Origin of the sequence: Siphonobacter sp. SORGH_AS_0500 (assembly GCF_031453245.1) — a bacterium.
In the GTDB taxonomy this organism is placed as follows: Bacteria; Bacteroidota; Bacteroidia; order Cytophagales; family Spirosomataceae; genus Siphonobacter.
Genome location: NZ_JAVIYT010000001.1, coordinates 3261761 through 3319431, shown reverse-complemented (window position 1 = coordinate 3319431; position 57671 = coordinate 3261761). Strand labels below are relative to the sequence as shown.

The following is a 57671-nucleotide window of genomic DNA, read 5'->3' as shown; positions in this document are numbered from 1 at the left end:
TAACCTAACTCCTAATTCTGATGTCCAATCAATTTATTTATCCACCGTCTCCCAAGGGTATTTCTCCAACCTTAACAGAACCTTCAAACGCTTACAAGAGGCAAGTAAAAACGGTAACTACTTCTATTATTACCTTCATTATAGTATATATAGTTTTGTTTCTGGCCTCTATTGCTCTGACAATAGCTTGTGGCTTTGTAGGGATATTACTTTTCTCGAAATTTTCTTATTCGGGAGTCTTTATTTTAGGTCTGGGATTAGTAGGGTTTGGTTTATTAACTATCTTCTTTCTAATCAAATTTATGTTTGCCATAAAAAAAGAAGATACATCTGAGCTTATTGAAATAAGCGAAGAAGACGAACCTGATCTATACAAATTTATTTATCAAATAGCCGAAGATACTAAAGCACCAAAGCCCAAAAAAATATTCCTATCGCATAATGTTAATGCTGCTGTTTTTTACGATTCCAGTTTCTGGAGTATGTTCTTTCCTATTCGTAAAAATTTACTCATCGGTGTAGGTTTGGTTAATGGATTGTCTTTAAGTGAGCTGAAGGCCGTACTAGCTCATGAATTTGGACATTTCTCTCAGCGTAGTATGAAACTGGGGAGTTACGTGTATCAGTCAAACAGGGTTATTTATAATATGCTTTATGAAAATGAATCCTGGAGTAAAACGGCAGAAGTTATTTCAGCCAGTCACTGGGCTGGCAGTATTGCAGCTTCTCTTTCGACGCTGCTTATCAGGCAGATTATGAGTGTTTTGCAGTTTTTTTACGTCTCTATTAATAAGAAACAATTAAGTCTATCGCGTGAAATGGAATTTCATGCCGATGCGGTTGCGGCAAGTGTAGCTGGCAGTGACATTACTATTCACGCCTTACGAAGAGCTGATTTTGCAGAAATTGCATTCAATTCAACGCTGAGTTGGTGTAGTCAGTTGGTGGATGATAATCAAAAAATTGATAATATATATGAGGGGCAGACAACAATTATTAAGTACATGGTTGCCAAACATAACCTTACGTTCAGTAACGATTTACCAGTAATAACAGATCAGTATTTAGCGTCACACCAAACCAGTAGAGTAGTTTACAAAAATCAATGGGCCTCTCACCCAAGTCAGGAAGAGCGTGAGGAGAATCTAAGAAGTATCAATGTCGATGCTGTTAATGTAGAAGATTCTGCCTGGAATGTGTTTACAAATTCTAAACATTGGCAGTTGTATTTTACTGAACAACTATATAATCAGGTTGAATTTAAATCGGAAGTACAAATCGTTAGTTCTCAAGCCTTATTAGATAAAATAGAGGAAAACGAGCAAGAATATGCTTTGCCAGCTATTTTCGAAGATTTCTACAGTCAACGGCTTATCGGAAATTTTGATTTAGAGACCGAACCCGAAAGTTTACGACCCTGGAATAGTCTAATGAACCAGGAAGCGATGCTTCTAAAAGATCGAATTTTGGCTAATGCTAAAGATATAGAGGTTTTGAAATCCATACAGTCGGGTGAAATCGATGTAATATCTTTTGATTTTGATGGAAAGAAATACAAAAAAGAAGGAGCAGAGAGCTGGATCCATCAACTCACTAAAGAGCAGGAGATAGACACGGCTCAATTAAATCAATTGGATGCCGAGATTTACTGGTATGTCTCTAAACACAATTCTGACGAATCTGAAAACTTTAAACAGCACTATCGTAACTTTTTTAAGGTGAAGAAAATCAAAGAAGATTTTCTGGCCGAGGCTACTAAAGATGCCGAATTTATTATGCCTTTTCTGATGAATAGTTTAGAAGATACGTCCATTAACTTTAACTATTATCACGAAGAATATAAAAAGGCAGAACCTGGATTAATGAGTCAATTTGAGGAGTTTAAAAAAAATGGAATTTTCGATGGAATTAGAACGGAGGAATTAAAACGTTCGATGAATAGCTTTATGGGTGGAGAATATCATCAACTGCCTCTTCGGGAAATGTTTTATAAGGTGTATCATCTTCTTGGGGATACTATCAACCATTTATCTTATCGGGAATTGCAAGCTCAGAAAGCTGCTTTAGAACTACAGGCTCAGTTATATCGAAAATCAGGACTTATGGTTCCGAAGAAGACTGAAATGGAGGGAATTATCCTATGAGAAAAGATAGGTCATGCAACGAAAAAATCCGAGTATGCATCTTTACTAAAAATAATTCATTCAACTTATGAAGAAAGCCTTATTATCTATTGCTCTGGTACTGGGAATAACGGGAGCTTTGCAAGCTCAAAACTGGCAGCAAGCTCGCTCGGTAGGCAATTTTACTGCCATTCAGGCTAATAGTGGCATTGACCTATACCTGACTCAGGGAAACAGTAACTCTTTGAAACTCGAAGTGAAAGGCTACGAAGAGAAGGAAGTCATTACAGAGATTAAGGACGGCACACTCATGCTGAAAATTGACCGCAATAGACCTTGGGGAAGCTGGGGTGGGTCTGGTCGTTCAGTGAAGGCTTATATTTCCTTTAAAACCCTGGAGAAACTTAGAGCTGGCGGAGGGTCAGATGTCTATTCTCAAAACCAGTGGAGCGTAAAAGACTTAACGATGGATTTAAGCGGCGGCTCTGATGCAAAAGTTGAGCTGAAAGCCGAACACCTGGTAATAACTGCCGGTGGAGGTTCGGACGCATATCTGAAAGGAAGTGCGGGAGTTTTTGAAGCCGTAGCCAGTGGCGGTTCGGATATTAAAGCCTCAGGGTTCAAAGCGGGTATTGTGCGGGTGAAAGCTTCTGGTGGTTCCGACGCTCACGTACATGCAGATGAGGAGATCACTGCGGAAGCCAGCGGAGGAAGCGATATCAACTATTCCGGGAATGCGAAAGAAGTTGGTATTCGGAAATCGGGCGGTAGTGATGTGAACCGACGGAATTAATTCAGGAATTCAAATGCATGCGAGCAATGCCATTCTTGTTGTTTTAATTTAATACGTGTTGCCAGCTTTTTATTGTTATTGAGGTGCAGGGTTGAGGATGCTGCTGCCAGCGGCATTTCTGTTGTTTTAATACGTGCTACCAGCAAAAAAGCTGGTAGCTTTTTATTGTTATTGAATTGCAGATTGAGAATACCGCTACCAGCTTTTTCGCTGCCAGCGGTATTCTTGGCTTAGCCCAACCAGCTTTTTTCCGCTGGTTTACGCTAGCTCTTGTGCTTGATAATCGCCGGAAAAGGATATGGCAATGGATGGGGAGAAACATCCGCAAACTGGCACCGTTGTTGAAGAGCAATGCGTAAGCGGAACATGTACTCTGCCCTTGGAATCTCGATGGCTCCGTATCGTTTCACGTTATCGTTAATAAACTGCGTATCGAGTAGGTAATATTGCCTTTCCCGCAGTCTTTCGATTAAGTAATGAAAAGCTACTTTAGACGCATTAGGGATCATTATAGAACATGGATTCCCCGTAGAAAGCCCCACCAATCGCTACGCCATATAAGCCACCGGCCAGCTCATCGTCTACATACGCTTCGACGGAGTGGGCATAACCCATCTCATATAATTCAGTGTAAGCCGTAATGATCTCTTCGGAAATCCAGGTACTGTCTTCGCCTACGCGAATGCGGGCACAACCCCGCATTACCCCTTCAAAGTCATGGTTGATACGAATTTCAAAGGTCTTTTTATTAAGAATGGGGCGTAAGGATTTGGCGGGTTTGTAGGTGTCAATAGGAATAATGGCTCGGGGTTCAGGCGAGTACCAGTAAAGTGTACCGTCTGAGTCCGCCATGGGAAAAATCCCACTCATATATCCATAAAGCAGATCATCCGCGGTAAGATTAGTCATAAGCTCGGAACAAAAATTTCATGGGCTCCGTTAAACATATAAAGGTCTTCATGATCTGACAAGTATAACTAATGTAAAGAAAAAAAATGTACAAAGTTTGCAAGAACGCTTTCGTTTTTCTAAACTTTGCGACGTTTTCAAAATTATCTCCAAAAGAAAATGAATTCACAGGCCATTATCGAGCCTTTCTTTAGTATCCTGCCACCGCGTCGGCCCTTCTTCAGGCCTGAACGACGGAGGCCGGTACGCCTGTGATTTCTGGCCATTCCGGCACACTATTTTCTTCCTTTTAGGGTTGTATGAGTCGTTAAGCAAGGCTACCTGACCATTAGCCAGTGTACTTTCATTCAACACAAGTTCCTGTTTTAAGTAATCAAATGAACGAATATAAAGTCCAGATTGCCTCGAAAGAGCATCTGTACCTTGCCGAAGAAATTTGCTGGCACATGGAAGAAAGTGCCAAGCAACGCGGCACAGGCATTGCCAAACGCTCGCCTGAGTACCTTCGTCGTAAAATGGAAGAAGGGAAAGCTATTGTCGCTATGTCGCGTCGCGGCGAGTGGGTAGGTTTCTGTTACATAGAAACCTGGGATCACGGTAAATTCGTGGCAAACTCAGGTTTGATCGTCCATCCTGATCACCGGAAAAGTGGTCTGGCAAAGATGATTAAGGAAAAGGCTTTTGAGCTATCCCGTCATAAATACCCCAACGCCAGAATTATTGGTATTACCACGAGCCTGGCCGTGATGAAAATTAACTCCGAACTGGGTTATAAGCCTACTACGTTCAGTGAGTTACCCGTAGATGATGCCTTCTGGAAAGGGTGTTCCTCCTGCGTAAACTTCGATGTGCTGAGCCGTACGGGTCGGAAGCATTGTCTTTGCACGGGGATGATGTTCGATCCTTCCTGGGAAAAAGAAAAAGAGAAAAAGCCGAAGTGGAATTTCCTGAAAAACGCTAAAATCTATGAGCGTTGGAATAAAATCAAACAACGGCTTTTGTTAAGGCACCACGAGAAAGAAGAAATCGAAGAACCCGTTCATTAGTTATTCACAAATCGTTAACTGTTGAATAGTTAATGGTTGTACGTTGTCGTATAATTTTGGCGGGTGGGAGAGATTCCTTCCCGCTTTTTTATAAGTATTTATTGATTGAACATAACCAGGACCGGAAATCATAGGCGTAACCTCCAGAAATCGCATTTTCGAATCCGCACTCAACCAAATTCCATGAGTAAACCCAAAGTTGTATTGGCGTACAGTGGTGGTCTTGACACCTCTTTTTGTGTGAAATACCTGTCGGACGATCAGGGCTATGAAGTTCATTCCGTATTAGTAGATACTGGCGGATTTACCCAGGCAGATTTACAGCAGGTAGAACGCAATGCCTATGAATTGGGGGTAGCCAGCCACGCCACGCTCGACGTCGTGAATGACTATTACGAAAACTGCCTGAAGTATCTCGTTTTTGGGAACGTACTGAAGAACAATACGTATCCGCTGTCGGTAAGTGCCGAGCGGGTATTCCAGGCTCTGGCAGTAGCTGAGTATGCCAAGCAAATTGGAGCAAAGGCCGTTGCTCACGGAAGTACGGGTGCGGGTAACGATCAGGTTCGCTTTGATATGGTGTTCCGCATCGTTGTTCCTGAAGTAGAGATCATTACGCCCATTCGCGACTTACGCTTAAGCCGTGAAGCGGAAATTGAATACCTGAAAGCTAAAGGAGTCGTACGCGACTGGACGAAGACGACCTATTCGATCAATAAAGGATTATGGGGAACGTCAGTAGGAGGTAAAGAAACATTAACCTCAGACGGATTTTTACCCGAAGAAGCCTGGCCTACGCAATTACAGCGTCAGGATACAGAAACGGTAACGCTTGATTTCGTAGCCGGTGAGCTGAAAGGGGTAAATGGCGAAAGCTTCGAAAACCCAGTAGATGCGATCCGTAAATTACAGGACGTAGCGGCTCCGTTTGCGGTAGGTCGTGACATTCACGTGGGCGACACCATCATTGGTATTAAAGGACGGGTGGGTTTTGAAGCCGCCGCTCCGCTGATTATTATTAAAGCACACCACTTACTTGAAAAGCACGTATTAACCGAGCAGCAGATTTTCTTCAAGGAACAACTGTCGGGTCAGTACGGTAGCCTGTTGCACAAAGGCCAGTTCCTGGAACCAGCCATGCGGGACGTGGAAACGTTCCTCGAAAGCACTCAGCAACACGTAACGGGTCAGGTACAGGTGCAGTTACAGCCTTACCGTTTCTTCGTAACGGGTATTACCTCACCGTTTGATCTGATGAGTAATGTCTTTGGTAGTTACGGTGAAATGAACAATGCCTGGTCGGGTGATGACGTTCGCGGCTTCTCGAAAATTGCTTCGAATCAGACCATGATTCACCGTAAAATCACTGAGTTGAACGACTAAAATGGAGTTGTGGGTTGTTAGTCATTAGTTGATAGAATTTGTTTTAACTACTAATAACTGACAACCTACAACCCACAACTATAAAATGAAAGTTGGTATCATTGGAGCGGCGGGCTACACGGGTGGTGAGTTGCTTCGTATTTTAATCCATCATCCTGAAGCAGAGATCGTGTATGCTCATTCGAAGAGTCAGGCAGGGAAACCCGTCGCTTCTACGCATACAGACTTATTCGGAGATACAGATCTTACCTTTTCAGAGGAATTTCATACCGATATAGATGTGGTTTTCCTGTGTTCTGGACACGGCGAATCGAAGAAATTTCTGGCGGCAAATCCCGCGTTTGAGAATCTGAAAGTCATTGACTTAAGTACGGATTTTCGAGATGAATCCAACGGATTTGTGTATGGGTTACCTGAATTACAAAGAGATACCATCCGTCAGGCTCAGAAAATTGCGAATCCCGGATGTTTTGCTACGAGCATTGAGCTGGCTTTGTTACCATTGGCTCAGTCGGGTTTATTGACGAATGATGTTCACATTTCGGCAGTAACGGGCAGCACTGGAGCGGGACAATCCCTGAGTGCCACGAGCCATTTTAGCTGGCGGAATAATAACATCAGTATTTATAAAGCCTTCACCCACCAGCACCTGACCGAAATCGGAATGGTATTGAGGAAAGGTCAGCCGGATTTCTCACAGGCCATTAACTTCATTCCCTACCGGGGTAACTTCACACGGGGCATCATGGCGAACGTTTATACGCCTTATGCCGGAACGCTGGAAGAGGCTAAGGAGCTTTATAAATCCTATTATGCCCCGCATCCCTTCACACACGTAAGTGATGCCAGCATTGATGTCAAGCAGGTGGTAAATACTAACAAAGGCATCGTTCATCTGGAAGTGGCAGAAGGTAACCTGCTTATTACCAGTATTATCGACAACCTGACCAAAGGAGCTTCCGGTCAGGCGGTTCAGAACATGAACTTATTATTTGGACTGGACGAGAAAACCGGTCTGAAATTAAAATCAGTTGGTTTTTAATGAAGCGTTTGATTGGGTTCAATAAAGTTTGATGACGTTTGACCGTTTGGTTGAGTTTAAGGAAGATACCAAGGAACTCAAACTTTTCAAACCTCTCAAACTAGATCAAACCTCAAACCGAATCAAACCCCAAACACAGCATTTCATGAATCCATTCAACGTCTATCCGCTCTATGATATTGAGCCTGTGAAAGCTCAGGGAAGCTACCTCTGGGATAAAAAAGGGGATCAATACCTGGACTTATACGGTGGTCACGCGGTTATTTCCGTAGGCCATTCACACCCTTACTACGTGGAGGCAATCAATCGTCAGCTTTCACAAATCGGGTTTTACTCTAACTCCGTTCAAATTCCCATTCAAAAAGAATTAGGACAGAAACTCGGTGAACTTTCAGGCTATCCAGATTACTCGCTTTTCCTGGTAAACTCGGGTGCGGAAGCCAACGAGAACGCCCTGAAGTTAGCTTCTTTTTATAATGGACGTAAAAAAGTAATCGCTTTTAAAGGAGCGTTTCACGGACGTACTTCAGGGGCCGTAGCGGTTACGGACAATCCTTCTATTGTTGCTCCCATTAACGATAATTCACACGTTACCTTCATTCCTTTCAACGACGTGGAAGCTTTAAAAGCGGCCATGAGCGAAGAAATCTGTGCGGTAATTGTGGAAGGAATTCAGGGCGTGGGCGGTATTAAAGTTACTTCGACTGAGTTTCTTCAGGCGGCTCGTCAACTTTGCGATCAGTTTGGCTCGGTATTAATTCTGGATTCGGTTCAGTGTGGCTACGGTCGTAGCGGTAAGTTTTTCTCGCATCAGTTCACAGGCGTTGACCCTGATCTGATTACGACGGCTAAAGGCATGGGTAATGGTTTCCCCATTGGTAGCGTTCTGATTTCCCCTAAGTTTCATGCGAAATTCGGCATGCTGGGAACGACGTTTGGTGGCAACCACCTGGCTTGTGCAGCAGCGGTAGCGGTTCTCGATATCATGAAAAATGAAAATCTGATTGAGAATGCAGCTAAGCAGGGCGATTACCTGTTTGAGCAACTCAAAGGAATCGGCGGTATTAAGGAACTTCGTGGCCGTGGACTCATGATTGGCATTGAGTTCGAACAACCCGTAGACAAGATTCGCGATACGCTTTTATTCGACCATAAAATTTTCTGCGGTTACGCAGGTAAACATACCTTACGCTTATTACCAAGTTTGGCCATCGGTCAAACCGAAAGCGATCGCTTCCTCGAAGCTCTCGAGCAAGTCATTGCGGTAACAGCCTAATAGTTTTCAGTTTATTGTTTTCTGTTTACAGTTGTTGGTTCAAACAATAACTGTAAACAGAATGCTCTCAGCTTTAGTCTTTTAAAGAACAGTTATTAGTAGGCGAAATTGAAAACCGCAAACTGAAAACTGTAAACTAATCCTATGAAACAATTTCTTTCCGTACATGATGTTCCTGACCTGCCGGGATTGGTGCAGGAAGCTCTTCGTCTGAAACAGAATCCCTTTGCGGATGAACAGTTAGGACACCACAAAACCATTGGATTACTGTTCTTTAATGCCAGTCTTCGTACCCGCCTCAGCACGCAGAAAGCGGCTGAAAACCTGGGGATGAAGGTGATGGTAATGAATGTGACGTCAGATTCCTGGGGTCTGGAGTTCGAGGATGGAGCCATCATGAACGGAAATAAAGCCGAACACATCAAAGAAGCAGCGGCGGTAGTGGCTCAGTATTGCGACATCATCGGGGTTCGGAGTTTTCCATCTTTAACGGATCGGGCGAAGGATTACGGTGAAGAGGTAATTAAGCAGTTTGTGAAATATGCAGGTGTGCCTATCTTGAGCCTGGAGTCGGCCACGCGTCACCCGTTGCAGTCACTGACCGATTTGATTACCATTGAAGAATACAAGAAAGTAGCTCGTCCCAAAGTGGTATTAACCTGGGCTCCGCACGTAAAAGCTTTGCCTCAGGCCGTTCCTAACTCCTTTGCGGAATGGATGAACGCAGCGGATGTGGATTTTGTGATTACCCATCCTGAAGGCTATGCTCTGGCTCCTGAATTCTCAGGTAATGCTTTGGTAACTCAGAATCAACGCGAGGCCTTTGAAGGGGCGGACTTCATCTACGCGAAAAACTGGTCTTCTTATGAAGATTACGGCAAAATCCTGAACAGTGATCCCGCCTGGAAGATTACACAGGAAAAAATGGCTCTGACCAATGATGCCAAGTTCATGCACTGTCTGCCCGTTCGCCGGAATATTGTAGTAGACGATGCCGTGCTGGATTCACCTGCGTCGATTGTAATTCACGAAGCGGGTAACCGGGTTTGGGCGGCTCAGGCGGTTATCAAGCAAATGTTATTGAATTTGTAAGTTTGGAATCTCTGGAGATTTCCAGATTAAAGAATTAATAACATGCTGACTGTCATTAAAATAGGCGGGAACGTAGTTGATAACCCAACGTTACGACAACAATTCCTCAAAGATTTCGCTGAATTATCCTTACCCAAGACTCTGGTTCACGGTGGGGGTAAAATTGCTACGCAGGTAGCCGTAAAGCTCGATGTAGAAACGGTCATGGTAGAAGGTCGGCGGGTAACGGATGCCGCCATGCTTGACGTAGTTACCATGGTGTACGGTGGACTGGTGAATAAACAGCTCGTCGCTCAGTTACAAGCACTGGATTGTAACGCTCTTGGCCTTACTGGGGCCGATGGAGGGATCATCCGTTCTAAAAAACGGACGGGCTGGAGCGTTGATTACGGTTTTGTTGGAGATATTGAATCCGTGAACGATGAGCAAATCAAGCGTTTTCTGGAAGTAGGACTAGTGCCCGTGTTTGCTCCCTTAACTTTCGATGCCTCGCTGGCTTCCATGCTGAATACCAACGCCGATACACAAGCTCAGGCCATCTCAGTAGCGTTAGCAAAGCATTTTGAAGTAAATTTGGTATATTGTTTCGAAAAAAAGGGCGTACTGACTAATCCTGAAGACGATTCCAGTGTCATTCCAGAATTATTGCCTGAAACCTATGCCGAGCATAAAGCCTCTGGTGCTATTTACGCCGGAATGGTTCCTAAGCTCGATAATGCCTTTAAGGCTCTGGCCGATGGCGTAAAGCAGGTAACCATTTGCCACGCGGCTGACTTGCGTCAGGCCGTGGCCGAAGGTACCGCCGGAACCCGGATCAGACTTCAATAACCAACGTTATCATTACAAGCAACACCGTATGAACGACCTCGACTCCCGAGTAAAGGGCTATCTTTTCGGCACTGCCATTGGAGATGCAATGGGCGTTCCGGTGGAATTCTCGAATCGTAAGTTTTTAAAGGAAAAACCAGTGGCTGGCCTAAGGGCGTTCGGAACGCATTATCAACCTGCCGGAACTTGGTCGGATGACAGTGCTCTGACTTATCAAACCATTGAAACTTTAATTAACGGTCTGAATTACCGGGATTTAGCGAACCGTTTTTTGAGCTGGTATCACCAGGGCGAATGGACAGCTAATGGAGTCGTTTTTGATATTGGTTTTGCCACCCGTAACTCCCTCGACCGTCTGGAAAATGGGGTAGAACCCACCGAGGCCGGTGAGATCAGCGAGCTTTGTAATGGGAATGGTTCGCTCATGCGAATTTCACCCTTAGCGTTTTACTTGCAGTATCGTAAACCCAGTCTTTCCATGACGGAGCGTTTCGAACTGGTTCGAAAAACGTCGGCTATTACGCATGGACATATCCGTTCGGCTCATGCCTGCTTTTTACTGGTGAGTTACATTCAGGAATTACTTTCCGGAAAAGATAAGATGGAGGCTTACTATAGCATTCAGCAAACCATGTACCCGTTTTTCGAAGAAACCGGCCCGGCGGATGAGTGCGAGTTATTTGCCCGAATCTTGAAAGAGGACCTTACCCAAATCCCCGAATCTGAAATTTACTCTTCCGGTTACGTAGTACACTCGCTGGAGGCGGCTTTGTGGTGCTTTCTCACCTCGAATTCATTTTCAGAATCCGTTTTAAAAGCGGTTAATCTGGGTGATAACACGGATACTACCGGTTCGGTAACGGGCGGTCTAGCGGGCGTTTATTATAGTCTTCAGGCGATACCAGCCGAATGGCTTCAGGACATTGCCCGAAGGGAAGACATTGAAAATTTGGCGGAGCGATTTACCCAATCGCTCTCCGTTTAACACCATAAAAATGGATCAGATCTTTGGGTTTGATCCATTTTAACTATGTATGTATGGCCATTGCAAACTTAATTGAAAGCCTAACCAGCGACTCTATTGAATTATTAAAGCGATTGATTGCTACGCCTTCATTTAGTAGGGAAGAAGACCAGACGGCGTATTTGATTGAAGAATTTTTTCGGGAAAGGAATATGCCTTTTTCCCGTCTGCATAATAACCTCTGGTCAAAGAACAAATACTACAACCCAGAGCTTCCGACGGTATTGCTCAATTCGCACCATGATACCGTTAAGCCCAATCCGAAGTGGACCTTGGATCCATTTAACCCCCTCGTTAATGAGGAAGGTAAACTCTTTGGGCTGGGTTCAAATGATGCAGGAGGTTGTCTGGTTTCGTTATTAGCGGCCTTCTGTTACTTCTACCACCGCACCGATCTTCAGTATAACGTCGTTTTTGCCGCCTCTTCAGAAGAAGAAGTGTCCGGTAAAAATGGGATGGAATTACTCTGGAATTCCGGCAAATTGGGTGAAGTAGAATTTGCCATCGTGGGTGAACCCACGCAAATGCACCTGGCGATTGCAGAAAAAGGGTTACTCGTACTGGATTGCATGGCTCAGGGTAAAGCTGGTCACGCTGCCCGGGAAGAAGGCGAAAACGCTCTCTATAAAGCTCTGGATGACATTGCCTGGGTTCGTTCGTTTCAGTTCCCTAAAGTGTCACCAACGCTGGGAAACATGAAAATGTCGGCAACGGTGATTCAAACGGAAAATAAGCAGCATAACGTCGTTCCGGCTAGTTGTCATTTTACACTGGATGTTCGGGTAACCGATCAATATACCCTGGAGGAAACGTGTGAGATTATTCAGTCACACCTAAAATCAGAAGTACAGGCCCGTTCGGTACGTTTGCATCCTTCCAGTATTCCTCTCGAACACCCGATTGTTCAGGCGGGTATTACTTTAGGACGTAATACCTACGGTTCACCTACCACTTCCGATCAGGCTGTCATTGGTTGTCATTCGCTGAAAATGGGACCGGGAGATTCCGCTCGATCGCACCAAGCCGATGAATTTATTTACCTCCATGAGATCGAAGAAGGAATTCAACTGTACATTGAGATGCTTAAGTACGTTGTTTTAGCTAGAGAGGTGGCCTGATAAATTTTCTGAATCGCTGGGAGAACCGAATCTTTTTTCCGAGTTTTGATTTCTATAGAATCATTCTAAACATTATGGAACAAAAAGCGACAACTCCCGGCTGGAAAGGCTGGATTAAACGGTTAGGTTGGGCTGGCTTTTTTTTCTTTCTGATTAAAGGCTTACTCTGGCTCGCCCTCGGTTATTTCGGACTAAAGATTTTTGAATAATAACTTCTGAAAAAAGGCTAACCCTCGCAGGTTAGCCTTTTCATTTATGGTTTGAATAAGTATTAAGTATGAATCTGTGTTGAGATCGTTTGATACAAGTTCTTTATCTGACCAGTGCTTCTCTTAAATCAGCTTCACGTGTAGTAACTCTTTCGTTTTTACCCAGATTAGTCCTACAATGACTATCGTCAAACTTCCGCCGATGAGAACGGAGGGAACTGTTCCGAATGCTTTCGCCAATAATCCCGATTCAAAAGCTCCGATTTCATTCGAGGTACTAACAAAAATGCTGTTAACCGAAAGGACCCTTCCACGAATTTCATCGGGCGGAACCAGTTGTAAAATAGCTTGCCGAATCACGACGCTGATGCTATCAAACGCTCCCGTAAGGAATAACATCAATACTGATAACCAGAAGTGAGTAGAGAGAGCGAAAATGATAGTGGTTAATCCAAAGCCCGCCACGGCAATGAGCATATTAAGCCATGCTTTCTTTACGGGAGAATAAACGGCTGTACCGATAATGGTAAGCACTGCTCCAACGGAAGGAGCTGCTCTCAAAATGCCCAGCCCTTCCGCTCCAACTTTCAGCACATCTTCGGCAAAGACGGGTAATATTGCCACCACGCCCCCAAAAAGCACCGCAACTAGATCCAGCGAAATGGAGTAAAGCAGAATTTTGCTTTTAAAGACAAAGCCAATTCCTTCCCTAATGCTCTGCCAGACACTTGTTTCTTCGTGGGTAGGTTCGGGAATGGGCTTCTTCTTAATGAAAGAAAAAAGTATAAAAACGACCCCGATACTGCCAATCACCAGCCACATAGTGCCCGACATCCCCATCCAGCTATACAGAAAACCGGCAATGCCTGGCCCAAGAATGGCTCCTGTTTGCCAGAATGAACTGTACCAGGAGGCCGCATTGGCGTAGACTTCGCGAGGGGTAAGGAACGCTTTTAGAGAAGCGGTAGCCGGACTATAAAAGCCACGGGCAAAACCAATCAAAGCCACAACCGAATAGATGATCATTAATAAAAAACGATCATCGTGAATGGCCCGGGTTTCAGGGAGGGTGGCCCAATGAAGAATGAAAGAACCAGCCAGAATCACAGACAAGCTTAATAAGATAATCGTTTTCTTATCATACTTATCGGCTAGGTGACCGCCTAACAAAGCCAGGGATATGTAAGGAATGGCCTCCGCTAACCCCACTAAACCCAAAGCCAGCGGATCATGCATAATGCGATAAATCTGGTAACCCAGCACTACTTCCTGAATCAGAATAGCAGTAGTAAAAAAGAAACTCCCGAGGCCATAAAAAGTAAACTCTTTATAGCGTAGGGCCGCGAACGGATCAGTGGGAGGCGTTTTCATAGGCAGGAATGACTCGTAACGAATATGGGTTATAAAAAAGGCCCTTAGGTTTAGATGAAAATAGGCTTAAAATAAAAATGAGGTCACTGGATAGCGACCTCATTTTTTATAATCAATCTCAGATTAAGACTGAGAAACTGAATTCATTACTTCCGTTTGTTTACGGATCGATGCTTCGTGAATCAGGCGGTATAAATCTTCTACGAGATCAGAGTAGAGACCTAGTTTTTTTGCCATTTCTGCACGTGAAGCGTGAACTTGTTTCCAGCGGTCAATCTGGAAGATCGTTACTCCATTATCACGTTTGTATTCACCCATTTTCTCAACAATGGCCATACGCGTCGCTAACACTTCCAGCAATTCGCGGTCGATGTTATCTACTTTCGCACGGAGTTCATCCATGTGGCTGTGGTATACGGAGTCAGAAGAATCAGACTCACGCACCTGCATGCTGCGAAGCAGTTCGCCCAAAGCCGCAGGAGTTAATTGTTGAGAGGCATCAGACCAGGCTTCGTCAGGATTACGGTGTGATTCAATAATCAGACCATCGTAATTCAGATCGAAGAAACGTTGGGTCAACTCACCCAGGTACTGACGTTTTCCTGCCATGTGGCTTGGATCGCCAATGATGGGAAGATTAGGCAACTGGCGTTTCAGTTCCAGAGCTACCTGCCACATGGGAGAGTTGCGGTATTTTGTTTCCTGCATGTTTGAGAAACCGCGGTGAATAGCCGCTAATTTCTTCAGGCCGGAATTTTGAAGACGTTCCAGAGCTCCAATCCAAAGAGCTAAATCAGGGTTAACGGGGTTTTTAACCAGTACTGGAATATCAACACCTTTCAAAGCGTCCGCAATATCCTGAACGTTAAAAGGGTTAACCGTTGTACGGGCTCCGATCCACAAGATATCAACGCCGTATTTGAGAGCCAGTTCAATATGATCAGGACTTGCTACTTCAATAGCAAGGGGAAGACCTGTTTCTTTTTTAGCAGCTGCTAACCAGGGTAAAGCTGCTTCGCCCATTCCTTCAAAACTTCCGGGACGGGTACGAGGTTTCCATACACCCGCACGAATCACGTGGGCATACCCCTCTTTTGCAATTTGGGTAACCGTATCCCAAACTTGTTCTTCAGTTTCTGCACTACAGGGTCCCGCAATCATCAAGGGCTTACCGTTGGTGTTGATCCAATCCTGTAAAGGCACAATATCCAGCGTCGCACTCATCTTGTAAATCGTTAATTAGTAAGCGTTTATTTGTTCAAAAAGCCAGGGGGCAGTTTATTATGATGAAGTGTAACGTTAAGGCCAAATCTTTTATGGTTTGACTAATCTTAATAAACTTAAAATCAGTTTGTTAACCTCTCAAAGATAACCTATTTTATTAAAAAAATCAGTACTGACATGTAAAAATGCGGTGTGTTTCCTCTTACCTTTGTAATCGCTTTTCGGAAAAACAAAAAGTACCGAATCGCCGATATATTTTAGATCGAGCACACCCAACCTGAACCTGACCGCTATATTCCACTTTCACACTAACACGGTTCACTTCCCATGCCCAAAATGGACATTTTGAAAGCTCCGAGTCATCAACAGCAAGAAAAAACTATTTCATTTGACGACACTTCGGTTGCTTTTGCTAATCAATCTAACTGGCAACTCAAGAAGACATTTTTCATCTTCGCTGCCATGAATCGAAATTGGCTTGTAAAGATAGGCACCTTTTTCATCAAATTGTTTTTAATGCTCAAATTTCCTATCAAGGGAGCCATTAAAAACACAATTTTTGAGCATTTCTGCGGTGGTGAAACCATCGAAGGTTGTAACGAGACTATCAAGCAACTGGATGCGGCTCACATCGGTACAATTCTGGATTATTCCGTAGAAGGAGAGGAGTCAGAAGAAAGCTTTGACCATACAGTAGAAGAAATTCTGCTGACTATTAAGAAAGCTGCTGAGTCACCCGCCGTGCCTTTTTCCGTATTTAAGGTAACTGGAATCGCGACGCTGGAACTACTGGAAAAAGTACAATCCGGGAGAGAATTAACCGCCGAAGATCAGGCGGCTTATGCCCGGGTAAAACAACGCATGAATACCTTGTGTAAGGCGGCTCATGACCTGCACGTACGGATTTTTGTGGATGCAGAGGAAACCTGGATTCAGGATACCATCGATACGTTGACCTATGAGATGATGGATTTATACAATCATCAGGAATGTATCGTTTGGAATACCTATCAGATGTACCGCACAGAAAGTTATTCAAATCTGGTAAAAGCAACGGAAACGGCTCGCAAAAAGGGATATGAGCTGGGAATCAAACTGGTTCGTGGAGCTTACATGGAAAGAGAACGCCAGCGGGCTCATGAAATGGAATATTCAGATCCTATTCATGCCACCAAAGAAGATACCGACCAGGCTTATAATAAAGCTCTTCAGTATTTCCTCGATAACCATGATATTCTTTCGATCTGTCTGGGTACCCATAACGAATACTCCTGTTTGTTAATGGTTCAGAAAATGAAAGAAATGGGCATTGCCGCTGATGATCAGCATTTCTGGTTTGCTCAGTTATTAGGCATGAGTGATAATATTAGCTTTAACCTTTCTCATGCAGGTTATAATGTAGCGAAATACGTTCCCTACGGCCCCATCGAGGCGGTGATGCCTTACCTTTTCCGTCGGGCTGCAGAAAATACTTCAGTAGCTGGCCAAGCCAGCAGAGAGTTTACCTTGCTTAAAAAAGAAGTTCGCCGACGTAAAAGAGCCGTTCGGCAAGATCTTTGTAAAAGTAAGAAAGCTGCTCAGAAAGCATAATCCGAAACCCCGTTCAACTGAATGGGGTTTTTTATTAGGATCATACCCTAGTTTTTTGAGTGGTTGTTACCGATTTTTGTACTTTATTGAATGAGTTACTCGATTAACCTATTTATTTGTAGGTTGATAATTATTGATTGAATGAAGAATCCTCTGAAGTTTTTTTTACTTACCCTTTTGGTTATTGTTGTCGATCAGGTAGTAAAGCTGCTGGTTTTCAAAAATATGTATTTGGGTGAAGATATCCCGGTGATCGGCGATTGGCTAAGCATTCATTATGTACTGAATCCGGGAATGGCTTTTGGCATGCAACTGGATCATCCTTATGGGAAGTTGGTGCTGACGTTATTCCGTCTGGTGGCCATGGGGGTAATCGCCTGGTATCTTACTCGTTTAGCCCGGAAAAACGCTCCTGATGGTTTATTGTGGTGCATTGCCGCCATCTTAGGAGGGGCCATTGGCAACGTAATTGATTCAACTTTCTATGGTGTATTTCTGGGAAACGCTCCCTACGATGCTCCAACGCCCTGGTTTCACGGGCAGGTAATTGATATGGTGTTGTTTAATCCCTGGGAAGGATTTATTCCTGAATGGGTTCCCGTCTGGGGCGGTTCTTATTATACCAGTCCTGTTTTCAACATTGCAGATTCAGCGATTTTTCTTGGGGTGGTTTTTATTCTGATTTTTCAATCATCGTTCTTTAAAGAAGAACCCTCAAAGCCATTCGAAGAGAAGCCATCAGAAGAAGATGCCAAGCCCATTAGCGATTCATCAGAACAATAAGAGTTTAATCGATTTATAGACGTAAAAAGACCAGCAGATCCTGCTGGTCTTTTTACGTCTATGACAGCTTGAGGTAGAACGGCAGGTGGAACCTGTCGTTAAGATAGGAACGAGAGGGAATCTCGCTCCAGTGGTCAGACCTGTCATCTCGAATGAAGAGAGAGCCCTTCTGTAGAGTGGGAGAGTGTAACAGTTAATCAAGTTTCTTCATAACCTAATGCGTTTAGCAAAGGTCTTCCCCCGCAGTCGCTCGGCTCTGCCGAGTGACTACTTAACGTAGGCCTCTGGCCGTCTGAGGTAAATAACTCTAGCCTGGAACGAAGGGCTTGCTTAACTGGAAATGCTTTAACTACCAGAGGCCTGAATGCCATTTCGTCACTCAGACAGAACTGAGCGACTATGGTAGAAAACTTATTTACAACAAAGAGAGGCGAAAACTAAGTAAGCTTCATCGCTTCGCTCGGAATGACAGGCATGTGGGAATATGCCGTTATTGCAGGAATGAGATAGAATCTTGCCTCAGGAAAACGAAAAAAGCCGGACTGTCGAGTCCGGCTTTTTCGCTTACTTGCCTAATCGCTTATTTGTTACCAGCTTTTTTCGTTGGCGTTGTTGCTGGTTTAGTACCAGCTGCTGGCGTAGTAGCAGGTTGTTGAGCAGCGGCAGCAGCTTTTTTCACTGCTTCTGGATCAACCCCCATTTTCTTAAAGATCAGATCCGTTACTTCCGTAGAAGGATCAGCGTAAAGCACGACAGGGTTTAATTGTGTGCTGATCGAGCTACTTAAAATGAACGTGTAGTTATTTTCTTTGGCTACAGCTTTAATCGCATTATCGATGTCCACTAACAGCGGTTGTAATAATTGCTGTTGTTTCTGCCCCAACTCAGTCTGAGCATTTTGTTGAAGCGTTTGTAGACGCTCCTGAATGCCTTGTAATTCTTTTTGCTTGTCAGCTTTGATTACATCAGACATCGTAGCTTCTGCTTTCTGATAAGCGGTGTATTTGTCCTGCAGATCTTTCTGAAGGCTCTGCATTTGGTTTTGATATTGCGTACTACGAGTTTGTAATTCAGCTTCTACTGCTTTCGATTTAGGGTGTCCAGCTAATAGTACATCGATATCAGTATAGCCAATTTTGGGAGCCGACTGGGCGTTTGCATTCAATCCTGCGAAGGCCAGGGCAACGGCGGTCAGAACGGCGAAAATTTGTTTTTTCATTTGATTTACTGCTTAGTCTTTGTGTTTTGCGTTGGTGTGTTTGTTTGATTGGGGTTCGCTTTAGGATCGATGCCTAGCTCTTCTAAAACATAATCAGAGTAATCGTCCCGGGGATCCGTATAAATCATGGCAATTCCTTCCGAGGATTTATCCAGAATCATACGAAGCTGTTTTTGGCGTGCTACTTTCTCAACGGCCCGATGTAATTCATCCATAACGGGTTTCAAGACATCTTTCCGTCGCTGGTGATACTGGCCGTTGTAGCCAAATATTTTGTTGTTTAACTCTTTAACTTCATTTTCCCGCTTCGTAATCTCCTGACGACGCTGTTGTTTCATGGGGTCAGTCAAAAGAGGCTCCTCTGCTTTGAAAGCCCGTTCAAGCTTTTCAATTTTCAGCATATTTATCAGAAATTTCCTTCGTCCGTGCTTGGGTCCAGCGATCCATCTCACCGTTCACTTTCTGGAATTCAGGCATCTTGCTGACAATATACTCGGAGTCAATGTATCCAAATCGCTGGGCCATTGCAGGACTTACCTGCCCTATGAACGCCAAAAATAGGAAAAATACGCTGTTTCTCACGAGTTAAAGGATCTTATACGATTTATAGTTCGGGTTGTAGCTATTAAAAAAACTTAATTAAACCTTATCGGATCTGCTGACCGATGGTAAAGTGGAACTGGCCTTTACCGGCTGGCTGTGTACCGTTCGGCCCTACGTTGCGGTCAAATCCGTATCCATAGTCAATACCGATCATACCAAAGGCAGGCATAAAGATACGAGCACCAATACCAGCCGAACGTTTCAGGTCAAAGGGATTGAAATATTTGTAACTATCCCAGTTATTACCCGCTTCCATAAATCCTAAAACGAAGACCGTTGCTGAAGGATTCAGAGAGATGGGATAACGAATCTCCATTACATATTTATTGTACACAACCCCACCATTTCCTTCGTAACGACGCGTAGGATCGGTACGTACGTTACGGTCATCATAACCACGTAAACCAATGATATCCTGAGCGATGGCAAACTGACCCTGGCCTGACAGACCCGAACCTCCTAATACGAAGCGTTCCATTGGAATGATGCCCAGGCGTTTGTTATAGTTACCCAGGAAACCCATGTGAGCTCGCGTGTGGAATACCAGTTTTCCAGTAATAGGCACGAACCATGACATGTCGAACATCCACTTGTGGTACTCCAAGAATTTATATTTATCCTGAGCCTCCGTTGGGTTCCAGTTATTAGGACGGAACAGTGAGTAGGGAGGAGTCAAAGTGGCCGAAATCGATAACGAAGATCCCTTTCTGGTATACTGGGGGTTATCCAGATCATAACGCGTCAGGGTCGTAATCAACGAAATGTTATTAGCGTTACCTGAGCTAAAGTCCCGAATCAGGATCGGATAATTTTTGAACTCATAACGCATGTACGAAAGTGCCATGTTCAAACCGAAACGGTTGTCAGGGCGGCGTAAACGCTTCCCTAAACTGATCGAAGCACCCGTAGTGTTGAAGTAACCTCTTTCGTTACCCAGCGAAGTGGGTACGCCACTCCCGTAACCGTAGCCATAACCGCTCCCGTAACCATAGCCGCTGTACATGCTACCGCTGTAATCGAAGATGCGGTAAATCTGACGGTTAATGTTGAAAGAGAAGGCATTTGGTTTCTTACCTCCCAGCCAGGGTTCCGTAAACGATAACGAGTAGTTCTGGAATTGACGACCATTGGCCTGGAAACGAACAGCCAGTTTCTGACCATCCCCAGCTGGAAGCGGACGCCAGGCTTTGAGGTTAGTAATGTTGCGAGCAGAGAAGTTGTTAAACACTACCCCAAGCGTACCTACAAAGCCGATGTAACCACCCCAACCACCAGAAAGCTCAATCTGATCCGAAGCTTTTTCTTCAACGGTGTACTCGATGTCCACGGTGTAATCATTACGGGGGATCGGGTTAATTCCGATTTTCTCCGCATCAAAGTAACCCAGACGACCTAATTCCTGCTGTGTACTTACAACCGCTGTTTTAGAGAATTTCTGACCGGGTAAGGTAAGAATTTCACGCAATACTACGTGGTCGGAAGTTTTGGTGTTACCATTCAGAATAATCTTGTTAATGGTAAACTGTTTTCCTTCGAAAATATTGAAGTTAATGTCAATAGAATCACCTTCGATGGCCGTCTCTTCGGGATTGGCACTGAAATACAGATAACCTGCATCCATATACAGCGAAGAAACGTCATAGCCAGGACTGCCCTGCAAGCGTTTTTGTAATTCTTCAGGGTTGTAAACGTCTCCCTTTTTAATACCTAATAATTCCGTCAGAACAGAATCAGAGTGAAGGTAATTACCCTGCCAGTTGATATTACGGAAGTAATATTTTTTACCTTCTTCCAGCCCCAGATATACGTCAACTGTTTTGCGGTCGTGTGAGTAAACAGAATCCGCTACGATGCGAGCATCGCGGAACCCTTTCTTGTTGTAAAACTCAATGAGCTTGCCTTTATCTTCTTCGAATTTTTTCGGAATGTATTTTGAAGGCGTGAAAACCCGACCAAAACGCATTTGTTTGGTCCCCTTCATTTTGTTCCGAACGGTTGCTTCCGGCAATTGTTCCCGGCCGTCAAAATCAATGGTATGAATTTTGATTTTAGGACCTTTATCGATGGAAACGGTCAGAGCCGCGTTATTACCACGAGTCGTATCTGAAACCTGACGAACTTTCACGTCTGCGTTGAGAAAACCTTTTTCAACGTAGTGTTTCTTGATGGTCGCCTGGGTGTTCTTGATGAGGGCTTCGTTAATAATCTTTCCCTTGATCAGTTTCACTTTATCGTTAAGAGCGTCTTTTTCGCCTTTACGAACGCCGGTGAAAGTAATCTTATAGAGACGAGAACGCTCCCGCATGAAAATATCCAGCCAGATATTTTCGCCTTCCACTTTGGTAGCGGTTACTTCTACGTCTTCCAGGATGCCCTGATCCATCAGTTTACGGATGGCTCCAGAAATGGCAATACCCGGAATCTGGATTTTGTCACCAACCCGAAGTCCGGATATGGAAATCAGAGAGGCGGCATCATAGAACTTGGTACCACTGGTTGTAATGCCTTTGATGGTATACTCTTTGGGGTGAGTATAGTCAATTTCATTCGAAGCCGCAGGAGTCTGGCTGGTAGATGGTTGCCCACCCAAACCGACACGGGCCTGGCTGAATGAAAGAAAAGGCAGGAAAATTAGAAGGAGAGGGAAAACCTTTCTCATGGGTTAAGAATGCATTTCTGAAGATCGAAAGCCTGAAAATTTAGTTCATTAATGAATTAATAATCAAATCATCAGAAATTTCAATAATGGTAGTTAGGCTTTTAATTGTTCGCTTGTTTTACCGAAACGACGTTCCCGATTCTGAAAATCGAGAATAGCTTCGTACAGGTGTTCACGACGGAAATCTGGCCAGTAAGTTTCTGTAAAATGAAGCTCAGCGTAAGCAAGTTGCCACAGTAAAAAATTACTAATGCGATGTTCTCCACCCGTTCGGATCATCAGATCTACATCAGGGATGTGGGAAGTAGGCAATGCATTTGACAAATCTTGCTCCGTTAATTCTCCAGATGCTAATTCTCCCGATTGGGTTGCACGTACGAGATTATTAATTCCCCGCATGATGTCCCATTTCCCACTATAACTGAGAGCTAACACGAGTGACAGACCCGTGTTATGTTCGGTACGCTGCATGGCCTGCCGAAGATCGGCCTGACAGCGGGGGGGCAGACTTTCCGTATCACCAATGGTTAACAGGCGGATATTGTTTTTCAATAATTTGGGGGTTTGGTCAGCAATGGCCTGAACCAACAATTCCATTAAAGCAGCAACTTCCTCTTTCGGGCGGTTCCAGTTTTCCGTAGAAAACGTATAGAGTGTAAGGTAATCAATGCCTAGTTCAGCACAACCCTCTACTACTTCTTCAACTGCTTTAATCGCATGCCGATGTCCGAATATCCGGCTCAGCATACCTTTTTGTTTGGCCCAGCGACCATTTCCGTCCATTATAACGGCAATATGACGGGGGAGATTGCCTTGAATAATAGTTTCCTTCATCCTCTAATACAAAAAACCGGTAGGTTCCAAACCTGCCGGTTCTGAACGATGCTGCAAAAGTAAGGTTTTTGTGGCAGTTTTCGTTGTAATTGGTTTTATTAAGGACAGAACACTCGAAGGATTGTATAACTTAATGAAATAGAACTGTAATAATACATGTCTTTTCGGGTGGGATCTGTCTGTAGTCGTCTTTCCACGGCTGGACCGGATTCATTATGACCATCGAGATAATCAGACCATGTTTTGCGGGTTCCAAACTCAAAACCCAGCGACCAGGGACCTTTGATCTGCCATTTAATACCTAAACCAAAGGGAATGGCCAGCCCTGATTTCCGATAGGACTCCGTAGGTTCCTGATCTGGTTTAAAGTTATAAAAGGCCAATCCGGCAAAAACATAAGGAGACCAGTTGCGGGGTTTTCGTTTTGTATAATCAAAATCCAGAAAATTATATTCTAAATCAGCACCCGCTTCCAGCATTCGCGTTCCAAAGATATACCCTCTTCCTAGCTGGAAGGGGTCCTTACTGCGGAAGTCACTACCATAAATTCGCCCAGCACCTGCAGAAAAGCGACCAGAAAGAGCTTTGGAGGCATTGTATCGAAAAAATAGATTACCAGCCGGACGGCCTGATTTCAGTTGAAGATTGGGGGTGATGTCCCCTTTGTAATGCATAAAGCCCAGGCCTCCGCCAAATTCAATCTTTTGAGCCTGACTGGTCAGGGCCGAACCAATAAAAAGGAAGCAAAGCAGTAAAAGCTGTTTCCGCATACGCTTAAATAAGTAAGGTTCGTGCAAGATACACGAACCTATTTCCTGAATGGATATCTGTCCTGACTAACTAACGTAAGGGAGGACATTTAATTTTAGGTGCAATGATGTAATTAATATGAATAGCGGTTAATAGATACATGTCGTTATTACCGCCCCCACGGGCATTGGTTGTGGGTAAATCACCTCCATTCTCTGCGGCGATTCTCTGTAAACCAGGTATACGATCTCCGCCTTTTCGGGCAGCCGTTGGCTCAAGGATACGGTTGCTAAGCAATATAGCCGTCGGATTCGCTAAATCATTTGGATTAGAAGGGTATAATCCACCCGCATCATCGAGATAATCTGTAGCTGTGAATCGCATTCCAGCTTCGGCAGAAATATCCCAATTGCGATTAAAGCGAAAGCGGAAGCCAATGCCAACGGGTATTGCTGCAGAAACTAGAGAATAAGGTTTTGCTCCACCTGAAAGGCCCTGACCCTCGGTGCCTAAGGGCTGTAACGCTACCCAGTTATTTCCCGCATCAACAGGAGTTTTGGCTTTAGGGTTATGAGCAAAGACAGCAATACCTGCAAAGAGATAAGGTACAAAAAAAGGCCTGTCAAAAGCATTTCGACCTTCTGGTAAGATATTAAAAATACCCGTGATAGCTAATTCCTTTACGTCATTTCTAAAATGCAAATTCCGTAAAAATTGGCCATCAAATTTAGGACGCCCCTTCGAAAAAGTATAGTCATCGCCTGATAAACGAGCTAAGGTCAGAGAAGCTCTGCCGCTGAACCTTGGCGTAAAATGGCGGACGTAATTAGCCGTTACATTCCAACGCATCATTTTGAAAGTAGCGTTGACAGGGTCTGCAATGGGAGAAAGCTCCCCGTAGTAGCTGGATGTCCCAAGTCCGAAGCCTACACTGGAATAGGGTTCAAATTTGGCCTTGTAAGGTTTATTATAATTTTTTTTGCTAGAAAATAGCTGGGCCTGGGAATAACCTATTCCAAGTAAATATAAAGTGCTGATCAGTAAAATTCTTTTTCGCATCTGAGCGTAAATTTCAGTTCTATTACACGGTAATTACCAAGGTACTGTTACTAACGATAGAGCTTTCAATATGGTATGGGAGGTAACTAGAATACTTTCGAAAAGCAAATCTAGTACTATATAACTAATAAAAAGCAGAAATGTTAATTTCTGATATCCAAACCCCAATTCAGCTTATGGCGTAAGGTTTCCAGGAAGGTATCCCCTTTAACTTTTACCAGGTGAGCACTGAATCGTTCCCGGCGAACACAGAAACGTACGGAATCTTCTACCACTTTCGATCTTGAATCCAGAGAAATTAGACAATTTTTACTTCGGCTTTCTACCGAAACTTCAATTCGACTGCTGTCATTCACCACAATAGGCCGTACGTTGAGGTTGTGTGGACTGATAGGGGCGATAATAAAATTGTTGGTTCGGGGTAATACCACTGGACCTCCCACGCTCAAACAGTAACCCGTAGAACCCGTTGGGGTTGAAATCACCAGACCATCGGCCCAATAAGAATTCAGGAATTCACCATCGAGCCAGGTATGTACGACGATCATGGAAGATCGATCGGTTTTAGTAACCACGAAATCGTTCAGACCAAAGTTGGTTCCTTCAAAAACATCCCGATCATTTTCAACGTGCAGTAATACGCGTTCGTCAATCGAGTATTTTCCGTTTTCAAGCCAGTCCAGCGTTTGGGTAATTTCGTCGGGGTTAATGGTAGCCAGAAACCCTAGCCGACCGGTATTAACGCCAACGATTGGTAACGTACGTTCGCCAACGTGAGTGACGGTTTCAAGCAAAGTTCCGTCACCGCCAATGCTAAATACAAAGTCAGCGTCGAATAAATCCTGACGAGAGGTGTACGTGGACGTGAAAGGATGATTAACGCCATTTTCCTGAATGTTCTGGCGGTATTGTTCGTGTATCTGAACCTCCGCACCCCGACGAGCCAGTTCTCCCAGAAGAGCCTGAATGGCAGGTTTCGTTTGTTCAGATAAGGGACGACCATTGAGAGCAATTTTCATGGAGTCATGCTTTGAGCAAAGAGCAGGGTTATTTTACCTTTCAGTAGTAACCCTATACAAGCACTAAAGTTTTGGCCGGTGGTATTGTTCGATCTCGCGGTAAGCATCGTCAAACTCGTAGCCATCACGTACTTGTTGAATGATTCGAAGTAAGCCATCCTGCCCGACAAGTCCTAACCAGCGGGAAACTTCTTTGCCAGAAGTAACGTACGACTGGGCCGTTCGGGTGGGATCGGCCTGGCCACGCTGCGTGCCAAAAAAGCCGTTTAATGTAACAATATCCTGAAGATGAGGGGCTGTTTTGCCGTGATTGGTAAGAATATCCCATTCCTGAACATAGCCAATGTATCGGCGGGAAGGATCTGGGTCCGAATACCGATAGTCAACCATGAGAGCCATGCCCTCGTCAAACCATTGAGGCAGGGAAGATTTAGCTTTCATCCAACCTAAACGGGCAAATAACTCATCGTGACACATTTCATGAGCGATGACATCTACATTTAATCCGTCTGGATTGAGTATAATCCAGGAGCCGGTAGGTGTGCCCAGGCTACAGCCAGCTCCTTCGTACAAAAGACAAAATTTCTGATATTCTTCGCGATTGGAGCAGAAAATAATGGTTGCTTCACCGCTTTGAGCCCCCCAGAAGGACCGTATTCTTTTATGAGCCTGATTGATAAACTGCAAAAGTGAATCCTGACGAGGTTTGCTGGTTTGATCGCTGACGTAGACCGAAGGAGCTATTTTGGAAAAGCCACGGAAACGCACCGTCTGGCAGGCCCAAATAGGTGGAAACCATAGATAATAAGCTGCTAGTAAAAATATACTAAACAATAAAATATTGATAATCAATTGCTTACCGCTCCAACGTATCATAATAAAACCTCGCCCTAAAGTAGCTAGCCAGGCTAGCGTTTTTCCCAAAATTATAACGATACCCCCGGATTACCATCATTTGTAGCAGTTTTTTACTAGTGCAAGGGTATAGTCCGGTTGTATAAATTTTAAAGATATAAACACAACTATCTACGTAAAATTTAACACTTAGGTAAAAGATGATCTGATTGGATGGCTGAAAATACTAGAATAAATTTTTCAGTAAATTCTGTAATTCAGCCTGAAGGGTAAGGGTTTTATCCTTGGCGTACCAGGTGTGAAGTTGCGTGCTGAGTTCCTCAAAAGGTGTTTTTGCTTCCTGCAAAGACTTGTATAATTGCTGAGCGGGTTGGGGGCGGGGACCCCATTCGGCTACTTCCGTTAACGTATTTTTTTCAACAATAACTAACTTGGGAATCGCCCGGCCACCATTGGTTAGGTAGGCATCCATAAAGTCCAGATTGGTGTCACGTAAAAAATAACGGGTCTGAATGGTTCCGTTCGAAGCTTCGGCTATTCGTTCCAGTACGGGCACAATTTGAGCCGCATCGCCACACCAGCCTTCGGTAAGGATTAGCCAGTAATAAGACGAAGGGTTATTCTGAACAGTCGCCAGCAACTCCGGCATCAGAACCGTAGTTTTGTCCAGACGCTGCATTCGTTGTACATTGAGCTGGGTATATTTCGTCAGTATGTCCGATTGTTTCGGGCCCGTCGTTTTCCCCGCTGCTAGCAGATCCGTAATCAGTTGACGATACGATTGATAGGAGTAGGCAGACTCGATGCGTGCGGAAGAAAGGGTAAATGGAGTTTCCATAAATGTTATAAAATTGATCGATAGTTACTAAACGGTGCTTTCATCTATCGACTACTATTCCTATGATTCAATATCAAACCGGGCGAAAGCTCTCCGTAGAAGAATTCATTGATGTTCTAAATCGTTCCACGTTGGGCGAGCGGCGGCCTGTCAACGACCGCGAACGTATGGAGCAGATGTTAACTGCTGCTCAGATTTTAGTTACCGCCTGGGAAGGAGAGGTACTCATTGGAGTTTCCAGAGCCTTAAGCGATTTCAGCTTCTGTACCTATCTCGCTGATCTGGCCGTAGACGAACGTTACCAGCATCAGGGAATTGGTCGAACGTTACTTGAACTCACTCATGAAGTAGCCGGTTTACAAACAAGTCTGATTCTGCTGGCGGCACCCAAAGCGGTAGATTATTATCCTAAAATTGGAATGAAACGCAGTGAGGTCTGTTTCCTAAAAGATCGAATCCATTAACGAAACGATAATACTTCATCAAAATAAATTTCTATATGCGAAGTCTCCTTATACTGGTGGCACTGATCAGTTTAGCTTTCACGGATAAACCAGCCTATCTTATTTACAATCAGCAGTTGAAGGCTTCGAGTTATGAGGAGTTACTGAGAAAAGCTTCCGAAGCGGACATCGTTTTGTTTGGCGAGTTACACAATAACTCGATTGATCACTGGTTACAATTGGAATTGACAAAGGATTTATACAAACAGAAAAAGGAGAAACTAATCCTAGGAGCAGAGATGTTTGAATCTGATAATCAGATTGTTCTGGATGAATATTTACAGAACAGAATTACCTCTCAGCAATTAACCGCCGAGGCTAAAGTCTGGAACAATTATCAAACGGATTATAAGCCGTTAGTTGATTTCGCTCAGGAAAAGAAGATTCCTTTTATCGCAACCAATATTCCCCGGCGTTATGCCAGCATCGTTGCCAAACGAGGTACGGATGAATTGAAACAGTTAAGTCCAGAAGCTCAGCAGCATATTGCCCCTCAACCTATCCCGTTTGACTTGACACTTCCCGGTTATGCCGAATTAATAAAAATGGGTGGGATACATGGCAGCGGTAGCTCCATTAGTGCTGAAAATATGGCCAAAGCTCAGGCCATTAAGGATGCCACGATGAGTCACTTTATTCTTAAACACTGGAAAAAAGGACAGACCTTTCTACACTTTAATGGCTCGTACCACAGCCAGAACTTTGAAGGAATTTACTGGTATCTCAAGAAAGCGAATCCCGCTTTAAAAATTGTAACCATTGCTACTACCGAAGAAGCAAATATTGAGGAACCTAAAGATGCCAAACCCGAACTGGCCAATTTTATTATCACGGTTCCTGAAACCATGACTAAGACGCATTGAGCTAATCGTAGGAAAAGAATTAGGCTTCCCAGATTATCCAGTTTTGTAAAGATGAGCTATACTCAGAAAGAACTTAGAAGTTTTAATATTCAACTAGAAATGGATTGAGTAACTAGTAATTTGGGCTGTAAAAAAAGGAAGTATTTTACTTCACTTTGTCGTCGATCGGTTTATAAATGCCTGGAATTGCATTTTATAAGAAGTTTGAAAAGTAGTTTAGTGAGTTAATTGTTTGATAATCAGTAGTCGTCGATCGCCCTATGTTTTCTTATGATTGGTGGTCGACGATTTTGGTAGCTTCTATGAAGTAACATAAATAGGGATTGGGCTATAGAATAAGGCTTTTTGATCCGTAAATTCACGGGGTATTAATCGTACCATTATGGAATTGAAATTTTCTGTACTGGCAAACCCGCAGGGTATTCCCTGAAGTATTAATCGTACCATTATGGAATTGAAATTTAGGTGTTGTATTAGGCGCAAAAGGGAAGTTCTTAGTATTAATCGTACCATTATGGAATTGAAATATAGTAGATAAAATAATAACTTGGCATTGGTCTGAATGTATTAATCGTACCATTATGGAATTGAAATTTATTATGGCCCAGGCCAACGACTGGAGCGAGCCTTTGTATTAATCGTACCATTATGGAATTGAAATAACTTCCCAAAGGTTCTTATAGCCATGCCTGCGAAGTATTAATCGTACCATTATGGAATTGAAATATGCAGCATCTACATTTTTTGCAATAGAATCTACTAGTATTAATCGTACCATTATGGAATTGAAATAGAATAAGTTTTTTCTTGTCTTGACGAAGCGTTATTGTATTAATCGTACCATTATGGAATTGAAATAATACTTGCAGATATTCGTGATCTCTCGTTCGGTTGGTTAAAGATCGGTCAGACATAGAATAGCTTATTGGGGGCAGAGGCTCTATTTTACTTATCTACTCAGGAATAAAGCAAGGTAACAGTCAGGAGAAATTCAGTATAATGTGCAATGGAAAGAAAATAGTTTAAAGAACCTCTTCCATACAAATCCCCTAATACTACACTGTTTTAGCATAATTCTTAACAAACGCATTAAACTCTTGTTTGTAAAATCTCCCTACCGGAACGGAATAGGAGCCTAATGCAATTTCAGAATTGCTATAACCGGTAACGTAGTCAGGATTAAAGAGAAAGGACCGATGGATTCTTACAAAACCTTGGGTAGCAAGCCGTTCTGCAAAATCCGCAATCGTGTTTTTAGTGAGGTAAACCGCATTAGTCAAAAAGAGCTTCAGGTCATTGCCCTGACTTTCTATAAAAATAATGTCATCTATTCTGATTTTTCGGTTTAACCCTTCTGACCTGATCATTAGGGTGTTTTCAGGATTTTTGTTACCCGTATCTCTCAATATCCGACTAACTGCTTTAAAAAAACGTTCGAAAGTGATCGGCTTCAGAATATAATCGACGGCTTCCAATTCAAATCCCTCTACAGCAAATTCCCTGAAGGCCGTCGTGAAGATAACCTTCGGTTTTACGGGTAGAGACCGCATGAGTTCAATACCACTCAGATGAGGCATCTGAATATCCAGAAACAGAAGATCAATCGGCAGTTGTTGCAGGAGCTTATGGGCCTCAATGGCATTTCTTGCTTTGCCGACGAGCTGAAGGGCTTCTATTTTTTTTAAATGGCTTTCCAACAGCTCGATAGCCAGTGGTTCGTCATCGACGATCATACATTTAATCATACCAGGCAGGAGTGACGATTTCTACACTAAACCAGTCTTCATCTGAGTTGACACGAAGTTCAAAATTATGTTTGTAATACAATTTCAGTTGCTCTTCAATATTAGTAAGACCGATTCCTTCTTGGTGGTCTGACGTTTTCTGAAAACTGCTATTTCCAATTTTGAATACAGATCTTACCTCATCGGTTTGCAGTTCAAGCGTGATACGGAGGTTGCCGTCAAGGCTCCTGCTTCCATGTTTGAAAGCATTTTCAACTAGTGAAAGATACAGAAGGGGAGGAATTTGATTTTCAGCTTGAATTTGCAATACTCTGTTGATTTCTAAAGTGTTTCCATAACGCAATTCTTCCAGTTCCAGGTAGCGGTCGATGGTAGTGATCTCGTCAGTGATTCGAACCATCTTTTGAGGGCCTTTGTAGATGGCATAGTCAAGGATGTCAGCCAATCCGGCAATGAATTTAGGAGCTTTATCGGGGTGGTTAACCGCGAGGGAATAAATGTTATTAAGCGTATTGAACAGAAAATGAGGATTCAGGTGGGATTTCAACACCTTCAGCTCAAGTTCTGCTTTTTCCTTTTGCAGTCGAATGCGGTCTTGTTTCTCGTTTTTATACCGTAAAATATGCATGAAACAGACAAAAATAAATGATGCAGTAATAATGGGGAGGGCATAGCACACAACCAGATAATCAAGATCGGTTAAAATGGTGGTAATACTGTCCGGTGCCTCATTCGTAAAAAAAGGTTCTGCGGCATAAACGATAAAAATTCGATTGATAACGGCTAAGAGATACAGAGAAAAGATTAGGCTGATCAAAAACAGCACGTAACGTTTTCGGTCGAAAAGATGAATAATCAGATAATAGTAAATCAAGTTGGCACTGATGATTTGAAATAGCAGGTGACACAAGTTGTAGATGATGATATCCTCTAAACTTAGGTAAGTGGTACTGCTGTGAGCCTGTCCCAGTCCGAACAGAAAAAGGGCCGTCCAGAATACCGCCTGATAGCTGATGACTGAAAGTAAGTTACGGGTTGTTTTCTCTTCCATTGCTGTAAAACTAGAAACTCTGTCCATATAAACGCCCACAACTGGGACAGACTACCTGATTGGAGCACAAACAGCAGGATTTTTCATGTAAACACCCTCTAATGTCGTCGGTCCCATAAAAGAGGTTTTCTGGCATACCCCGTAGGATATAGGTCGCAAGAGGTGAAGTTTTGCAGAAAAAAATGAAAGAGAACAGATTTAACGGACTAGATCATTTAAGGACCGTCGCTATTATATTGGTGTGGATGTACCATTACCGGGCGTTCCGGCATCCTGACTGGCTGGATACTATCGGCAGCTATGGCTGGACAGGAGTGGATCTTTTTTTTGTGCTAAGCGGGTTTCTTATTTCTGGTCAGTTGTTCAGAGAAATTCGGGAGTATGGTACTGTATTTCTGAAAACCTTTTTTACCAAAAGGTTTTTCAGGATTATCCCGCCTTTTGTCTTTACGCTGCTGCTGTATGTCTGTTTTCCTTGGTTTAGGGAACGAGAGGCCTTACCTCCTTTATGGAGGTTTCTAACGTTTACGCAAAACTATGGACTTGATGTAATCAATAAAGGCACGTTTTCCCATGCCTGGTCTTTGTGTATCGAAGAACAGTTTTACCTGCTGCTCCCTTTCTCCCTTCTTCTGTTATTAAAAACGGGCTGGCTGAGTAAACTTAAGTACATACTCATGGTTTTGCCGCTAATTTCTATTGCTCTGCGGAGCTTTGCCTGGACTCATTTCGTCGTTCCCGCATTAGAGTCTGATCACTTTTGGAAACTGTGGTATATGCACATCTACTATCCTACGCATACCCGGTTGGACTCTCTCGCCATAGGGGTGCTGATCGGTTTTCTTTACGAATATTCAGTAACGTTCAAGCAACTGATCCATTCAAAGGGGGTACTATTTTTCTTTGCAGGAATAGCTACGCTGGCCTTTGCCTTTTGGGTTTGTAAGGACCAATACTCCCAAACGGCTTCTGTTTTTGGCTTTACCTGGGTAGGTCTGGCGTATGGATTACTGGTAAGTTCTGCTGTTTCCAACTCCTGTTTTCTCAGCGGGATGTCATTAAGGGTAACCCGTCAATTGGCTGATTTATCTTTTGCGATCTATTTATCTCATAAAGGAATCATTCATCTCATACAAGTAGCCACTAGCCCGATGAATCTTTCCGAAAACCAATTAATGATTCTTTGCCTGATTGGATGTCTGGCGGCTGGATTAGTTTACCGATACACGTTAGAGCGTCCCTCAAGCTGGCTGAAAAATCGATTACTAAATCAAAATATAGAATCATGAAAAGAGTGATTACCGTATTTATTTTCCTGCTCTCTTTAACTCAGGTAAAAGCACAGGAATTTGCAAAAGAAAAAGCTGAAATCAACGGGATTTTGGATCAATTCCGAACTAGCATTAGTAAAAAAGATTCAGTCACTTTTCTACGCCTTTTTACACCGCAGGCATTCGTATGGATAGGCGTTATGAAAAACCAGAATCAGTTCAAAGAAGTAACCGCTAAAAAGCCTGATCTTAAAAACTATTTTTCCGTAGGATATGATACTTTCTACAAGTTTTTGGGAGATAAAGGAAAGCAGGAGGAAATCTTTAAAAATGTAAGAATTACCAATGATGACGTGCTAGGTAGTGTTACGTTTGATTATGAGTATTGGAATGATGGTAAAATGACCAACTGGGGAAAGGAATTCTGGCATCTGATCAAAATGAATAACGAATGGAAAATAGTAAGCGTTATTTTCTCTATAGCTGAATAATCATCTTTAGCTCTTGATGGATTACAGAGCTAATACATGCATTGCTGAAGTATAAGTAAATCTGATAGAGTCAAACCTAAAAACGGCAGTTATTCTGACTATGATTATAAAAATTGTATCATCGCTATTCTTTACACTTATAACCTTCGTTGGTTACGCACAAAGTCATACTATCACCAAAGATAAATGGCATTGGGATACGCCTTCTAAGCAAGATACGGTAGCCGGTTACACACAAGTACTGAAAGTAGACCATATTCTCTACATTTCTGGGGCGGTAACAACCGAGCTTACTCCCGAAGGTATACGACAAGTCTATAAAGCCTTGGAAAAATCTTTAAAAAGCTATGGGGCAACTTTTCAAAATGTGGTAAAGGAAAATTTATATACTACGGACATTGAAACGATGAAAGCATACAACTCCGTAAGAAAAACGTTTTATAATGGAGATTTCCCGGCGGCGACCTGGGTTCAGGTATCCAGACTTTACATGAGTGAAGCCAAACTGGAAGTTGAGTTAATAGCACATTTGCCTCATTAAAACAGGACAAGAAATTACATAGATTTGATTATGATTTGCCCAATGTTTGAAGGTAACCTCTTACAAACGAACGTTCATGGAACGCCGTAGAGCAAAAGGCCCCTGGAAATCTTCCAAGGGGCCTTTTAAATAAGATGAAAAGGCTCTTTTAACTTTTGTAAAATCCACGTTGGGGTATGTCCCAGTAATAGAGCAATAGGACATTGGAAGCGATCCCTACTTTAAAGGAACCCCGTCTATGTACTGTTCGAGGAGACGTTCTATTGTATTTAATGTTTGAACCCGTTTGAATAATCCTTACCCATGCTGATTGTGGTGTTAAGCCCCCCATGCCTCAGGAAAATAAAACTCTTTGCTAGTAAAACCAGTTAGTTGGAGGCTTCAATGCATAAACTTTTACCCCTCGATAAGCACAACTATGGAAGAATTCATAAAATTCATCAAAACGGTGATCTGGATTGATGATCTGGATTTGCAATTGGTGCTTTCCCGATGCAGCGAAAGAAAAATTCCTAAAGGCAAGCTGCTTTTACGAAGGGGACAAATTGCCAATCAATACTTTTTCATTGCCTCAGGAGGGGTTCGTTTTTTTTACGAAGCCGAAGACCAGGAACATACCACTTGGGTAATGTTTGAAAATGAGTTTTTTACTGAGATTTCGAGCCTTCACCCTCAAAAGCCCTCCCGATTTAATATCGAAACAGTAGATGAAACGAAGCTGATCGTAATAGATAAAAAGGACATGGATCTCTTATATAGCCAGGTGGCGGCCTGGGAAGCGTTTGGTCGAAAAATATGGGAAGCAACGACCGTACGAATGATCGACCAGATTATGAACTTTCAAACGCTGTCTGCCGAGGACCGATACCTGTCTTTTCTCACGCATTCTCAAGTTGTTAAGAAAGTGCCCATCAAGCAGGTGGCCGCCGTGCTGGGTATTACCCCCAATGCCCTGAGCCGGATCAGGAAAAAAATCCGGTAAACTTCATTCTCTACCCTTTGGTAGTTTTGCCCCTTGGCAAGCTGGGTACTTTTGAGTCATCAAAAAAAGAAGCGATGACTCAACTAAACAAAGACCCAAGGATGCCTCAGAGTCCGTATTCTGACGAGATGTTAATCAACCATTTTCCGGGCTTCACGAATCAGTATGTAACAGTCAATGGAGTTCGGTTACACTACGTGGAGGGCGGGACCGGGATGCCGCTCATCTGTTTGCCAGGCTGGCCGCAAAGCTGGTTTTCTTACCATCCAGTTGCCCTAGAACTTGCTAAAAAATACCGTGTGTTTATTGTGGATATCCGAGGAATGGGTAGCTCGGAAAAGCCGCAATCTGGCTATAGCAAGAAAACAATGGCTGCCGATATTTTAGCCTTGGTACAGCATCTGGGCTTGCCGAAAGTGCATCTTATGGGGCACGACATTGGCGGGATGGTCGCCATGAGTTTTGCATTTAATTACCCCCAATTCATTGAAAAGCTAATTATTCTGGACGGTTCGCATCCCACGGAGGGAATGATGCAGATGAGCCTGATTCCTGCTCCGGGTACATTTACGGAGAAAATGGATGCTAACAGACCCTACGCGTGGTGGATGGGCTTTAATCAGGTAAAAGGGTTGCCCGAGCAACTACTGTCCGGGCGGTTTCGGTATTTGCTGGACTGGCTTTTTCATTACGTCATGATTGATGACAGCAAAATGACTTCTCTGGAGCGAGAGGTGTATGCTTCTCAGTACAACGACGCCGAAAGTATTCGGGCGGCCAATGCCTGGTATCAGACCTTCCTGGAGGATATCGAAGATGCCAAAACCTACTCGCCGCTTGTAATACCGGTGTTAGGCATTGGGAGCTACATCAGTTACAATTACATGAAGATGGGGTTGCCTTACGTAGCGAAAGACCTGCACCTGGTGGGGATTCTGGATAGTGGACATTATCTGTTTGAAGAGCAACCCGCCCAAGTACTTGAGGCCGTTCTGAGCTTTCTGGCGTAATCATATGTTTTAACTTTTCGAGAAATAATAACCATGAAAAAAACAATTATCGTATTCGGTGGAACGGGCAATTTAGGCAAACGGATTGTTCGCGAACTATTGAAAAGAGGTGCGGATGTCCGGGCTATCGTTCGAACGTCTACCGATTCCGAAAAAATAAAAGCCCTGGAACAATTGGGTGCCGCTGTTCTGGAAGTCGATCTGGACCGTGTCGATGCTCTGGCAGAGGCAAGTAAGGGTGCCCATTGCGTAGTATCGGCTCTGGCCGGTTTGGGGGATGTGATTGTCGATGTACAGAAGCGAATTTTAGAGGCTGCCCTGCAAGCGGATGTACCCCGTTTTATCCCGTCTGACTTCTGTACGGATTACACGGAGTTGGTGCCGGGTGAAAACAGGAATTTTGATTTGCGGAGAGCCTTTCGAGAACACCTTGATCGCACGCCCATTCAGGCTTCTTCGATTTTCAACGGTGCTTTTGCCGATATCCTTCAGTATAATACGCCAATCTTAAATCTGAAAGAAAAGAGCATTGGGTATTGGGGTGATAAAGCAGACTGGAAGCTGGATTTCACGACGATGGACGACACGGCAGCCTTTACCGCCGAAGTAGCTTTGGATGATGAAGCTCCCCGGGATTTACGGATTGCCAGTTTCCAGGTCAGCCCTGCCATGCTGTGGGAAGACGTGAAACAGGTGACGGGTCAGGATTTTAGGCTTTACCAGCTATCGAGCCTGGAAGATTTTGCCCGATTTATCCAAAAACAGAGAGCCGATTATCCCGCTGGTGAAAACGAGTTATACGCAAAATGGCAACAGGGACAGTACATGTATTCGATGTTTACTACCCACCATACTCAATTGGCCAACGAACGGTATAAAAACCTAACCTGGACGACAAGTTTAGATTTCATCAAATCGTTCGTTCACTAAGCAAAAGCCTCCTGACGTAGAGCCAAGCTGTATTTCAGGAGGCTTACTAGTCTCTACACAAAGGCCCAATACCGTTCGGGTAATGGAAGTTATCTGTCTACAGGGTAGCTGAAAAATCGCGAAGCTGTGCCCATCGGCAAGCTGAATGTCCAGAAAGATCAGGTCGATTTTGCTGTGGTGCTTCGTCAGAAAAGCAACGGTCTCCGCAATTCGAGCGTAGCCGTTTTGTCGGGCTTAGCAGTACCGTAGCTTGTCTAAAACTTTCGGATAAATAGCTTTGGCTTGCTTGATTTTAAGTTCCTTAAAAAGTTTCAACATGGCTTTATATCGAGTTAGTTGGGGTCGGTCTGCATGCAAGTTTAATGTTTCTAATTCTTGGTACTTCCCTATACTGATAAGAAAATCAACAAATAAACACCCAGAGCTTCAGTATGATTATCAAATCCCTCAAACCTAACAGGGTCACTTCCTGCATTCTTTGCTGCTTCGTTAACCACCTGAAACATTTGAAGAATATCTAATATCTCATGCTCCCTTATATAGCTTAGTCCTTTTGCTATTCCTTAAAATACTTCACGATATAAAACCTCATAGCTGTTTTTGACAATCTATGCTTTCTCTTATAGTATCCCTCTCTAAATAACTACGCAACAAAGCCATATTTAACTCTAATACACAACAGAAATAGTTGTAATGACGAATAAATATTTATTCATTTTTAATACTTGATAATAGAGTTTGATTAAATTATTTATTGCTACCTTTTTAATTTAAAATATTTTGAAATTATAACAGTGAAACAACAATAGTATGATTCATTAATAGCTGCTTTTATCTGAAAAATTATTTCAATATTCTTTATAATTAAGATTTCCTACACTAATCAATAGCTTATAGTTAAAATACCTCCTTCTGTTTTAGCAAAAAGAGAATTCGTATACAGGAAACGAGAATTCGTATTACTGCTGAGGGTTTGGCAGCCAATACCTTTGTATCATCATTCAAGACAAAAAGGATCATGAAAAAAGTAATCTTAATAACCGGTGCCAGTTCAGGAATGGGTAAAGAATCCGCTAAAAAACTGATTGGGGAAGGGCACCGCGTTTATACAGTAGCTCGCCGAATTGACCAGATGCAGGACCTGAAAGAACTAGGGGGCATTCCGATGCAGATGGATGTGACCAACGAAAACGACATCCAGCGAGTAGTCGATGCCATTGTCAAGCAGGAAGGTAAAATTGATGTATTGTGGAACAATGCCGGTTTTGGTTTATATGGTTCGGTAGAAGATGTTCCCCTGGACGAAGCCCGGAGAGAGTTTGAGGTAAACGTGTTTGGCATGGCCGCCATGACCCAGAAAGTAGTACCCTACATGCGGGAAGCGAAATCGGGTACCATCATCAATACCTCGTCGATGGGTGGAAAAATGTATTTCCCCATGGGGGCCTGGTATCATGCATCTAAGCACGCCGTGGAAGGATTAAGCGATTGTCTACGGCTGGAATTGAAGCCCTTCAATGTCAACGTAGTAGTATTGGAACCCGGCTTTATCGCGACAGAATTTGGCTCGGTACTGCTGAGTAATTTCGCTAAAATCCGCCCGGACAGTGCCTATCGGGAAATGATGGATAAAATCATCGAAGGAACCAAAAAATCATCTGAAGGCAATGGCTCTTCTAAACCTTCGGTGATTGCCGACGCGATCAGCAAGATCGTTACTAGCAACAGCCCTAAAACCCGGTATCGGGTCGGCAAATTTGCCAAGCCAATGGTTTGGATGCGGACGTATCTGGGCGATGAGTTATTTGACAAAATCGTCATGAGTCAGATGTAACCTGTAATAATCGAAATAAACCGTAAGCCATGAAAATAATAACGCTTGTTGCCTCGCTACTCTTGCTGGTGACCACATTCCAGGCCAAAGCTGATGATCCTAAAGCCGAGCCTAAAAAAGTAGTATTAGTTACCGGTTCCGCATCAGGTATTGGGAAAGCCACTTGCCAATTGCTTACCTCAAAAGGATACATCGTTTACGGCGGAGATATTCAGACAGAACGTAACAAGTATCTGGATTCATTAGGCGGACACTCCCTTATTTTGGATGTCACAAACGAAGAGCAAATAAAAGCCGCCGTCGATAAAATTATTCAGGAGCAAGGTCGGATTGATGTTTTGTATAATAATGCTGGATTCGGCATTATGGGCACGGCAGAAGAAACAACGTCTGAAGATGCTCATAAACTGATGGAGGTTAATGTATTTGGTTATACCCGGATGATTCAGGCCGTATTGCCCCACATGAGACAACAAAAGTCAGGGCGGATCATCAATACGACCTCAATGGGCGGGAAAATTTATTTCCCATTAGCCTCCTGGTATCATGCCTCTAAACATGCCTTGGAAGGATGGCTGGACGTTTTGCGACTGGAAGTAAAAGACTTCGGTATCGACGTGGTTATTATTGAACCAGGATTCATCAATACCAATTTTTATAACGTCAGTGGGGCCTATGGGCAAAAATACGCTCAGCATACAGCCTATGGCCATCTGTTCGAACCCATCATGAAAACACCACTCCCCAAATCCTCAGAGCCTATTGTGATTGCAAATGTGGTCGAAAAAGCAATTACCCAAAAACACCCTAGAACGCGGTACGTAAGGGGTAAAAATGCCAAAATGCTGATTTGGATGCGAAGAACTTTGGGCGACAAAATGTATGACAGAATTGTCATGAGCCAGGTTAAGTAAAGAACATCGTACTATTTTTTAACTCAAAACAGGCTGAGATTTCGTACGAGACTCAGCCTGTTTTACTCCAGATTATATTAGATCCTCAGGCCTTCCGACAGTAAAATCACCGGAAACCGTCAACCTGCTGCCACCAGACTGGACAATCAAAAACCAGCTACGAATAACAGCGGTAAAGTCGGTAAAGATAGGCTATCTGGTCATGTTCTTTTCGTCTGACGAGGTTTCAACCTGTTGTTGCTGAATAATGTCTATGCTTAGCAGTCTTTTAATCAACGTCTCGCAATTGATTTGATCCTATCATTCAAAGGTGCCTAGCGTCATTGGTTAAAACGTTGCGATCACCTTATCCTTCATAAATCCTGAATTTGTATACAACAATCGAGGATTCGTTTAAGTACTTCGTTTCAGAGGGTTCAGACCTTTGTCTGATAATACCAATGCAGTTAACATGAAAGCAATCATTATTGGAGCAACTGGTTCTACGGGTAACGAACTGTTACAATTGCTGATGGCAAGTGAGGACGTTTCGGAAATTGTAGCCTTGGTTCGTAAGCCACTTACCGTAAGCCATTCCAAACTTACCACCGTCGTTGTTGACTTTTCCAGACTAGGTCAATGGGCATCCTATATTTCCGGTGATGTGGCCTTTTCATGCCTTGGTACTACGTTACGAGCTGCGGGTAGTCAAAAGGCTCAGTATGTGGTCGATTATGAGTACCAGTACGAATTTGCTAAACTAGCCAAAGCCAATGGCATACCTACGTTTATCCTGATTTCATCGTCTACTGCCAATCCAAATTCATTCCTGTTCTATTCACGCATGAAAGGCAAGCTGGAAAAATCGGTAGAAGCCTTGGGTTTTACAAACGTTGGTGTTTTTCGCCCTGGTCCATTAATAAGACCCGAAACCGACCGAACCGGTGAGAAAATAGGGGTATCCCTTATTTCTTTTCTGAATAAAGTGGGGCTGTTTCGTAAGATGGCTCCTTTGCCCGTAAACGATCTTGCTCGATTGATGCTCCAGTATGCGAAAAATCCTCCTTCTGGGCATAGGATTCAGGAGTCTGGCCAAATACTGAAAGAAGCCGGACACTAAAACAGAAAGGGATTAAACAATAGACTACGATGGAATTGATACAACACACAACCACCTGGATTAAAGGCGAGCTATTCGAGGCTAAACTCATTGTTGCCTTCGGCCTTTTTAGTGCAGTCATGGGATTGCTGTTCTGGAAAGCAGGTCATACGCCGAATGCTCAAGCTCTTTTATGGCCCTTGCTGGTCTCTGGTATCATTTACTTAGGTGTTGGAGGAGGAATGATGGTCTCCAATCCGAAGCGGATGGTAGAATTGCCCCAAAGCTACCGGCAGGACAAAAAAGCCTTTGCCGTCTCTGAGAAGAAACGGGTCGATGCTTTTCAATATGGATACAAGGTGTCGAAAATTGTGGCTACCCTCTTTTTTATCGTTACGTTATTGATTTTCTGGACCACCAAAAATTCAACCTGGATGGGAATCGGTATTGGCCTATCGTATTTCGCCATAGCGGGACTAGTGGTTGATTACTTCTCTCAGGAACGAGCTGATACGTATTACAAAGCCATTCTGGCCGCACTACACTAAGAACGATACAACGCTATCTCTCAAACGTTTAAAACGATGGTTCAAATCGATTAATCGAAACCAGCACTGGTAACGGGTGCGACCGGCTTTGTCGCCAGTTGGGTTATTTATGAATTATTAAAAAAGGGGGTTCCCGTTCACGCAGCTGTTCGAAATCCAGACGACAAGACGAAAACGGCTCATCTGGACAAGCTGGCGGCTGAAACCAAAGGCACCATTTGCTATTTCAAAGCGGATTTGCTCCAGGAAGGCTCGTATCAGGAAGCTATGAAGGGCTGTGAACTAGTGTTCCACACGGCTTCCCCCTTCACTACTAACGTTAAAGATCCCTGATTGACCCCGCCTTTTTAGGGACCCAAAATGTACTCAATACGGTCAATCAAACGCCTTCCGTTAAACGAGTGGTGCTGACTAGCAGCTGTGCCGCCATCTACACGGATGCCATCGATTGTAAAAAAGGTCCCAACGGTACCCTCAACGAAGATATCTGGAATACGACGGCCTCTCTAACCTATCAGCCCTATTCGTATTCGAAACCTTGGCCGAAAAGAAAGCGTGGGAAATGGCCGATCAACAGTCGCAATGGGATCTGGTCACCATCAATCCAAGTCTCGGCCTAGCTGGGGCACCCGATTCCTCGATGCTGGTCACGAACAGACCCTATACGATTTATCGTCTTCACCCATAATAGGACAAATCAGACTGCTTATGAGCAACATCCATCATATAGAAACGATTACCGAGATGTATAAAATGCTTCCCAAAGCGGAAGTACAGCATCCACTAGTGGCCGTTGTCGATTTCTCTTCCTATCAGGAGCAGATCAACTCCGGCATGAAAATGACTCTGGGTTTTTACTCGATCATGTTCAAAAACTTCTGCATCAATAAGATGAAATACGGTCAGCAGATGTATGATTTTCAAGAGGGCAGTCTCATTTGTATGGCTCCCCGGCAGTTGATCACCCTGGACGAGCCTTCCGAACCAATCATCAATGCCACCGGCTGGGGGTTGTTCTTTCACCCTGATTTGATCCGGGGAACTACCTTAGGGAAAGCCATTAAAGAGTATTCGTTTTTTTCGTATGAGACCAGCGAAGCCCTCCATCTTTCTGAAAAGGAAAAGAACGTATTAACGGGTATTATCCAAAAGATCGATACGGAATTACAGGAAAATATTGATAAGCACAGCCAGACCCTGATTGTTTCGAATATCGAGTTATTATTAAACTATTGTACCCGGTATTACGAGCGGCAGTTCATTACTCGAAAGCACGTTAATAAAGACCTGTTAACCAAAGTAGAAGCCGTCTTGCTGAATTATATGCAGTCGCCGGAGCTAAGTGAAAAGGGTTTGCCAACCGTTAAATATTTAGCCGATCAGGTAAATCTGTCGCCGAATTATTTGAGTGATTTACTGAAAAAGGAAACGGGTATGAATGCACAAGATCGTATTCACTATTACCTAATCGAAGAAGCCAAAGACTTGCTGTTAAACTCTGATTTATCAATCAGTGAATTAGCGTATAAGTTGGGATTTGCCTATCCGCAATATTTTTCGAGATTATTCAAAGCGAAAACGGGCATACTTCCGCTCGATTACCGCCATAAGAATTTTTAGTTCAACGCACGCATATGATACAGGAATACGCAGATTACATCGATCAGGTACTAAAAACGCAAGATTAATAATTTCCGCAGAGACATGTCAAAGGTTAAGCATTGATAGATAGTTACTTACCGCTGGTTTTGAAGGTAGGCACAGCCTATGACCGCTAAACTACAAAAAGGCAAACGAGTGACTATGGTTTGTGTGTACTTGAGCAGTCTCACTACAATGGACAGATTTGAGTAAGTTTTATACTTACACTTGATGCTGGACTACCTAATGTGCATGAAATGTCTCTCACTAATTACGCCATACGCCTGATCAAGGCTCCTTGTGCAACACCCGTTGCACAAGGAGCCTTGATCACATGATGACTTTATAATGAGCCCGATAAAAGAGCACGGAGCCGTAAGCCTTCAGCCGTTTATTTTTTAACCCATTGGCCGCCAGTGATTACTAGATTTGAGAAAGTCCCGTTTGATTCATGGCCCACCCAAAAGCCTACTTTGCCGTTAAAGAATTTTTCCAGTGGCGAAATTTTGAGCATGGGTGACTCATCCCCGTTCATGAAAACTTGGATGAGTTGGTCGGTTACCTCTACCTTCACATGAAACCAGGCATCAGGATCGACAAAGGACTTTACCGGGGCCTCGTATTTTCCGGGAAAAGTCTTCCTTAAATAGGGCCAGTCATTATTCGGTAGGGCCATATACTGCACCGCGTGTGATTTTCTCACACTATCTTTCGCATTGAAATTAAAGGGCCTGAAATAAACCGCTTCATAGCTGTGGTCATCCCTACCATGAAAAGCAATGCCTACAAAACTTTTCTGTAGAACATCCCTTCCTTTCACGTCGAATTCAATACTGCCACTCTTAAAATTCAGGTTATTGATCCAGACTACTCCTGGGTTGTTCAAAGCGTTGACCTGCACTAGACTACCTTTATGCTTATCAAAAGCAAGTTGTATTTCTCGGTTTACCGGATGCAGATTCTCTTTTTCCAAAGGTACCCGAGTGGCCTTTTGGCCCAAAGCACTGAAAGCATAACACATCAGTATCAGACCCGTTACTCCTTTACTAAATCGGTTCATCGTAAGCATTTGTTGTTAAACTTGGTGTGATTATCATTGTCGTTCAAAGGAAAGTGAAAAGGTTCAAAGCTTACATTCAAAGCGTGTTCAAATCTATTCAAGTTTGAACAGGGTACTACAATGACTGATATTCAGATTTTTATATTAAAATACCGGGCACTTGTCGAAAGCAAGATCGGTTGGCGGAAAAGCACTGACTGGCAATCGCAGGACTTCGAAACCTTAAGTGAAGAGATCTTTAAAAAAACGGGTGTACTGCTGAGTCCAAGCACGCTAAAGCGGATCTGGGGGAAAGTCAAATACAACAGCACACCGAACCTGGCCACCTTGGATGCCCTGGCCCAGTTTGTAGATTTTCCTAATTGGAGGTCCTTTTGTTCTGCCCAGGAAGAAACAACTGATCCGAAGCCTAAGGAGCGTAAAAAGAGAGGCTATAGAATTACACTCCTGGTTGTCGCTGCTGTTGTTGCATTAGCACTGATTGGTTTTGTCCTGCAAAAGCAATCCGGCAGAACCTTGACCTATCGCCATATCCGCTTTTCAAGCCAGCCCGTAACTCAAGGGGTACCCAACACCGTCTTATTTGAATATGATGCCAGTGACTCTAATGCAGACAGCGTTTTCATTCAGCAAAGCTGGGATGAAAGACGCAGGTTTAAGGTCGATAAGCACAAACATGAGTACGCCAGCACCTATTACTTACCGGGATATTACCGTGCTAAGCTGGTATTGAATGATTCAGTCGTCAAAGAACACGACCTTTTTATCGAATCAGACTGGATCGGCGTGCTCGACAAAGACCCGATGCCGATCTACCTGCCCCGGGAATTGTACTTCAAAGCGGGTGGGCTGGGCCTCGAAGAAGCGGACTTGATCATGGATTCCAAGGATTACAATCAGGAGGTCCCCACTTTTGTGCTCACGCGAGTGGATAAGGACATGGGCATCGCATCGGAAAATTTTGAACTGACCATGGCGTTGCAAAATACGTTTACTCAGGTGAGTGCTCCGTGCCGACAGGCCAGTGTAATGCTGCTCGGAACAGGAGGCGTTATCGAGATACCCTTATCCGCTCCAGGGTGCGTAGGAGACCTGCTACTCAGAATAGGCGAAGAGGAGATTGCCGGGAATACTCATAACCTTTCAAGTTTTGGCGTTGATTTCACTAAGGCTGTCCAGTTAAAATGCATGGCCTCCGCCAGAGTGCTAACGATCAGCCTAAACGAGAAATTGGCCTTCAAAGGGAAGTTTTCCAAAGGCATTGGCCGCATCGTTGGGGTGCGGATTGCATTCAAAGGCTCAGGGATAGTCAGGAATTTCAAGCTCAAAAGCCCAACCATACAGGTTAGGTAATGTATGGAACGTGGGAGGATGCCAGACTGACAAGGTAACGATAAAAGACAGCTAGGGTATAGATACGGTAAGGGCATAGGGGAGGGCCAATGGAGCACTTGTAATGTACTCCCCACAGGTAAAAGGTAGGATCAGCATAAAGCTCACAAGCGATGCGGTTTAACTACCTTGATTTTTTTGAAGGCTTGTTATCCTTATAGCATTCTTGAAATATACCTTCCGTTCATTTTCTAACGGGGTACGTTCAACGTTTTGAATTCTAGTAGGCGGAGGATGTCTGAACTTCTTTCAAAGGATTTAAAAGAACAAATGCTTATCAATGGTCAGGATCATTTAGATGGTAATGACGTGGATCGTATACCTATGATCCAGCTCCTTACGCCTTTTGGAAGAGCTACCTGGATTTTAACAGAACTTAACCCCAGGGACTCAGCATTTGGGTTATGTGATTTGGGGTTGGGTTCCCCTCAATTGGGCTATGTATCTATCTCGGAAATAGAAAGCGTCACCAATTTGGGAATGCTAGCTATTGAAATCGATACACATTTTAAGTCTGAATACCCTTTGTCTGTTTACACGGAAGCGGCTCGTCTGGCGGTCGGATTACCGAAGATCCTAATATGCTGAAACGGGCAGCCGTTGATGGTCTGATGCGTTTATTAGGCAAGCAATTGCCTAAGCCAGATCGGTGAGTTCAACGCTTCAGGATTATTCGTCATTGCTTGAATTTCGAAGGGAAGCTCTATTGGATTGGAAGCATCAAGGAAGGATAGGGGGTAATAGGGCAAAGGTGTGAGAGAAAAAAATGGACTTACTCCTATTAAAAAATAGGGGTGTATAGAGATGATTGTATAGTACTTGCTTCCTACTCAAAATTTAAGTGTCATCCTGCAAACTAGTTAAGTTTTACAATTGTTAAATGCTCAGTCTACTGACTATATTCTAGTTATTTCTAAGCGTAGGATGACCGCCATATGCATTACTTAAAAAAAGAATTTCTTGAATTACTGACGAATGATGAACGTTTTTTTAACTTTTTTCAGGAAGCGGGCATCTGGACTTGGGATTTAGTAAATCCAGACAATCAGTGGATGAGTCCTAGTTTCTGGGACAAGCTAGGCTATACGCCACAAGAAATTACAGCCCTTTCCTCAACCATAGTATCCTTATTGCATCCTGATGATGTTCAGGCCGTAACCCGTGATTTGGAGGCCCATCTGGCAGACCCTTCCCATGCTTTTGAACCTGTAATTCGCTACTTTCACAAAGATGGGTCGATTGTCTGGGTACGTTGCCGGGGCATTGCGGTTCGAAATGCTGAGGGTCAGCCCGTGCGTATGCTGGTTTCTCACCAGGATATTACCAAGGAAAAGGAAGCCGAACTAAGTGCTCGCCGGGAGGCTTTACTCTATCGCTACATAACCAATAGTCAGGTGCTCTACGTAGCACGAACGAATTTAGCAGGAGCTTATACCTTTGTTAGTGAAGATTACGCAAAGTCCCTGGGCAAAACGTCACAAGAATTAATTGGGACATTAGCTGCTGAAGCTGTTTTAGAAGAAGATGTACCTATAGGACTTCAAGCCTTCGAATCCTGTGCTACCCAACCCGAAGTACCTTTTACCGTGATTCTTCGCAAAAAGTCTGATCTAGGGCAGCTCAAAGTGCATGAGTGGACCTTTATTGGCCTGAGTGATACGGGCAATCAGGTTAACGAGATTCTTTGTTTGGGTCGCGACATCACCGAGAGCTTTAAAAACCAGGCAGATTTATCCGTTTTACTCGCTGCGACTAGTGATATTCTTTCCATTGTGAATGCCGAAGGAATCATCAACTATCTATCGCCTTCTTGGAGTCGGATTTACGGCCTGGAGGTAGAGGAAAGTCTGGGACAAAACATCACTACCTTTCTTCATCCTGATGAGTGGGCAGTGGCTTTTGAAGCCTTAGCACAAGCCAACCAGATCGGGTACGGGAAATTAGAACACCGCATGCGTCACCGGGACGGACATTATCTGTGGATGGAAACCCGGGCTAATCGTTACGAGTTGACGGGCGAAATGGTGTTTACCAGCCGTGATATTACGGAACGTAAAAAAGCCGAAGCAGAACTGCTTCGAACCCGGCAACTGCTCGAGCAAACGGCTGAAATTGCCCGGGTGGGCGGCTGGGAATACATCGTGGCTACCGGACAAGTTAATCGTTCGGCTGTAGCCCGGGCCATCTACGAGGAAGATACTTCTACATTCCTGAGTGCGGATGCCGCTTTGGATGCGTTCACTGACAAAGCGGTGAGAGCGAATGCAATAACCCTTCTTAGAGAGTCCATTAAAAAAGGAACGCCCTGGCATTTTGAAGGAGAAATCCGCACGGCTCAAGGGAATCTAAAGTGGATTCGGAGTCAAGGGCAGGCCGAGTTTGAAAATGGCGTTTGTCAGCGACTGGTAGGCTCTACTCAGGATATCACTCGGGATAAGAAGGCTCAGATGGAGCTGTTTCGGACCCATGAATTTTTAGAAAATACGGGCCGAATGGCCAAAGTGGGCGGGTGGGAATTATTATGCCCTAGCCAGAAGCTTTATTGGTCTTCCGTTACCAAAGAAATTCATGAATTGCCTTTGGACTATGTACCTAATGTTGACGCAGGCATTAACTTCTACGCCAGTGCTCAGGATCAGGCCCGCATTAGTCAAGTAGTTGAAGCGGCCCTAGAGCACGGAACTCCCTGGGATTTAGAAGCTCAGATTCGAACGGCTAAGGGAACACTCAAGTGGGTACGCAGTCAAGGAGAAGCCGAATTTATCCAAGGGAAATGTGTCAGAATGTATGGTACGTTTCAAGATATTGACGATCGTAAGAAGGCGGAGCAAGAAACCGACAAAGCCCGTCAGCAGGCCGAAGCCGCCAGTAAGGCTAAGTCGGAGTTTCTGGCTAATATGAGCCACGAAATTCGTACTCCTTTGAACGGGGTCATTGGCTTTACTGAACTTTTAATGAATACGCGTCTGGATGAGACTCAGACTCAATATCAGCAAGTGGTGTTGCAATCGGCTCAGTCGCTTTTAGATATTATCAATGATATTTTAGATTTTTCTAAAATTGAAGCGGATAAACTTCAGCTAGCTTCCGAAAAGACGAACCTTTGGCAGCTCTCGGAGCAGGCAATTTCCATGATTACGACTCAGGCTCATAAAAAAGGACTGGAAGTACTGCTAAATCTGGACGTAGATGTGCCCACTTGGGTATGGGTGGATGGCATTCGTCTGCGACAGATCCTTGTCAATTTGTTAGGCAATGCGGTTAAGTTTACGCTCAAAGGCGAAATTGAACTTAAGATCGAAGTCATTCGTAGTCAGCAAGATCAAGTTACGTTGCAGTTTTCGGTTCGTGATACGGGCATTGGCATTGCTCTTGAGAATCAGCATAAAATCTTTGAAGCTTTTATGCAAGAGGATCTCTCGACGACTAAAAAATTTGGCGGAACAGGGTTAGGTTTGAGCATCTCCAGTCGTTTATTACGTCTGATGGGAAGTGAGTTCAAGCTAGATAGCGATGTAGACAAAGGCAGCATTTTTTCCTTTGAGCTCACACTGCCCGTTGAAGCTGAAACCAAAGCATCCTGGCCGCAGCTACGCTCCCTTAAGCAAGTACTTATTGTCGATGACAATGATAGTAATCGGCTGATCCTAGAGCGGATGTTAGCCTTGGAGCATATTCCTACTCAATCCGCTTCCAATGGAATGCAAGCCTTGGAGTTGGTAGCAAAAGAAGCTTTTGATATCATCATCATGGACTACCACATGCCTTATTTAAACGGCATTGAGACTTTAAGTAGTTTGCGTAGAATCCATGCCCACGAAAGTCAGCGTCAGCCTGTAGTATTGCTCTATACTTCCTCGGAAGATGAAGCCGTAGAAAAAGCTTGTCAGCAATTAGACATAACCCATCGACTAATTAAGCCCGTTAAAATCCAGCAGCTTTATCAGGCTTTATCTAGTCTCATGGATATCAAAACTCCCACTACCGCCGAGTCTGGAAACCATGCTTCTAGTGCCGTGGTCCAGGAAGCGAAAACCCGTTCGGTGCTGGTAGTAGAAGACAATGCCGTTAATCGTTTGCTGGCCCATAAGCTCATTGCTTCCCTACGGCCTGATTTAACCATTTATGAGGCTCACGACGGCAAGCAGGGACTTGAAGCCTACCTTCGTTACCTGCCAGATCTTATTTTAATGGATATTCAAATGCCTGAAATGAATGGGTACGAAGCTACTCAGGCCATCCGGGCGAAAGAGAAGAAGGGTCGGATTCCTATTTTAGCGTTAACGGCAGGCACCCTAGCCGGAGAAAGAGACAGGTGTCTGGCCGCCGGAATGGATGACTATCTAACCAAACCGATTGCCCGGGTAGTTTTAGAAAAAGCCTTTACTCAGTGGCTTCCACTTCCCTCTAACCATTCCTGAGGGCTTACTAGACAAACATTATATTCTATCTATGAAGGAAGCGAAGCCTGTACAAAAGCTTATTTGGGTATCTAGATAGTCATCTTACTTCCTTTTATAAGCAACTCTTTAGAAAATGTATACGCTAGAGGCTCTGCCGTATAGGCTCAATAACTATCTGGCTCCTTTACTATAGATCTAAAACAGCATCCAGGGCTTCTAAGATCTTCACTTCGTTGACCGTAAGCCCGAGGACTCTAGAAACTTCATATTGATTTTCCCTTTGCCAACGGATAATGTTTATAATCCATAAGCCCTGCTGCAATGGCTTTGTTATGAAGTGTACGAATGGTAATCAGGTGGTTAACAATAGTGCAGTCACTCACCTTACGTTTACTTTTACATAGGTTCGGTATCGTTCGAGCAATGGAACAGTTATTTCCTGAAACGAGATATCCGCATTATTTAGAAAATCATTGATGTGAGGGATGTCTGTATTGACACGGTTATATTTACCTTGCTTACGCAAGTGATGAATAAAGAGGTCGGCTGGATTAAAAATGAAGAACCTGTTTTGGGGCCGAATGTGAGTGCGGGCCACTTGATGCGAAATGAGTTTTTGCTGGGAAGCGAGTTGCAATATTTTATCATGGGCTTCGACTTTCCACTCCGCTTTGAAATGAGGTTATTCAAACGAGCCAAATTAGGATGGGATTTTTAACCTTTTCAGCTTTGGCTTCCGATTCTTTCAAGTTTTGACCTAAAGTAAAGCAATCAGTCAACAGGATTTGGTATAACAAATTCCAATTTTTATGAATTTATGCGGAATAATAATTTTTGTAATGAACTGATTGACAGTTTATAATGATTCATATCAAACCATAAGAAACCAGATCATGCAGGATATCGAGCCTTTTTACGGATGGGAGAAATATTATGTAGCTGCGGATGATCCACAATCGCCTTTCCATAACCGAGAGTACAATTATCAACAATATGAGAATACCGTTTATGACTATTACATCCATCCTAATTGGGATGAAATCGGTTCTGAGACGCTCTATTGTAAAATTCTTTTCGCTGACTATGAATTAAACTTCACGGTGATTGAGTTACTGGGCGAGTGGAATGATACCTTGCATAATGATATTATGTTCTTCAAACGTAACGTCATCGACCCCTTACTTTCAGAAGGAATTAATAAATTCATCTTAATTGGTGAAAACGTCTTTAATTTCCACGGAAGTAATGACGACGATTATTACGCCGAATGGTTTGAAGAAGTAGAGGACGGCTGGATTGTCGCTCTTAATTTTCGCGATTTCGTTCAGGATGAATTTACCAAGTATCACCTGGATTATTACATCAACTACGGCGGTACGCTGGAAGAAATTCCTAACTGGCGTACTTTAAAGCCGAAGATTTTTTACGAAGGCGTCAATCGACTGATTCAGCGAAGAATAGGGTAAAAGAAAAGCCGTATAACCTCAATCGTTATACGGCTTTTTTTATAATCAAATCAAACGCTCTTTTGTGGCTTTCTCGATAGCCTCGGCTTTGGAATGCACTTCGAGTTTCCAGTAAATATTCTTGATATGGGTGCGGATGGTTTCTTTATCTACAAAAAGTTCATCCGCTATAGTCGAATAGCTTTTGCCCTTGGCCAGTAATTCCAGCACTTCCGTTTCCCGGGAAGTAAGCGGCGAATTTCGATTTTTCTGGAAGGATTGTACCACCATTCGGGCTACGTTCGTACTCATAGGAGCACCGCCATTCTGAATTTCCTGAATAGCATCCAGTAATCGGCTTGGAGGCATGTTTTTAGTCAGGTAACCACCTGCACCCGCACATAAAGCTTTGAATACCAGATCATCGTTTTCGTAGACGGTAATGACAATAATATTCGTCTGGGGTCGGATTTTCTTGATTTTGGTAATGCCTTCAATGCCGGTCATGCCGGGTAATTCAATGTCCATTAATACGACATCGGGATTATCCTGTTGCAAGTGCAGAAGAGCATCTTCACAGCTGGAATAGGTCTGGACAGTTCGAAATCCAGAGGTACTATTGATTAACAGAGCAAATCCTTCACGAATGACGGAGTCGTCTTCAACAATACATACATTAATCGTTTGAGGAGCAGATAAAGTACTATTCATGGCTTTTAAAAAGATACTAAAGATAAAGCATAGTTTTCCGGTAATACATGTTTAATGGTATAATCGGAGAAATGACTTATTAAGCGGAAAGAGTTTTACTTTTTAGCGGGTGCCGGAAGAGACAGGGTAATGCTTGTCCCCGCCTCCGATGCACTGATCACCTGTAGGGTGCCATTAAATTTTCGGGCACGACTTTCCATGTTCAGCAGGCCATTTCCAGTCATTCGCTTACTGGACTCGAAGCCTTTTCCATTGTCAATCCACTGAATAGTAGGCCGGTTGTTTTCCTGCTTAAAAATCAGTCTGGTTTCGGTGGCCTGGGCGTGTTTTAGCGTATTGCTAATGGCTTCCTTGAAAAGAAAGATTACGTGTCGGCTAACTCCCATGGGTAAAGAAAAATCTTTCAGACTTTCGGTTAACCCTTCAATATCAAAGCGAATGCCCGTCTTGTCAAGAACGTCATCCCCGAAGTCTTTCAGACGAATGGCAATTTCATAAAGGTTATCGTGATCAGGATTAATCGCCCAGATGAAATCTTTAGTTCCCTGATACATCCGGTTTGCATTATCGCTGATCTTGGTAAGCAGGGGTAATACGTTATCCGAATGCTCGGGAAGTTTGGTTTTAATGATTTCGGTCAACATCGAAATGCGGGTAATCGTATTGCCAAATTCATCATGCAGGTCCTGAGCCGCCAGTTTTCGCACGCGTTCATTTTCAGCCAGCTTTACCTTTTCCAGTTCCAGTAACCGAGCCACCTGATTTCTTAAACGATAGGTATAAAACAACCAAGTAGCCGCTGCCGCCACAAGAGCACAGGAAATATAAAACCACCAGCGTTGCCAGAAGGGGGGAATGACGGTAATCGGAATTTCCAGCAATTTTTGTTCGTTCCAGACCCCATCGGCATTGGAGGCCTTTACCTTTAATACATAGTCTCCGGGATTCAGGTTGGAAAAGCTGAGGTAACGTCGCTGACCGCTGTAATTCCAGTCATCCTGAAAGCCTTCGAGTTTATAGGCATACTGATTTTTCTGCGGATCTTTATAATCAAGGGCCGTATAAACGAAGGAAATAAAGTTTTCGTTGTAATTGATATTCAGCTTTTTATCGGCAGCCAGAAGACTGTCGAAAGCAAATGACTTTTCGAATTTTCGGAAAGTCGTCAGCACAATGGGTGGCAGAAACTGACTTTCTCTTAACTGCCAGGGATGAAAACTGATTAAGATACCAATTCCTCCGAAGAAAAACTCTCCGTCATCGCTCTGATGAAACGCTCCTACGTTGAATTCATTGGAGAGTAAGCCATCCGAACTAGCGTAATTCCGAAAGGCTTTCGTGCGTGGATCGAAGCGGGAGATTCCTTTATTGGTGCTCATCCACAAACGGCCCTGGGGATCTTCCAGTAACCCATAAACCACGTTGTTAGGCAAGCCCTGTTCTTCGGTAAAGTGCTCAAAACGAGCCCGGTCTCCCTCAAAGTAAAGCCGACTCAGGCCTTTGCTGCTGGCGATCCAGAATTGCCCGTTGCGGCAGGCGTGCAAGTCATAAATCTCATTGCTAAGCAAGGAATGAGCATCGTCGGTTTTGTTATAAAAAGAGCTGATCGTGCCACGAGGGTCCATTTTAAAAAGACCGCCCAGTGTTCCCACCCAAATGGAGCCATCTGATTGCTCATGAATTGCTTCAACGGTTGAAACGGGTCCGTCGTAATGAAAATGAAAGCGATGGAGTACGCCGTTCTGGTTGCGTTTAAAGACTCCTTTATCCGTTCCAATCCAGAGGTTCCGTTGCCGATCCTCAAACAAGCACTTGACCTGAACATTTTCATGCCCTAAAGAAACGGATTCAAAACGATCCGCCGAGCGGTTGTAACGCCATAAACCTTCTTCGCCTCCCATCCAGAGGTTCCCCTGATGATCTTCCCGAAACGCATGAATCGCCCCACCCAATCCGGCATCGGGATAAGACTTGGCTTCCAGCGTATTTCGGTTGATGCGATAAAGTCCATGATAACTGCCCATCCACAGTTGCTGGTATTTATCCGTATAAACAGATAAGAATAACTGTAGGGAAGAGGCGGGAGAAATGAAGGATTCCCAGTGCTGAAAGTTATTTTTTGATTGACTGAAGGCCTGTACGCCCGCATCCCGAGTTCCCATCCATACCACATCTTCTTTCGGATCGGGACCTTCAAAGAGGCAGGTAACCCGGTTGCTCTTGAGTCCCTTTCGAGTCCTGTCATCAACGATCCATTGGGAGAGGAGGGGTAATTCAAGAGGGTTACGCAGATCAAACCGATACACGCCTTCGTTCGCTACCGTTACCCAAAGCTGGTTCTGATGGCTGGCCAGTAAAGCCAGGACGGGTTTCTGAGAAACCCATGCTAAGGTGGTGCGATGGGGCAACTGACGATCCACACGGTTGAGTCCTTGATCCGTTCCCACCCAGAGTTGTTTCCGGTGATCTTGTGTAATGGCGTACACATGGGTACCCCACGATTTCCAGCGAGTTACGGATCTTCTATGATTGATTTCCGGGGAAATTCGATAAAGTCCGCGGTTCGTAGCTACCCATAAAAAACCATCGCTGTCCACCTTCAGGGCCTGAATCGAGCGATCTTTTAATACGTAATTGGAGGTGTGGAGCAGATGATTGAAATCAAAATCCTGCCCCACGTTAGGAGAAACCCGGAAAAGCCCATTGGTTGTGCCGACCCAGATAAAGCCCTGTGCATCTACGGCTAATGCCTTGGCGGTAATTTTATAGGAGAGATCCGTTTCGCCGATACGGGTGAAAAGTCCAGTGGCCAGGTCCAGACGGTTCAAACCCTGACGAGTGCCGATCCAGATCTGCTGACGGCTTTCTGCCAAAGAAAGAATATAATCATTGGAAAGACTATGAGCCTGAAAAGGCTGATGATGGTAATGCACAAACTGGTGCCCATCGAAGCGATTCAAGCCGTTTTGAGTACCCAGCCAGACATACCCACGCTGATCTTTCAGCAGGCAGGTTACCTCGCTCTGGGACAGCCCCTCATTGACCGAATACTGATCCAGCAAAACCGGCTTAGGCTGGGCTAACCCGGTTCCACAGATCCATAATAAGAACAGGCTTACTAGTAACTTTCGCATGTATTTCGGCACGATTTACCCGCTTTACCCAGGTAAATCCCCTCGTTTTTTTCTATATATCCCCCTAAATGTGGGATACGATAGCTTGAAGAATTGACATAATTTTGACCCGTAGAATTTTTACAAAGTTTTGGTTAAGGGAAAAAACAGTTCTGTCTTGCGGAGCTGTTTTTTAGTTTTTAAGCGAATTCAAAAGTAAGACTTAAAAATCAGGAATAGTAGCCAAAATCTTCTCATTTGAAGTCATCCCCCCCAATCTGATCTATTGAGGCACAGGGAGCCGCTTTTCTTCCGTACTTTTAGCAATTGAAAAACCATTGCGAAACTGACTAAAATAGTCGGTCTTACCTGAAAACGCTTCTTCTCTCTATGAAGTTTAGATTTTTATTAGTCCTCACGGTTCTGCCGTACCTGAGCTGGAGCCAAAACGAAAAAATTACCGTAACGGACCTGACCCGTCTGAAGGCTGCTTCCGGCGTATCTCTTTCGCCCGATGGCTCCAAGGCCATTTATGCGGTGCAGACCACTCAGGCCGATGATGAGAAAAAGTGGGAGTATAACTACCGCACTCATTTATGGATTACGGATTTTAAAAATCCTGCCCGTCAGCTAACGCAGGGGGAAGAAAGTGTAGGTCGCGGCATCTGGAAGGATGAAAAGACTTTGCTATTCATGCGTCCGGTGAAAGGGAAGTTGCAGTTATTTCAGTTATCGCTCGATGGGGGAGAACCCAAGCAGTTAACCAACTGGAAGTATGGCATTGGAGCCGCTTATCTCTCGCCCGATCATTCTAAAATAGCTTTCTCGGTTAGTTTAGGTTTGAATGAATTACTAAAAGACAGTTTATTCAACCCGACTAAAACGGTGCCTCAGTGGTCCTTCGAAAAACCCGGCTTTAGGGATAATAATTTCCTGAAACCCGATTCGAAAGTAAAGCCTAACCCCGACGGTTCCATTGCTGAAATCCGGGCTTTTCTGGATCAGGACGTAGTGGATAAAAAAGCCAAAGTTATCAACCGACTGAACTTCCAGGGCGAAGCTACCACGCAACCGGAGTTAACGTTTAGTCACATTTGTTTGGTTGAATTGAAGGAGGGAGCCCAGCCGAAGGTATTAACAACGGGCTTTAAATCCGTTCAGCCCGCGGGTTGGAGTACGGATGGGAAAGTACTATTTGCGACAACGGGTCAGCAAGCCGCGATTCACCCGGATCGGGAACAAACCAGCAAGATCATTCAGATTTCACCAGAAACGGGCGAACAAAAGGATTTCTTCGTACCCCAAAATCAGCGGGCCATGGCTTCGTCGATTTCTAAGGATGGTAAGAAAATGATCGTGTTGACTTCGCCCGCTGAAGGCGTTAATCTTGCTCAGGTTAACATTATTAATACTACGGGCGAGGCCAAACCTACGCCTATTTCCTTCGACCGGGCGGCTTCGGGTTTTGTTTGGTCTAATGATTCGAAATACGTTTACTTCACGGCGGCTTCCAACGGTGGCGAACCTTTATACCGCATTAATGCAGCTACGAATCAAGTTGAAACCTTATCCGATTTTGATTCAGGCATTCTGGATTTTGACCTGAAAGGAGATAAACTCATTTTCGTTAAAACGCAGGTAACGGCACCTAACGAAGTCTACTGGACTTCAGTAGCCGGAACCGCTAAAAAAGGAAAGGCTACGGAATGGTCAACAGCCGAGTTGAAGAAAGCCATACAATCCGCTCAGAAATTAACGAACCTGAATGACTGGGTTTCAAAGAAGGCCATCAGTATTCCTGAAAAACGTACCTTCCAGAACGAAAAAGGCCAGACTATAGAATACTGGATTATGAAACCAGCCCAGCTTCAGGCGGGTAAAAAATATCCTTTATTACTGAACATGCACGGCGGCCCGACGGCCATGTGGGGCCCCGGTGAAGCCAGTATGTGGCATGAGTTTCAGTTCTTTTGTTCCCAAGGATACGGAGTCGTTTACGCCAATCCTCGCGGTTCGGGCGGTTACGGCATTGATTTTCAACGGGGAAATATTAAAGACTGGGGCACAGGTCCCGCTTCTGACGTGTTAAGAGCCGCTACCGAAGCCGCGAAAGAATCCTGGGCGGATACCTCTCGTCAGGTCATTACGGGCGGTAGTTATGCCGGTTACCTAACGGCCTGGATCGTCGGTCACGATCATCGGTTTAAGGCTGCTTTTTCGCAGCGGGGCGTTTATGATTTAACGACCTTCCTGGGCGAAGGCAATGCCTGGCGGTTGGTTCCCAACTATTTCCAGTACCCCTGGTTGGATAAAAAGGATCGAGTTCTGGAGGCTAACTCACCTTATACATTCGTCGATCAGATTCGCACGCCATTGTTAATTAAACACGGCGAAAACGATTTACGCACGGGTGTTATTCAATCCGAGATGATGTATAAATCCATGAAGATCATGGGTAAGGACGTTGAATACGTACGCATGCCCGGAGCCACGCACGA

Annotated in this window: 53 protein-coding genes, 1 pseudogene and 1 CRISPR repeat array (1 of these 55 cut by a window edge); of the genes and pseudogenes, 34 read left to right on the top strand and 20 right to left on the bottom strand. The window is 43.9% G+C overall.

Annotation, left to right across the window (positions count from 1 at the left end):
* The first annotated feature begins 20 nt into the window (after positions 1 to 20).
* Both QE357_RS14215 and QE357_RS14210 read left to right on the top strand, forming a co-directional pair.
* Positions 21 to 2144, top strand: a complete 2124-nt coding sequence (locus QE357_RS14215; protein WP_309708621.1) for a M48 family metallopeptidase — start codon at positions 21 to 23, stop codon at positions 2142 to 2144.
* A 67-nt stretch (positions 2145 to 2211) separates the two neighbouring features.
* Entirely contained in the window at positions 2212 to 2916 is a 705-nt protein-coding gene (locus tag QE357_RS14210) for a head GIN domain-containing protein (protein WP_309708618.1), read from the top strand.
* Positions 2917 to 3179: 263 nt separating this feature from the next.
* Here the strand turns inward: QE357_RS14210 and aat are convergent.
* Positions 3180 to 3825, bottom strand: a pseudogene (aat, locus tag QE357_RS14205) (leucyl/phenylalanyl-tRNA--protein transferase).
* 377 nt (positions 3826 to 4202) lie between these two features.
* Between aat and QE357_RS14200 the strand changes: the two are divergent.
* The 9 genes from QE357_RS14200 (at position 4203) to QE357_RS14160 (ending at position 12843) form a co-directional block, all read left to right on the top strand.
* Positions 4203 to 4871, top strand: a complete 669-nt coding sequence (locus QE357_RS14200) for a GNAT family N-acetyltransferase (protein WP_106635757.1) — start codon at positions 4203 to 4205, stop codon at positions 4869 to 4871.
* A 183-nt stretch (positions 4872 to 5054) separates the two neighbouring features.
* Positions 5055 to 6254: an argininosuccinate synthase gene (gene argG / locus QE357_RS14195; protein ID WP_106635758.1), complete on the top strand. Its 1200-nt coding sequence runs from the start codon at positions 5055 to 5057 to the stop codon at positions 6252 to 6254.
* 85 nt (positions 6255 to 6339) lie between these two features.
* On the top strand, positions 6340 to 7296 hold the full coding sequence (gene argC / locus QE357_RS14190) for an N-acetyl-gamma-glutamyl-phosphate reductase (RefSeq protein WP_198555152.1): 957 nt from the start codon (positions 6340 to 6342) through the stop codon (positions 7294 to 7296).
* Between the two features lie 145 nt (positions 7297 to 7441).
* A complete protein-coding gene (locus QE357_RS14185; RefSeq protein ID WP_309708610.1) occupies positions 7442 to 8572 on the top strand; it encodes an aminotransferase class III-fold pyridoxal phosphate-dependent enzyme in 1131 nt (376 codons plus the stop codon).
* Positions 8573 to 8716: 144 nt separating this feature from the next.
* Positions 8717 to 9664 (top strand): N-acetylornithine carbamoyltransferase, encoded by a 948-nt coding sequence (locus tag QE357_RS14180; RefSeq protein WP_309708608.1) that lies wholly within the window; start codon positions 8717 to 8719, stop codon positions 9662 to 9664.
* Between the two features lie 42 nt (positions 9665 to 9706).
* Positions 9707 to 10492 (top strand): acetylglutamate kinase, encoded by a 786-nt coding sequence (gene argB, locus QE357_RS14175; RefSeq protein WP_309708606.1) that lies wholly within the window; start codon positions 9707 to 9709, stop codon positions 10490 to 10492.
* Positions 10493 to 10520: 28 nt separating this feature from the next.
* Entirely contained in the window at positions 10521 to 11477 is a 957-nt protein-coding gene (locus QE357_RS14170; RefSeq protein ID WP_309708602.1) for an ADP-ribosylglycohydrolase family protein, read from the top strand.
* A gap of 53 nt (positions 11478 to 11530) precedes the next feature.
* Complete coding sequence (locus QE357_RS14165) at positions 11531 to 12634, top strand: M20 family metallo-hydrolase (protein ID WP_106635763.1); 1104 nt, start codon at positions 11531 to 11533, stop codon at positions 12632 to 12634.
* A gap of 74 nt (positions 12635 to 12708) precedes the next feature.
* Positions 12709 to 12843 carry a hypothetical protein gene (locus QE357_RS14160; protein WP_255400607.1) on the top strand — a complete coding sequence of 45 codons (135 nt, stop codon included), beginning with the start codon at positions 12709 to 12711 and terminating at the stop codon, positions 12841 to 12843.
* A gap of 123 nt (positions 12844 to 12966) precedes the next feature.
* Here the strand turns inward: QE357_RS14160 and QE357_RS14155 are convergent, their stop codons facing one another.
* Positions 12967 to 14214 (bottom strand): MFS transporter, encoded by a 1248-nt coding sequence (locus QE357_RS14155; RefSeq protein ID WP_309708597.1) that lies wholly within the window; start codon positions 14212 to 14214, stop codon positions 12967 to 12969.
* A 123-nt stretch (positions 14215 to 14337) separates the two neighbouring features.
* The gene (locus QE357_RS14150) at positions 14338 to 15438 is read right to left on the bottom strand and encodes a chorismate mutase (protein ID WP_307143495.1); all 1101 of its coding nucleotides are present in this window, start codon (positions 15436 to 15438) and stop codon (positions 14338 to 14340) included.
* 327 nt (positions 15439 to 15765) lie between these two features.
* Between QE357_RS14150 and QE357_RS14145 the strand changes: the two genes are divergently transcribed.
* On the top strand, positions 15766 to 17028 hold the full coding sequence (locus tag QE357_RS14145) for a proline dehydrogenase family protein (RefSeq protein ID WP_409050247.1): 1263 nt from the start codon (positions 15766 to 15768) through the stop codon (positions 17026 to 17028).
* Between the two features lie 141 nt (positions 17029 to 17169).
* A complete protein-coding gene (locus QE357_RS14140) occupies positions 17170 to 17811 on the top strand; it encodes a lipoprotein signal peptidase (protein ID WP_309708592.1) in 642 nt (213 codons plus the stop codon).
* A gap of 580 nt (positions 17812 to 18391) precedes the next feature.
* Here the strand turns inward: QE357_RS14140 and QE357_RS14135 are convergent.
* From QE357_RS14135 to QE357_RS14090, 10 genes are all read right to left on the bottom strand, one after another.
* Positions 18392 to 19030: an OmpH family outer membrane protein gene (locus QE357_RS14135; RefSeq protein ID WP_106635766.1), complete on the bottom strand. Its 639-nt coding sequence runs from the start codon at positions 19028 to 19030 to the stop codon at positions 18392 to 18394.
* 5 nt (positions 19031 to 19035) lie between these two features.
* Positions 19036 to 19431 carry an OmpH family outer membrane protein gene (locus tag QE357_RS14130; protein ID WP_309708589.1) on the bottom strand — a complete coding sequence of 132 codons (396 nt, stop codon included), beginning with the start codon at positions 19429 to 19431 and terminating at the stop codon, positions 19036 to 19038.
* A complete protein-coding gene (locus QE357_RS14125; RefSeq protein ID WP_309708586.1) occupies positions 19418 to 19612 on the bottom strand; it encodes an OmpH family outer membrane protein in 195 nt (64 codons plus the stop codon). The genes QE357_RS14130 and QE357_RS14125 overlap by 14 nt, the downstream gene beginning before the upstream one ends.
* A 64-nt stretch (positions 19613 to 19676) precedes the next feature.
* Positions 19677 to 22292, bottom strand: coding sequence for an outer membrane protein assembly factor BamA (gene bamA / locus QE357_RS14120; RefSeq protein ID WP_309708583.1), 2616 nt, complete (start codon positions 22290 to 22292; stop codon positions 19677 to 19679).
* Between the two features lie 93 nt (positions 22293 to 22385).
* Entirely contained in the window at positions 22386 to 23126 is a 741-nt protein-coding gene (locus QE357_RS14115; protein ID WP_106635768.1) for an isoprenyl transferase, read from the bottom strand.
* 98 nt (positions 23127 to 23224) lie between these two features.
* Positions 23225 to 23896 (bottom strand): DUF6089 family protein, encoded by a 672-nt coding sequence (locus tag QE357_RS14110; protein WP_106635769.1) that lies wholly within the window; start codon positions 23894 to 23896, stop codon positions 23225 to 23227.
* A 70-nt stretch (positions 23897 to 23966) separates the two neighbouring features.
* Complete coding sequence (locus QE357_RS14105) at positions 23967 to 24935, bottom strand: hypothetical protein (protein WP_106635770.1); 969 nt, start codon at positions 24933 to 24935, stop codon at positions 23967 to 23969.
* A gap of 143 nt (positions 24936 to 25078) precedes the next feature.
* Positions 25079 to 25954: an NAD kinase gene (locus QE357_RS14100; RefSeq protein ID WP_106635771.1), complete on the bottom strand. Its 876-nt coding sequence runs from the start codon at positions 25952 to 25954 to the stop codon at positions 25079 to 25081.
* A 63-nt stretch (positions 25955 to 26017) separates the two neighbouring features.
* Complete coding sequence (locus QE357_RS14095; protein ID WP_309708571.1) at positions 26018 to 26830, bottom strand: hypothetical protein; 813 nt, start codon at positions 26828 to 26830, stop codon at positions 26018 to 26020.
* Positions 26831 to 27035: 205 nt separating this feature from the next.
* Positions 27036 to 27647 carry a thioredoxin family protein gene (locus QE357_RS14090; RefSeq protein WP_106635773.1) on the bottom strand — a complete coding sequence of 204 codons (612 nt, stop codon included), beginning with the start codon at positions 27645 to 27647 and terminating at the stop codon, positions 27036 to 27038.
* 62 nt (positions 27648 to 27709) lie between these two features.
* On the opposite strand from QE357_RS14090, the gene QE357_RS14085 reads away from it, so the two are divergent.
* Both QE357_RS14085 and QE357_RS14080 read left to right on the top strand, forming a co-directional pair.
* Positions 27710 to 28111: a GNAT family N-acetyltransferase gene (locus QE357_RS14085; RefSeq protein WP_106635774.1), complete on the top strand. Its 402-nt coding sequence runs from the start codon at positions 27710 to 27712 to the stop codon at positions 28109 to 28111.
* 35 nt (positions 28112 to 28146) lie between these two features.
* Entirely contained in the window at positions 28147 to 29013 is an 867-nt protein-coding gene (locus tag QE357_RS14080; protein WP_309708566.1) for a ChaN family lipoprotein, read from the top strand.
* 365 nt (positions 29014 to 29378) lie between these two features.
* A CRISPR array of direct repeats spans positions 29379 to 29872; the repeat unit is 31 nt; unit sequence GTATTAATCGTACCATTATGGAATTGAAATA.
* Positions 29873 to 30068: 196 nt separating this feature from the next.
* On the opposite strand, the gene QE357_RS14075 is transcribed toward QE357_RS14080, so the two are convergent.
* Both QE357_RS14075 and QE357_RS14070 read right to left on the bottom strand, forming a co-directional pair.
* A complete protein-coding gene (locus tag QE357_RS14075) occupies positions 30069 to 30758 on the bottom strand; it encodes a LytTR family DNA-binding domain-containing protein (RefSeq protein WP_309708563.1) in 690 nt (229 codons plus the stop codon).
* Positions 30751 to 31809 (bottom strand): histidine kinase, encoded by a 1059-nt coding sequence (locus tag QE357_RS14070; protein ID WP_309708560.1) that lies wholly within the window; start codon positions 31807 to 31809, stop codon positions 30751 to 30753. The genes QE357_RS14075 and QE357_RS14070 overlap by 8 nt, the downstream gene beginning before the upstream one ends.
* A 182-nt stretch (positions 31810 to 31991) precedes the next feature.
* Here QE357_RS14070 and QE357_RS14065 point away from each other — a divergent pair, with 182 nt between their 5' ends.
* The 13 genes from QE357_RS14065 to QE357_RS14005 all read left to right on the top strand — a co-directional run bounded on the left by QE357_RS14065 (position 31992) and on the right by QE357_RS14005 (position 43028).
* Positions 31992 to 33098 (top strand): acyltransferase, encoded by a 1107-nt coding sequence (locus QE357_RS14065; protein WP_309708556.1) that lies wholly within the window; start codon positions 31992 to 31994, stop codon positions 33096 to 33098.
* Complete coding sequence (locus tag QE357_RS14060; RefSeq protein WP_309708552.1) at positions 33095 to 33571, top strand: hypothetical protein; 477 nt, start codon at positions 33095 to 33097, stop codon at positions 33569 to 33571. The genes QE357_RS14065 and QE357_RS14060 overlap by 4 nt, the downstream gene beginning before the upstream one ends.
* 100 nt (positions 33572 to 33671) lie before the next feature.
* Entirely contained in the window at positions 33672 to 34112 is a 441-nt protein-coding gene (locus QE357_RS14055) for a RidA family protein (RefSeq protein WP_309708549.1), read from the top strand.
* A 418-nt stretch (positions 34113 to 34530) separates the two neighbouring features.
* Positions 34531 to 35094 (top strand): Crp/Fnr family transcriptional regulator, encoded by a 564-nt coding sequence (locus tag QE357_RS14050; protein ID WP_309708546.1) that lies wholly within the window; start codon positions 34531 to 34533, stop codon positions 35092 to 35094.
* Positions 35095 to 35168: 74 nt separating this feature from the next.
* Positions 35169 to 36104 carry an alpha/beta hydrolase gene (locus QE357_RS14045; protein WP_309708544.1) on the top strand — a complete coding sequence of 312 codons (936 nt, stop codon included), beginning with the start codon at positions 35169 to 35171 and terminating at the stop codon, positions 36102 to 36104.
* Between the two features lie 33 nt (positions 36105 to 36137).
* Positions 36138 to 37034 carry an NmrA family NAD(P)-binding protein gene (locus QE357_RS14040; protein ID WP_309708537.1) on the top strand — a complete coding sequence of 299 codons (897 nt, stop codon included), beginning with the start codon at positions 36138 to 36140 and terminating at the stop codon, positions 37032 to 37034.
* A 126-nt stretch (positions 37035 to 37160) separates the two neighbouring features.
* Positions 37161 to 37283 (top strand): hypothetical protein, encoded by a 123-nt coding sequence (locus tag QE357_RS14035; protein WP_309708534.1) that lies wholly within the window; start codon positions 37161 to 37163, stop codon positions 37281 to 37283.
* 769 nt (positions 37284 to 38052) lie between these two features.
* Positions 38053 to 38868, top strand: coding sequence for an oxidoreductase (locus QE357_RS14030; protein ID WP_309708531.1), 816 nt, complete (start codon positions 38053 to 38055; stop codon positions 38866 to 38868).
* 29 nt (positions 38869 to 38897) lie between these two features.
* Positions 38898 to 39782: an oxidoreductase gene (locus QE357_RS14025; RefSeq protein ID WP_309708528.1), complete on the top strand. Its 885-nt coding sequence runs from the start codon at positions 38898 to 38900 to the stop codon at positions 39780 to 39782.
* Between the two features lie 451 nt (positions 39783 to 40233).
* Positions 40234 to 40881 carry an NAD(P)H-binding protein gene (locus QE357_RS14020; protein ID WP_309708526.1) on the top strand — a complete coding sequence of 216 codons (648 nt, stop codon included), beginning with the start codon at positions 40234 to 40236 and terminating at the stop codon, positions 40879 to 40881.
* Positions 40882 to 40910: 29 nt separating this feature from the next.
* Positions 40911 to 41408, top strand: coding sequence for a hypothetical protein (locus QE357_RS14015; protein WP_106635818.1), 498 nt, complete (start codon positions 40911 to 40913; stop codon positions 41406 to 41408).
* A gap of 66 nt (positions 41409 to 41474) precedes the next feature.
* Positions 41475 to 41741 (top strand): NAD(P)H-binding protein, encoded by a 267-nt coding sequence (locus QE357_RS14010; RefSeq protein ID WP_309711395.1) that lies wholly within the window; start codon positions 41475 to 41477, stop codon positions 41739 to 41741.
* Between the two features lie 375 nt (positions 41742 to 42116).
* Entirely contained in the window at positions 42117 to 43028 is a 912-nt protein-coding gene (locus QE357_RS14005) for an AraC family transcriptional regulator (RefSeq protein ID WP_106635821.1), read from the top strand.
* Positions 43029 to 43440: 412 nt separating this feature from the next.
* Here QE357_RS14005 and QE357_RS14000 read toward each other — a convergent pair whose 3' ends face one another.
* The gene (locus QE357_RS14000; protein ID WP_309708520.1) at positions 43441 to 44109 is read right to left on the bottom strand and encodes a hypothetical protein; all 669 of its coding nucleotides are present in this window, start codon (positions 44107 to 44109) and stop codon (positions 43441 to 43443) included.
* A gap of 120 nt (positions 44110 to 44229) precedes the next feature.
* Here QE357_RS14000 and QE357_RS13995 point away from each other — a divergent pair, with 120 nt between their 5' ends.
* From QE357_RS13995 to QE357_RS13985, 3 genes are all read left to right on the top strand, one after another.
* Positions 44230 to 45462: a hypothetical protein gene (locus QE357_RS13995; RefSeq protein WP_309708517.1), complete on the top strand. Its 1233-nt coding sequence runs from the start codon at positions 44230 to 44232 to the stop codon at positions 45460 to 45462.
* Positions 45463 to 45735: 273 nt separating this feature from the next.
* Positions 45736 to 46089, top strand: a complete 354-nt coding sequence (locus tag QE357_RS13990; protein WP_309708514.1) for a DUF2958 domain-containing protein — start codon at positions 45736 to 45738, stop codon at positions 46087 to 46089.
* A 347-nt stretch (positions 46090 to 46436) separates the two neighbouring features.
* A complete protein-coding gene (locus QE357_RS13985; protein WP_309708511.1) occupies positions 46437 to 49922 on the top strand; it encodes a PAS domain-containing protein in 3486 nt (1161 codons plus the stop codon).
* Positions 49923 to 50167: 245 nt separating this feature from the next.
* On the opposite strand, the gene QE357_RS25025 is transcribed toward QE357_RS13985, so the two are convergent.
* Together QE357_RS25025 and QE357_RS25020 are read right to left on the bottom strand one after the other, a co-directional pair.
* A complete protein-coding gene (locus QE357_RS25025; protein ID WP_409050245.1) occupies positions 50168 to 50287 on the bottom strand; it encodes a hypothetical protein in 120 nt (39 codons plus the stop codon).
* Positions 50284 to 50502 carry a phage integrase SAM-like domain-containing protein gene (locus QE357_RS25020; protein WP_409050267.1) on the bottom strand — a complete coding sequence of 73 codons (219 nt, stop codon included), beginning with the start codon at positions 50500 to 50502 and terminating at the stop codon, positions 50284 to 50286. The genes QE357_RS25025 and QE357_RS25020 overlap by 4 nt, the downstream gene beginning before the upstream one ends.
* On the opposite strand from QE357_RS25020, the gene QE357_RS13980 reads away from it, so the two are divergent.
* Both QE357_RS13980 and QE357_RS13975 read left to right on the top strand, forming a co-directional pair.
* Positions 50434 to 50622: a hypothetical protein gene (locus QE357_RS13980; protein WP_309708508.1), complete on the top strand. Its 189-nt coding sequence runs from the start codon at positions 50434 to 50436 to the stop codon at positions 50620 to 50622. The genes QE357_RS25020 and QE357_RS13980 overlap by 69 nt on opposite strands.
* A gap of 175 nt (positions 50623 to 50797) precedes the next feature.
* Positions 50798 to 51370, top strand: a complete 573-nt coding sequence (locus QE357_RS13975; protein WP_309708505.1) for a hypothetical protein — start codon at positions 50798 to 50800, stop codon at positions 51368 to 51370.
* 45 nt (positions 51371 to 51415) lie between these two features.
* Here QE357_RS13975 and QE357_RS13970 read toward each other — a convergent pair whose 3' ends face one another.
* Entirely contained in the window at positions 51416 to 52060 is a 645-nt protein-coding gene (locus QE357_RS13970) for a response regulator transcription factor (RefSeq protein WP_106635828.1), read from the bottom strand.
* Positions 52061 to 52155: 95 nt separating this feature from the next.
* Positions 52156 to 55194 carry a two-component regulator propeller domain-containing protein gene (locus tag QE357_RS13965; RefSeq protein ID WP_309708501.1) on the bottom strand — a complete coding sequence of 1013 codons (3039 nt, stop codon included), beginning with the start codon at positions 55192 to 55194 and terminating at the stop codon, positions 52156 to 52158.
* Between the two features lie 369 nt (positions 55195 to 55563).
* Between QE357_RS13965 and QE357_RS13960 the strand changes: the two genes are divergently transcribed.
* Positions 55564 to 57671 carry the 5' portion of a S9 family peptidase gene (locus tag QE357_RS13960; RefSeq protein WP_309708498.1) on the top strand. 88 nt of this gene lie beyond the right edge of the window, so 2108 of the gene's 2196 nt are visible here — the first part of the coding sequence; the start codon lies at positions 55564 to 55566; the stop codon falls past the right edge of the window.

Excerpts from the sequence above, each read along its gene's own strand:
- QE357_RS14200 (WP_106635757.1), top strand. The coding sequence starts at position 4,203 with ATGAACGAATATAAAGTCCAGATTGCCTCGAAAGAGCATCTGTACCTT.
- QE357_RS14185 (WP_309708610.1), top strand. The coding sequence starts at position 7,442 with ATGAATCCATTCAACGTCTATCCGCTCTATGATATTGAGCCTGTGAAA.
- QE357_RS13980 (WP_309708508.1), top strand. The coding sequence starts at position 50,434 with ATGAATAAAGAGGTCGGCTGGATTAAAAATGAAGAACCTGTTTTGGGG.
- QE357_RS14145 (WP_409050247.1), top strand. The coding sequence starts at position 15,766 with ATGCCCAAAATGGACATTTTGAAAGCTCCGAGTCATCAACAGCAAGAA.
- QE357_RS13965 (WP_309708501.1), bottom strand. The coding sequence starts at position 55,194 with ATGCGAAAGTTACTAGTAAGCCTGTTCTTATTATGGATCTGTGGAACC.
- argG (WP_106635758.1), top strand. The coding sequence starts at position 5,055 with ATGAGTAAACCCAAAGTTGTATTGGCGTACAGTGGTGGTCTTGACACC.
- QE357_RS14090 (WP_106635773.1), bottom strand. The coding sequence starts at position 27,647 with ATGGAAACTCCATTTACCCTTTCTTCCGCACGCATCGAGTCTGCCTAC.
- QE357_RS14085 (WP_106635774.1), top strand. The coding sequence starts at position 27,710 with ATGATTCAATATCAAACCGGGCGAAAGCTCTCCGTAGAAGAATTCATT.
- QE357_RS14160 (WP_255400607.1), top strand. The coding sequence starts at position 12,709 with ATGGAACAAAAAGCGACAACTCCCGGCTGGAAAGGCTGGATTAAACGG.
- argB (WP_309708606.1), top strand. The coding sequence starts at position 9,707 with ATGCTGACTGTCATTAAAATAGGCGGGAACGTAGTTGATAACCCAACG.
- QE357_RS14180 (WP_309708608.1), top strand. The coding sequence starts at position 8,717 with ATGAAACAATTTCTTTCCGTACATGATGTTCCTGACCTGCCGGGATTG.
- QE357_RS14065 (WP_309708556.1), top strand. The coding sequence starts at position 31,992 with ATGAAAGAGAACAGATTTAACGGACTAGATCATTTAAGGACCGTCGCT.
- QE357_RS14070 (WP_309708560.1), bottom strand. The coding sequence starts at position 31,809 with ATGGAAGAGAAAACAACCCGTAACTTACTTTCAGTCATCAGCTATCAG.
- QE357_RS14105 (WP_106635770.1), bottom strand. The coding sequence starts at position 24,935 with ATGCGAAAAAGAATTTTACTGATCAGCACTTTATATTTACTTGGAATA.
- QE357_RS13985 (WP_309708511.1), top strand. The coding sequence starts at position 46,437 with ATGCATTACTTAAAAAAAGAATTTCTTGAATTACTGACGAATGATGAA.
- QE357_RS14110 (WP_106635769.1), bottom strand. The coding sequence starts at position 23,896 with ATGCGGAAACAGCTTTTACTGCTTTGCTTCCTTTTTATTGGTTCGGCC.
- QE357_RS14150 (WP_307143495.1), bottom strand. The coding sequence starts at position 15,438 with ATGAGTGCGACGCTGGATATTGTGCCTTTACAGGATTGGATCAACACC.
- QE357_RS14025 (WP_309708528.1), top strand. The coding sequence starts at position 38,898 with ATGAAAATAATAACGCTTGTTGCCTCGCTACTCTTGCTGGTGACCACA.
- QE357_RS14020 (WP_309708526.1), top strand. The coding sequence starts at position 40,234 with ATGAAAGCAATCATTATTGGAGCAACTGGTTCTACGGGTAACGAACTG.
- QE357_RS14215 (WP_309708621.1), top strand. The coding sequence starts at position 21 with ATGTCCAATCAATTTATTTATCCACCGTCTCCCAAGGGTATTTCTCCA.
- QE357_RS13995 (WP_309708517.1), top strand. The coding sequence starts at position 44,230 with ATGACTGATATTCAGATTTTTATATTAAAATACCGGGCACTTGTCGAA.
- QE357_RS14005 (WP_106635821.1), top strand. The coding sequence starts at position 42,117 with ATGAGCAACATCCATCATATAGAAACGATTACCGAGATGTATAAAATG.
- QE357_RS14095 (WP_309708571.1), bottom strand. The coding sequence starts at position 26,830 with ATGATACGTTGGAGCGGTAAGCAATTGATTATCAATATTTTATTGTTT.
- QE357_RS14130 (WP_309708589.1), bottom strand. The coding sequence starts at position 19,431 with ATGCTGAAAATTGAAAAGCTTGAACGGGCTTTCAAAGCAGAGGAGCCT.
- QE357_RS13970 (WP_106635828.1), bottom strand. The coding sequence starts at position 52,060 with ATGAATAGTACTTTATCTGCTCCTCAAACGATTAATGTATGTATTGTT.
- QE357_RS14050 (WP_309708546.1), top strand. The coding sequence starts at position 34,531 with ATGGAAGAATTCATAAAATTCATCAAAACGGTGATCTGGATTGATGAT.
- QE357_RS14000 (WP_309708520.1), bottom strand. The coding sequence starts at position 44,109 with ATGAACCGATTTAGTAAAGGAGTAACGGGTCTGATACTGATGTGTTAT.
- QE357_RS14055 (WP_309708549.1), top strand. The coding sequence starts at position 33,672 with ATGATTATAAAAATTGTATCATCGCTATTCTTTACACTTATAACCTTC.
- QE357_RS14100 (WP_106635771.1), bottom strand. The coding sequence starts at position 25,954 with ATGAAAATTGCTCTCAATGGTCGTCCCTTATCTGAACAAACGAAACCT.
- QE357_RS14075 (WP_309708563.1), bottom strand. The coding sequence starts at position 30,758 with ATGATTAAATGTATGATCGTCGATGACGAACCACTGGCTATCGAGCTG.
- argC (WP_198555152.1), top strand. The coding sequence starts at position 6,340 with ATGAAAGTTGGTATCATTGGAGCGGCGGGCTACACGGGTGGTGAGTTG.
- QE357_RS13975 (WP_309708505.1), top strand. The coding sequence starts at position 50,798 with ATGCAGGATATCGAGCCTTTTTACGGATGGGAGAAATATTATGTAGCT.
- QE357_RS14045 (WP_309708544.1), top strand. The coding sequence starts at position 35,169 with ATGACTCAACTAAACAAAGACCCAAGGATGCCTCAGAGTCCGTATTCT.
- QE357_RS14210 (WP_309708618.1), top strand. The coding sequence starts at position 2,212 with ATGAAGAAAGCCTTATTATCTATTGCTCTGGTACTGGGAATAACGGGA.
- QE357_RS14135 (WP_106635766.1), bottom strand. The coding sequence starts at position 19,030 with ATGAAAAAACAAATTTTCGCCGTTCTGACCGCCGTTGCCCTGGCCTTC.
- QE357_RS14080 (WP_309708566.1), top strand. The coding sequence starts at position 28,147 with ATGCGAAGTCTCCTTATACTGGTGGCACTGATCAGTTTAGCTTTCACG.
- QE357_RS14030 (WP_309708531.1), top strand. The coding sequence starts at position 38,053 with ATGAAAAAAGTAATCTTAATAACCGGTGCCAGTTCAGGAATGGGTAAA.
- QE357_RS14165 (WP_106635763.1), top strand. The coding sequence starts at position 11,531 with ATGGCCATTGCAAACTTAATTGAAAGCCTAACCAGCGACTCTATTGAA.
- QE357_RS14015 (WP_106635818.1), top strand. The coding sequence starts at position 40,911 with ATGGAATTGATACAACACACAACCACCTGGATTAAAGGCGAGCTATTC.
- QE357_RS14115 (WP_106635768.1), bottom strand. The coding sequence starts at position 23,126 with ATGAAGGAAACTATTATTCAAGGCAATCTCCCCCGTCATATTGCCGTT.
- QE357_RS13990 (WP_309708514.1), top strand. The coding sequence starts at position 45,736 with ATGTCTGAACTTCTTTCAAAGGATTTAAAAGAACAAATGCTTATCAAT.
- bamA (WP_309708583.1), bottom strand. The coding sequence starts at position 22,292 with ATGAGAAAGGTTTTCCCTCTCCTTCTAATTTTCCTGCCTTTTCTTTCA.
- QE357_RS14140 (WP_309708592.1), top strand. The coding sequence starts at position 17,170 with ATGAAGAATCCTCTGAAGTTTTTTTTACTTACCCTTTTGGTTATTGTT.
- QE357_RS14155 (WP_309708597.1), bottom strand. The coding sequence starts at position 14,214 with ATGAAAACGCCTCCCACTGATCCGTTCGCGGCCCTACGCTATAAAGAG.
- QE357_RS14170 (WP_309708602.1), top strand. The coding sequence starts at position 10,521 with ATGAACGACCTCGACTCCCGAGTAAAGGGCTATCTTTTCGGCACTGCC.
- QE357_RS14060 (WP_309708552.1), top strand. The coding sequence starts at position 33,095 with ATGAAAAGAGTGATTACCGTATTTATTTTCCTGCTCTCTTTAACTCAG.
- QE357_RS14040 (WP_309708537.1), top strand. The coding sequence starts at position 36,138 with ATGAAAAAAACAATTATCGTATTCGGTGGAACGGGCAATTTAGGCAAA.